The organism is Sphingopyxis flava (genome assembly GCF_900168005.1).
Classification (GTDB): Bacteria; Pseudomonadota; Alphaproteobacteria; order Sphingomonadales; family Sphingomonadaceae; genus Sphingopyxis; species Sphingopyxis flava.
In genome coordinates this window covers 1-56060 of sequence record NZ_FUYP01000016.1, presented here as the reverse complement: position 1 = coordinate 56060, position 56060 = coordinate 1, and the positions used below count along the sequence as shown (strand labels likewise).

56 protein-coding genes (1 of these 56 running past the window's edge) are annotated in these 56060 nt (G+C 63.8%); 37 read left to right on the top strand and 19 right to left on the bottom strand.

Going from position 1 to position 56060, the window contains the following annotated elements:
* Nucleotides 1-474 carry the 5' portion of an SOS response-associated peptidase family protein gene (locus B5X69_RS13560; protein WP_139375791.1) on the bottom strand. The gene continues 39 nt to the left of window position 1, outside the view, so 474 of the gene's 513 nt are visible here — the first part of the coding sequence; it begins with the start codon at nt 472-474; its stop codon lies off the left edge, out of view.
* Between the two features lie 54 nt (nt 475-528).
* On the opposite strand from B5X69_RS13560, the gene B5X69_RS13555 reads away from it, so the two are divergent.
* A complete protein-coding gene (locus B5X69_RS13555) occupies nt 529-1149 on the top strand; it encodes an SOS response-associated peptidase (protein WP_079639242.1) in 621 nt (206 codons plus the stop codon).
* Complete coding sequence (locus tag B5X69_RS13550) at nt 1112-1570, top strand: DUF1810 domain-containing protein (RefSeq protein ID WP_079639241.1); 459 nt, start codon at nt 1112-1114, stop codon at nt 1568-1570. The genes B5X69_RS13555 and B5X69_RS13550 overlap by 38 nt, the downstream gene beginning before the upstream one ends.
* Nucleotides 1571-1717: 147 nt before the next feature.
* On the opposite strand, the gene B5X69_RS13545 is transcribed toward B5X69_RS13550, so the two are convergent.
* Complete coding sequence (locus B5X69_RS13545) at nt 1718-2341, bottom strand: retropepsin-like aspartic protease family protein (RefSeq protein WP_079639240.1); 624 nt, start codon at nt 2339-2341, stop codon at nt 1718-1720.
* A gap of 125 nt (nt 2342-2466) precedes the next feature.
* Here B5X69_RS13545 and B5X69_RS13540 point away from each other — a divergent pair, with 125 nt between their 5' ends.
* The 4 genes from B5X69_RS13540 (at nt 2467) to B5X69_RS13525 (ending at nt 11390) form a co-directional block, all read left to right on the top strand.
* Nucleotides 2467-3255, top strand: a complete 789-nt coding sequence (locus B5X69_RS13540; protein WP_079639239.1) for an ImuA family protein — start codon at nt 2467-2469, stop codon at nt 3253-3255.
* On the top strand, nt 3161-4885 hold the full coding sequence (locus tag B5X69_RS13535) for a DNA polymerase Y family protein (protein ID WP_245798742.1): 1725 nt from the start codon (nt 3161-3163) through the stop codon (nt 4883-4885). Before B5X69_RS13540 ends, B5X69_RS13535 begins: the two co-directional genes overlap by 95 nt.
* Nucleotides 4882-8181: an error-prone DNA polymerase gene (locus B5X69_RS13530; protein WP_079639238.1), complete on the top strand. Its 3300-nt coding sequence runs from the start codon at nt 4882-4884 to the stop codon at nt 8179-8181. Before B5X69_RS13535 ends, B5X69_RS13530 begins: the two co-directional genes overlap by 4 nt.
* Before the next feature lie 434 nt (nt 8182-8615).
* The gene (locus B5X69_RS13525) at nt 8616-11390 is read left to right on the top strand and encodes a sensor domain-containing protein (protein WP_079639237.1); all 2775 of its coding nucleotides are present in this window, start codon (nt 8616-8618) and stop codon (nt 11388-11390) included.
* 64 nt (nt 11391-11454) lie between these two features.
* Here the strand turns inward: B5X69_RS13525 and B5X69_RS13520 are convergent, their stop codons facing one another.
* The 7 genes from B5X69_RS13520 to B5X69_RS13485 all read right to left on the bottom strand — a co-directional run bounded on the left by B5X69_RS13520 (nt 11455) and on the right by B5X69_RS13485 (nt 16982).
* Nucleotides 11455-12666: a GGDEF domain-containing protein gene (locus tag B5X69_RS13520; RefSeq protein ID WP_245798741.1), complete on the bottom strand. Its 1212-nt coding sequence runs from the start codon at nt 12664-12666 to the stop codon at nt 11455-11457.
* Between the two features lie 142 nt (nt 12667-12808).
* Nucleotides 12809-13093 (bottom strand): PRC-barrel domain-containing protein, encoded by a 285-nt coding sequence (locus B5X69_RS13515; RefSeq protein ID WP_079639236.1) that lies wholly within the window; start codon nt 13091-13093, stop codon nt 12809-12811.
* A gap of 116 nt (nt 13094-13209) precedes the next feature.
* Nucleotides 13210-13944: an RES family NAD+ phosphorylase gene (locus B5X69_RS13510; protein WP_079639235.1), complete on the bottom strand. Its 735-nt coding sequence runs from the start codon at nt 13942-13944 to the stop codon at nt 13210-13212.
* Nucleotides 13937-14620, bottom strand: coding sequence for a hypothetical protein (locus B5X69_RS21990; RefSeq protein ID WP_079639234.1), 684 nt, complete (start codon nt 14618-14620; stop codon nt 13937-13939). Before B5X69_RS21990 ends, B5X69_RS13510 begins: the two co-directional genes overlap by 8 nt.
* 567 nt (nt 14621-15187) lie before the next feature.
* A complete protein-coding gene (locus tag B5X69_RS13495; protein ID WP_079639232.1) occupies nt 15188-15589 on the bottom strand; it encodes a PRC-barrel domain-containing protein in 402 nt (133 codons plus the stop codon).
* Nucleotides 15590-15709: 120 nt separating this feature from the next.
* A complete protein-coding gene (locus B5X69_RS13490; protein ID WP_079639231.1) occupies nt 15710-16375 on the bottom strand; it encodes a nitroreductase in 666 nt (221 codons plus the stop codon).
* A 136-nt stretch (nt 16376-16511) separates the two neighbouring features.
* Entirely contained in the window at nt 16512-16982 is a 471-nt protein-coding gene (locus B5X69_RS13485; protein ID WP_176141607.1) for a MarR family winged helix-turn-helix transcriptional regulator, read from the bottom strand.
* Between the two features lie 284 nt (nt 16983-17266).
* Here B5X69_RS13485 and B5X69_RS13480 point away from each other — a divergent pair, with 284 nt between their 5' ends.
* The 4 genes from B5X69_RS13480 to B5X69_RS13465 all read left to right on the top strand — a co-directional run bounded on the left by B5X69_RS13480 (nt 17267) and on the right by B5X69_RS13465 (nt 21861).
* Complete coding sequence (locus B5X69_RS13480) at nt 17267-17746, top strand: nuclear transport factor 2 family protein (RefSeq protein WP_079639229.1); 480 nt, start codon at nt 17267-17269, stop codon at nt 17744-17746.
* 134 nt (nt 17747-17880) lie between these two features.
* The gene (locus B5X69_RS13475; RefSeq protein WP_176141606.1) at nt 17881-20109 is read left to right on the top strand and encodes a TonB-dependent receptor; all 2229 of its coding nucleotides are present in this window, start codon (nt 17881-17883) and stop codon (nt 20107-20109) included.
* 10 nt (nt 20110-20119) lie between these two features.
* A complete protein-coding gene (locus tag B5X69_RS13470; protein ID WP_079639227.1) occupies nt 20120-21484 on the top strand; it encodes a spinster family MFS transporter in 1365 nt (454 codons plus the stop codon).
* Nucleotides 21481-21861: an EthD domain-containing protein gene (locus tag B5X69_RS13465; RefSeq protein WP_079639226.1), complete on the top strand. Its 381-nt coding sequence runs from the start codon at nt 21481-21483 to the stop codon at nt 21859-21861. Before B5X69_RS13470 ends, B5X69_RS13465 begins: the two co-directional genes overlap by 4 nt.
* A gap of 429 nt (nt 21862-22290) precedes the next feature.
* Here B5X69_RS13465 and B5X69_RS13455 read toward each other — a convergent pair whose 3' ends face one another.
* The 4 genes from B5X69_RS13455 to B5X69_RS13440 all read right to left on the bottom strand — a co-directional run bounded on the left by B5X69_RS13455 (nt 22291) and on the right by B5X69_RS13440 (nt 24764).
* A complete protein-coding gene (locus B5X69_RS13455) occupies nt 22291-23211 on the bottom strand; it encodes a HEPN domain-containing protein (protein WP_079639224.1) in 921 nt (306 codons plus the stop codon).
* Nucleotides 23212-23326: 115 nt separating this feature from the next.
* On the bottom strand, nt 23327-24016 hold the full coding sequence (locus tag B5X69_RS13450) for an RES family NAD+ phosphorylase (protein WP_079639223.1): 690 nt from the start codon (nt 24014-24016) through the stop codon (nt 23327-23329).
* A 3-nt stretch (nt 24017-24019) separates the two neighbouring features.
* Nucleotides 24020-24403: an MbcA/ParS/Xre antitoxin family protein gene (locus tag B5X69_RS13445; RefSeq protein ID WP_079639275.1), complete on the bottom strand. Its 384-nt coding sequence runs from the start codon at nt 24401-24403 to the stop codon at nt 24020-24022.
* Nucleotides 24404-24545: 142 nt separating this feature from the next.
* Nucleotides 24546-24764 carry a DUF5818 domain-containing protein gene (locus tag B5X69_RS13440; RefSeq protein WP_079639222.1) on the bottom strand — a complete coding sequence of 73 codons (219 nt, stop codon included), beginning with the start codon at nt 24762-24764 and terminating at the stop codon, nt 24546-24548.
* Nucleotides 24765-25007: 243 nt separating this feature from the next.
* Here B5X69_RS13440 and B5X69_RS13435 point away from each other — a divergent pair, with 243 nt between their 5' ends.
* The 7 genes from B5X69_RS13435 to B5X69_RS13405 all read left to right on the top strand — a co-directional run bounded on the left by B5X69_RS13435 (nt 25008) and on the right by B5X69_RS13405 (nt 29752).
* Nucleotides 25008-25208: a transcriptional regulator domain-containing protein gene (locus B5X69_RS13435; protein ID WP_079639221.1), complete on the top strand. Its 201-nt coding sequence runs from the start codon at nt 25008-25010 to the stop codon at nt 25206-25208.
* 52 nt (nt 25209-25260) lie between these two features.
* Entirely contained in the window at nt 25261-25773 is a 513-nt protein-coding gene (locus B5X69_RS13430) for a DUF2285 domain-containing protein (protein WP_245798740.1), read from the top strand.
* Between the two features lie 119 nt (nt 25774-25892).
* Nucleotides 25893-26147: a helix-turn-helix transcriptional regulator gene (locus tag B5X69_RS13425; RefSeq protein WP_079639219.1), complete on the top strand. Its 255-nt coding sequence runs from the start codon at nt 25893-25895 to the stop codon at nt 26145-26147.
* Complete coding sequence (locus B5X69_RS13420) at nt 26147-26809, top strand: S26 family signal peptidase (RefSeq protein WP_079639218.1); 663 nt, start codon at nt 26147-26149, stop codon at nt 26807-26809. Before B5X69_RS13425 ends, B5X69_RS13420 begins: the two co-directional genes overlap by 1 nt.
* A complete protein-coding gene (locus B5X69_RS13415; protein ID WP_079639217.1) occupies nt 26803-27135 on the top strand; it encodes a DUF736 domain-containing protein in 333 nt (110 codons plus the stop codon). The genes B5X69_RS13420 and B5X69_RS13415 overlap by 7 nt, the downstream gene beginning before the upstream one ends.
* 12 nt (nt 27136-27147) lie before the next feature.
* Complete coding sequence (locus tag B5X69_RS13410; protein ID WP_245798739.1) at nt 27148-27852, top strand: lytic transglycosylase domain-containing protein; 705 nt, start codon at nt 27148-27150, stop codon at nt 27850-27852.
* A 100-nt stretch (nt 27853-27952) separates the two neighbouring features.
* The gene (locus tag B5X69_RS13405) at nt 27953-29752 is read left to right on the top strand and encodes a type IV secretion system DNA-binding domain-containing protein (RefSeq protein WP_245798738.1); all 1800 of its coding nucleotides are present in this window, start codon (nt 27953-27955) and stop codon (nt 29750-29752) included.
* Between the two features lie 8 nt (nt 29753-29760).
* Here B5X69_RS13405 and B5X69_RS21535 read toward each other — a convergent pair whose 3' ends face one another.
* The 4 genes from B5X69_RS21535 to B5X69_RS13390 all read right to left on the bottom strand — a co-directional run bounded on the left by B5X69_RS21535 (nt 29761) and on the right by B5X69_RS13390 (nt 32101).
* Nucleotides 29761-30594, bottom strand: a complete 834-nt coding sequence (locus B5X69_RS21535) for a JAB domain-containing protein (RefSeq protein WP_176141605.1) — start codon at nt 30592-30594, stop codon at nt 29761-29763.
* 77 nt (nt 30595-30671) lie between these two features.
* Nucleotides 30672-31160: a hypothetical protein gene (locus B5X69_RS21530; protein ID WP_176141604.1), complete on the bottom strand. Its 489-nt coding sequence runs from the start codon at nt 31158-31160 to the stop codon at nt 30672-30674.
* 32 nt (nt 31161-31192) lie between these two features.
* Nucleotides 31193-31522, bottom strand: coding sequence for a hypothetical protein (locus tag B5X69_RS13395; protein WP_245798737.1), 330 nt, complete (start codon nt 31520-31522; stop codon nt 31193-31195).
* 60 nt (nt 31523-31582) lie between these two features.
* Complete coding sequence (locus tag B5X69_RS13390) at nt 31583-32101, bottom strand: helix-turn-helix domain-containing protein (protein ID WP_079639214.1); 519 nt, start codon at nt 32099-32101, stop codon at nt 31583-31585.
* A gap of 408 nt (nt 32102-32509) precedes the next feature.
* On the opposite strand from B5X69_RS13390, the gene trbB reads away from it, so the two are divergent.
* The 13 genes from trbB (at nt 32510) to B5X69_RS13320 (ending at nt 48147) form a co-directional block, all read left to right on the top strand.
* Nucleotides 32510-33496: a P-type conjugative transfer ATPase TrbB gene (gene trbB, locus B5X69_RS13385; protein ID WP_079639213.1), complete on the top strand. Its 987-nt coding sequence runs from the start codon at nt 32510-32512 to the stop codon at nt 33494-33496.
* On the top strand, nt 33493-33840 hold the full coding sequence (locus B5X69_RS13380) for a TrbC/VirB2 family type IV secretion system protein (protein ID WP_245798736.1): 348 nt from the start codon (nt 33493-33495) through the stop codon (nt 33838-33840). The genes trbB and B5X69_RS13380 overlap by 4 nt, the downstream gene beginning before the upstream one ends.
* Entirely contained in the window at nt 33840-34109 is a 270-nt protein-coding gene (locus B5X69_RS13375; protein ID WP_079639212.1) for a VirB3 family type IV secretion system protein, read from the top strand. Before B5X69_RS13380 ends, B5X69_RS13375 begins: the two co-directional genes overlap by 1 nt.
* The gene (gene trbE, locus B5X69_RS13370) at nt 34106-36553 is read left to right on the top strand and encodes a conjugal transfer protein TrbE (protein WP_079639270.1); all 2448 of its coding nucleotides are present in this window, start codon (nt 34106-34108) and stop codon (nt 36551-36553) included. The genes B5X69_RS13375 and trbE overlap by 4 nt, the downstream gene beginning before the upstream one ends.
* Before the next feature lie 8 nt (nt 36554-36561).
* Nucleotides 36562-37260, top strand: a complete 699-nt coding sequence (gene trbJ / locus B5X69_RS13365; RefSeq protein ID WP_079639271.1) for a P-type conjugative transfer protein TrbJ — start codon at nt 36562-36564, stop codon at nt 37258-37260.
* A gap of 192 nt (nt 37261-37452) precedes the next feature.
* On the top strand, nt 37453-38736 hold the full coding sequence (gene trbL / locus B5X69_RS13355) for a P-type conjugative transfer protein TrbL (protein WP_079639210.1): 1284 nt from the start codon (nt 37453-37455) through the stop codon (nt 38734-38736).
* A gap of 3 nt (nt 38737-38739) precedes the next feature.
* Nucleotides 38740-39423 carry a conjugal transfer protein TrbF gene (trbF, locus tag B5X69_RS13350; protein ID WP_079639209.1) on the top strand — a complete coding sequence of 228 codons (684 nt, stop codon included), beginning with the start codon at nt 38740-38742 and terminating at the stop codon, nt 39421-39423.
* Complete coding sequence (gene trbG, locus B5X69_RS13345; RefSeq protein WP_425441515.1) at nt 39420-40259, top strand: P-type conjugative transfer protein TrbG; 840 nt, start codon at nt 39420-39422, stop codon at nt 40257-40259. Before trbF ends, trbG begins: the two co-directional genes overlap by 4 nt.
* Nucleotides 40260-40366: 107 nt before the next feature.
* Nucleotides 40367-41461, top strand: coding sequence for a TraB/TrbI/VirB10 family type IV secretion system protein (locus B5X69_RS13340; RefSeq protein ID WP_079639207.1), 1095 nt, complete (start codon nt 40367-40369; stop codon nt 41459-41461).
* A gap of 335 nt (nt 41462-41796) precedes the next feature.
* On the top strand, nt 41797-42930 hold the full coding sequence (locus tag B5X69_RS13335) for a PAS domain S-box protein (RefSeq protein WP_079639206.1): 1134 nt from the start codon (nt 41797-41799) through the stop codon (nt 42928-42930).
* 413 nt (nt 42931-43343) lie between these two features.
* Nucleotides 43344-45614: a TonB-dependent receptor gene (locus B5X69_RS13330; protein ID WP_176141602.1), complete on the top strand. Its 2271-nt coding sequence runs from the start codon at nt 43344-43346 to the stop codon at nt 45612-45614.
* 79 nt (nt 45615-45693) lie between these two features.
* Entirely contained in the window at nt 45694-47394 is a 1701-nt protein-coding gene (locus tag B5X69_RS13325; protein ID WP_079639204.1) for a sulfatase family protein, read from the top strand.
* Nucleotides 47395-47550: 156 nt separating this feature from the next.
* A complete protein-coding gene (locus B5X69_RS13320; RefSeq protein WP_079639203.1) occupies nt 47551-48147 on the top strand; it encodes an alpha-ketoglutarate-dependent dioxygenase AlkB in 597 nt (198 codons plus the stop codon).
* A 338-nt stretch (nt 48148-48485) separates the two neighbouring features.
* Here B5X69_RS13320 and B5X69_RS13315 read toward each other — a convergent pair whose 3' ends face one another.
* A complete protein-coding gene (locus tag B5X69_RS13315) occupies nt 48486-48941 on the bottom strand; it encodes a PA2169 family four-helix-bundle protein (RefSeq protein WP_079639202.1) in 456 nt (151 codons plus the stop codon).
* 43 nt (nt 48942-48984) lie between these two features.
* Nucleotides 48985-49377: a hypothetical protein gene (locus tag B5X69_RS21010; RefSeq protein ID WP_139375790.1), complete on the bottom strand. Its 393-nt coding sequence runs from the start codon at nt 49375-49377 to the stop codon at nt 48985-48987.
* 215 nt (nt 49378-49592) lie between these two features.
* Between B5X69_RS21010 and B5X69_RS13305 the strand changes: the two genes are divergently transcribed.
* From B5X69_RS13305 to B5X69_RS21525, 7 genes are all read left to right on the top strand, one after another.
* Nucleotides 49593-51830, top strand: a complete 2238-nt coding sequence (locus B5X69_RS13305) for a hypothetical protein (RefSeq protein WP_079639200.1) — start codon at nt 49593-49595, stop codon at nt 51828-51830.
* A gap of 127 nt (nt 51831-51957) precedes the next feature.
* Nucleotides 51958-52209, top strand: coding sequence for a hypothetical protein (locus tag B5X69_RS13300; protein ID WP_079639269.1), 252 nt, complete (start codon nt 51958-51960; stop codon nt 52207-52209).
* Nucleotides 52206-52646, top strand: a complete 441-nt coding sequence (locus B5X69_RS13295; protein WP_079639199.1) for a DUF72 domain-containing protein — start codon at nt 52206-52208, stop codon at nt 52644-52646. Before B5X69_RS13300 ends, B5X69_RS13295 begins: the two co-directional genes overlap by 4 nt.
* 134 nt (nt 52647-52780) lie before the next feature.
* Entirely contained in the window at nt 52781-53044 is a 264-nt protein-coding gene (locus tag B5X69_RS13290) for a ribbon-helix-helix domain-containing protein (protein WP_079639198.1), read from the top strand.
* Nucleotides 53045-53464 carry a putative toxin-antitoxin system toxin component, PIN family gene (locus B5X69_RS13285; protein WP_079639197.1) on the top strand — a complete coding sequence of 140 codons (420 nt, stop codon included), beginning with the start codon at nt 53045-53047 and terminating at the stop codon, nt 53462-53464.
* A gap of 227 nt (nt 53465-53691) precedes the next feature.
* The gene (locus tag B5X69_RS13280; protein WP_079639196.1) at nt 53692-55182 is read left to right on the top strand and encodes a recombinase family protein; all 1491 of its coding nucleotides are present in this window, start codon (nt 53692-53694) and stop codon (nt 55180-55182) included.
* A 26-nt stretch (nt 55183-55208) separates the two neighbouring features.
* A complete protein-coding gene (locus tag B5X69_RS21525; protein WP_176141601.1) occupies nt 55209-55370 on the top strand; it encodes a hypothetical protein in 162 nt (53 codons plus the stop codon).
* Nucleotides 55371-56060: the final 690 nt, after the last annotated feature.

Here is a 56060-nt window from a genome sequence, read left to right as displayed (position 1 = left end):
AAAAAAGCTGTGGCGCGGTGGCTCGGCGAAGAGGATATCGCCTGGTAGCGTGCCGTCGAGCCAGTGCATCACATCGCGTCGCTGGATGACGACGCCGTGGCGCGACTGATAGGGAAGGACGTCGGCCCCGGCGGGCATGGTGAGAATGCGGTAAGAGAGGGGCCAGCCGGCAAGCGGCGGATCCCAGATCGCGGCAAGATAGAAGAAATTGCCGCTGTCGAGGCTCGCCCGGTAGCGACGATCGCCCGATCCCATTCGGAATTCGCTCGCGGGGATGAGGCAGCGCCGTGGGGGCAAGGCGCGTGCTTCGCTGCGCAAGAAGCGATAAGCGACGCCGTCCGCAAAGCGGGGATCGGAACCCCAGACCGCTTTGACCATTTCAATTTCGGATCTATTTTCTGGATTGCGGCGCACGAGCGCCCGCTCGAAGGTGCTCGCATTATCGGGATCGAAAGGCGTTGGCACAGTTGTCATTACTGGAACATAGCAAGAACATGGGCGCACCGCAACAATTGGGGACGCCCAGTCATGTGCAATGACTATCGTCTCGAGGTCGACATCGCGTCGATCGCTGAAGATTTCGAGGATCTGCAAATCAGGCTCGAGACGCCCGAAGGGCTACCCAATGTCCCGGCGCGCGAGGATATCAGGATCACCGATATCGCGCCGATCGTGCGCAGCTCGGACAAGGGACGCGCGCACGGCGAGCTTGTCAACCGGCGCTGGAGCTGGCCCGGCCCCAGGGGCGCGCCGGTCTATAATTTCCGGTCGGAAAAGCGGAGCTTCGCCTCGCACCGCTGCCTCGTTCTGTGCGATGGCTTTTATGAATTCACCGATCCTGCCGACCCCGGGCAGAAGCGCCTCGACAAATGGCTTTTCACCATGAAGGGCCGGCGCTGGTTCGCGATGGCAGGCATCTGGCGCGGCTATGAGGAGGGCGAGGCCTTCACCCTGCTGACGATGGATGCCGGGCCCGATATTGCGCCCTATCATCACCGGCAGATTATCCCGCTCGCGCCCGAGAGCTGGGCCGACTGGCTCGATCCTGCAGTACCCGCAGAAAAAATGCTGGCATGGCTCCCCGCGGGGAGTCTTGAGGTCCGGCAGGTTTATGGCAAGCCGCCCGCGCAAGGACGCCTTGCCCTTTGAGCGGGGGAGAAGGCTCGGGCGCTTTGTCGCGGCGCAGGAGGGCGTCTATGAGCAGGCGCTCGCCGAGATCCGGTGCGGTGCCAAGCGCTCGCACTGGATGTGGTTCATTTTTCCGCAGCTTGCCGGGCTCGGCAACAGCGCAATGGCGAAGCGCTACGGGATTGCCGATCGCGCCGAAGCAGAGGCGTATCTGGCGCACCCTCTTCTTGGCAAACGCTATGCCGCCTGCGTCGCGGCGCTCGCGGGTCTCGGCGACAGCGATCCCATTGGGCTATTCGGCGCCGTCGATGCCATGAAGCTTCGTTCGTCGCTCACCCTGTTCGAGGCGGCGAGCGGGGATCCGCTGGTCGGGGCCGCGCTTGATCGCTGGTTCGATGGCGAGCGCGATAAGGAGACGCTCGCGCTTTTGGACCGGCGCTGAGCGGGCGGAACAAATGCAAGGCTGCCGGGTTATACGGTTGCTCAGGCGAGGCGAAAGATCGACGGATCGATTGCCGCCATGAGTGCCCACCGTGCCCGCGGCCCTCGATCGTTCGATCGACATCGCCGCGGCGCACGGACTAGGCGATCAGCTCGGCATTTGACGGCCGGCTTTGGCCACGAGAATCAGCGTCCGGCCTTCGACCCGCCACGATTCGAGCGCCGAGAGAAAATTCATGCCCAAAATATCGGTGTCGCCGAGCCCGGGCGAGATCACCGTCTTGAGCTGCTGTGCTGCAATCCCGCCCACCTCGAGCTGTGCGATCTCGCCCGCATCGGCGCGTACCGTTCCATTCGCAGTCTGGAGGAGAATCGGGACGAGTGACGCGGCGGGTTCGACGCCGGCCGCCTTCGCAGTTCCTTGCGAGAGCGCGGTGATTGTTGCGCCGCTGTCGATCAGCATGCGCCGCTTGATGCCGTTGATGCGCGTTTCGGCCCAGAAATGCCCGTCGCGGCTCATCGGGATGCGCACTTCGCCTCCCACCACCTCCTGCCGATCGCGGCCAAGCGCTGCCGCGGCGCGCGAGAGAAGAGGATCGAAGGGCGCCTGTTGGAAGAGGAGCAAGAGGGCGAGAGCGAGGAAGGCGAAGGAAAGGAGCGTTCGGAGGAGGCGTCCGACATAGGGGATTTGAAAGAGAAGGAGGAGAATGAGTGCGGCGCCTGCAGCATAAAGCACGAGCGCGTTCCAGGAAAGATCGGTGGTAATGGGCATCGAACCTCATTTTTTACACGCGCCGAGGTGACGCGGCGCTGAACGATCCGCAGCCGATGTGTCAGGCGGCTTGACGATCGAGGGGAGTCGGTGGAACATATAGGGAACATTTGAGTCGATGCCCTATGAATATTTCAGCCCCTTTCGAGTCCCGGCGCGGCACCGGGGATCTTGCCGCCCTGCGCGAAGCGGTCGCGCGCGTCGCTGCCGCGCGCGGGCCGGTGCTGCCTTTCGGCATCGCGCCGCTCGATGAACGACTGAGCGGTGGCGGGCTCGATGGCGCGGGACTCCACGAAATCGCCGCGGCCACGGCAAGCTGGGGCGATGACGCGGCTGCGACGCTTTTTGCCGCCGGGATCGCCGCCCGCTTCGCGGGCGCGCGGGGGCTTTCGGTGCTCTGGGCGCTCACGCGCTTCGACCTTTATGCACCCGGTCTGGAACAGGCAGGGCTTGGACCTGAGCGGATCCTCTATGCCGAGGGGCGCGATGACCGCGAGCTGCTTGCGATATGCGAGGATGGGCTGCGCGGCGGTGTGCTCGCCTGCGTCGTTGCCGAGGTGAAGGCGGCCGATCAGACGGCAACGCGGCGGTTGCAGCTTGCCGCCGCCGAAGGGGCGACGCCGATGCTCCTTTACCGGCGCCATCGCCGCGTCGGCGCCTGCCCGCTCGATACGCCCTCGCTCGCGATGACGCGCTGGCGCATCGCAGCGCGGCCCTCAGAGCGCCTCGCGGTCCCTGCGATCGGACGCGGACGCTGGCACGTCGAGCTCGTCCGCCAGCGCGGCGGACCGCCTTTCGCTCTCGAACTGGAGGCGTGCGATGATCAGGGTCGCCTCGCTCTTCCTGCCGCAACTCGCGATCGAGCGGCTGCGACGGGCGGAGCGGCATCCCCCGCGCTCGGGCGCGTCGCCTGAGGCGGCGCGGCCTGCGCCGAGACCGGTTTTGAGGCCCCCGGCCGCACGCTTCGATCTCCCTCCGTGCGACGATCAGCCAGGCGTCTGCCCGGTGCCGCGCGGCGGTGGCTGGCGCCCCGGCGCGCGCTGGGCTCGCGCGGCATCTGAAGCAGCGGCACCGGACTGGCGCGGCGCAGACGCGGGCGCGGCGCGCGCGCGGCCGATGATCCTCGTCGCGCGGACCGGACAGCGCGATACGGTGACCGCGGCTTGCCCTGCGGCGCTCGATCTCGGCATCGCCCCCGGCATGGCAGCTGCGCACGCGCGGGCGCTCGTTGCCGATCTTGATGTGCGCGATGCCAATCGGGACGCCGATCGCGCCTGGCTCGATCGCCTTGCGCTTCACGCTGCACGCCACTGGACGCCGAGTGCGGCGGTGGCGGGGGAGGATGGCCTCTGGCTTGACATTGGCGGAACCGCGCATCTCTTCGGCGGCGAGGCGCGCTTTTCGGCGCGGCTTTGCCGCTTCCTCGCCCGCCTCGGTTTCACCGCCAGGATCGCGGTCGCTGGAACGCCGGGGGCCGCGCACGCGCTCGCGCGCTTCGGCGGCGCGCCGATCCGGCTGCTCAGTGCGGGTGAGGAAGCCGAAGCCCTTGCGCCGCTGCCGCTTGCCGCGCTGCGCCTTGCACCGGGGGCGCTCGCTGCCGCGCGGCGCTTCGGTCTCGAGCGCGTCGGCGATCTTTATCCGATGCCGCGCGGTCCACTCGCGCGGCGCCTCGGGCGCGGCGCGGTCGAACGGCTCGACCAGGCGCGGGGTTTCGCACCAGAGCCCTTCGCACCTGTCGTTCCTTTCGAGACGCCCGAGGCGCGCCGTCAACTCCTCGAGCCGATCGGGACCGCCGAGGCGATCGGCGCGGTGATCGACGATCTCTTGCGCGATCTGCTTGCCGAGCTTGAACGACAGGGCCTCGGACTGCGCTTGGCGCTGCTACGCTGCGCGACGCTCGATCGCGGTGAACAGCGCGTCACCATCGGTGCAGCGCGTGCGACGCGCGATGCGGCGCATCTGCGGCGCCTCTTCGGACTCCGAATCGACCGGATCGAGCCGGGTCTCGGGATCGAGGCCATGATGCTCGCCGCGCTCGAAGTCGAGCCGCTCGCGCCCGCGATGATCGACGCCGCGCTCGATGGGCGCGCGCAGGGGCGCGATCTTGCCCCGCTTGTCGACCAGCTCGCCGGGCGGGCGGGCGAAGCGGCGCTGTTCCGGCTTGCTTCGGTCGAAAGCGACGTTCCCGAGCGCGCGGTCGCGCGCGCGGCGCCGCTCGCCAGTCCTCCCGGGTGGCCGGCGTGGCCGCGCCCTGTGCGCATCCTTTCGCGTCCCGAGCCGCTCCAAGGCGTGATGGCCTTGCTCCCTGATCATCCGCCGCGCCGCTTTGCCTGGCGCGGCCGTACCTATCGGATCGTCGCGGGTGATGGCCCTGAGCGCATCCATGGCGAATGGTGGCGGCGGCCCCGCGAAATGTGGGCAGTACGCGATTATTTCCGGGTCGAAGCTGACACCGGCGAACGCTTCTGGCTGTTCCGGCGCGGCGATGGGCTCGACGAGCAGAGCGGTGATTTAAGCTGGTTCATGCACGGGGTGTTCGGATGAGCGGGATCGGCCATCCGGCGGCGCGAAGCGCGCCGAAGACGACCTATGTCGAGCTGCAGGTGACGAGCCACTTCTCTTTTCTGCGCGGCGCTTCCTCGCCAGAAGAATTGTTCGCTGCCGCTGCGCAGCAAGGCCACAAGGCGCTCGGGCTCGCGGACCGCGGCAGCGTCGCAGGCGTGGTGCGCGGCCTTATAGGCGAGGAGGCGACGGGCGTACGCCTCATCGCGGGATCGCGGATCGATCTGGACGATGGCCGCGCGCTTCTCCTTTATCCGAAGGACCGGCCCGCCTGGTCGCGGCTGACGCGGCTCCTGAGCCTTGGCAAGGCGCGCGGCGGCAAGGGCCATTGCATCCTCACGTTGGACGATGTTGCAGCCTCTGCCGAGGGTCTCGTCGCGATCCTTCTTCCCGACGCCCCGGACCCGCGCCTCCGGGCTGATCTCGGCGCGCTTCGCGACATCTTCGGGCGCGATACCTATCTCTCGCTCGCCTTCCGGCGGCGTCCCGGCGACATCGCGCGGCTCGATGCGCTCGATGCGCTTGCGCGCGGCGCCGGCGTGCGCAGCGTGGCGACCGGCGACATCCTCTATCATGCGCCCGAACGCCGCCCGCTCCAGGACGTGATGAGCGCGATCCGCGAAAAGAAAGTGATCGACACGCTCGGTTTTCGGCGCGAGCGGTTCATGGACCGGGCGCTTAAATCGCCGCAGGACATGGAGCGCCGCTTCGCGCTTTTCCCGGACGCGATTGCTGCGAGTGCCGATATCGCTGCGGCGTGCCGCTTTGATCTTCGCGAAATCCGCTACCAATATCCCTATGAAGAAGTGATGGAAGGGCGCAGCGCTCAGGAGGCGCTTGCCGCGCTCACCGAGGATGCCGCCGCGCGTATGTTCCTGGACGGCGTGCCCGCGGCCTACCGCGCGCAGATCGACCATGAGCTCGCCCTCATTGGCGAGCTTGGCTATGCGCCCTATTTCCTCACCGTCCATGCGATCGTTGCCGAGAGCCGGCGGCGCGGAATCCTCTGCCAGGGGCGCGGCTCGGCGGCGAACAGCTGCGTGTGCTTTCTTCTTGGCATCACCTCGATCGATCCGATCAAGCACGAGCTTCTCTTCGAGCGGTTCGTCTCGGGCGAGCGCAAGGAGCCGCCCGATATCGACGTTGATTTCGAGCATGAGCGGCGCGAGGAAATCATCCAGTGGATCTACGAGACCTATGGGCGGCACCGCGCCGCCCTGACCGCCGTCGTCACCCGTTATCGCACGAAGGGCGCGGTCGCCGAGGTCGGCAAAGCGCTCGGTCTGCCGCGCGACCTCACCAAGATGCTCACCGGCCTCGTCTGGGGCTGGTCGGAAGACGGCATGACCGACGAACAGATCGCAAGCCTCAACCTCAACCCGAAGGATTATCGCCTCCGCCTGACGCTCGAGCTTGCGCGCCAGCTCATTGGCACGCCCCGCCACCTCTCGCAGCACCCCGGCGGCTTCGTGCTCACCGAGGAACGGCTCGACGATCTCGTGCCGATCGAGCCTGCGCGCATGGACGCGCGGCAGATCATCGAATGGGACAAGGACGATATCGACGTCCTCAAGTTCATGAAGGTCGACATCCTGGGGCTCGGCATGCTCGGCTGCATGAACCGCGCCTTCAACCTGCTCGCCGAGCATAAGGGCATCGCGGTCGGTATGGCCGATCTTCAGGACGATGACCCTGATGTCTATGCGATGATCCAGCGGGCCGACACATTGGGGGTCTTCCAGATCGAAAGCCGCGCGCAAATGTCGATGCTGCCCCGGATCAAGCCCAGATGTTTTTACGATCTCGTGATCGAGGTCGCGATCGTGCGTCCGGGGCCGATCCAGGGCGACATGGTCCATCCCTATCTTCGCCGCCGCGAGGGCAAGGAAAAGCCCGAATATCCCAGGGCCGAGCTTCGCGCCGTGCTCGAGAAGACGCTCGGCGTTCCGCTTTTCCAGGAGCAGGCGATGAAGGTCGCGATCGTCGGCGCGGGTTTCACCCCCGCCGAGGCCGACGAGCTTCGCCGCGCGATGGCGACCTTCAAGCTCACGGGCGGCGTCTCGCATTTCTTCGACAAGCTCGTTGGCGGCATGATCGCGCGTGGGTATCCGCGCGACTTTGCCGAGCGCACCTTCAAGCAGATCGAGGGGTTCGGCTCCTACGGCTTTCCCGAAAGCCATGCGGCGAGCTTCGCGAAGATCGCCTATGCCTCCTGCTGGATGAAGCATCATCATCCCGACGTCTTTTGCGCAGCGCTGCTTAACGCCCAGCCGATGGGCTTTTATGCGCCCGCGCAAATCGTCGCCGACGCGCGCAAGCACGGGGTCGAGGTTCGTCCGGTCTCGATCAATCACAGCCACAGGGATTGCACGCTCGAGGCGAGCGGGGGGCGCACCCTTGCGGTGCGCCTGGGCTTTCGCCAGGTGCGCGGGCTTGCCAATATCCATGGCGCCGCCATCGCGGCGGCGCGCGGCGCCGCGATGTATGAGAGTGTCGAGGATCTATGGCGCCGCGCGCAGGTGCCGCGCGCCGCGATCGAGCGGCTCGCCGAGGCCGACGCCTTTTCCTGTCTCAGCGAGGACCGGCGCCAGGGGCTCTGGAAGGTGAGGGGGCTTGGGGAGGCGCCGCTTCCGTTATTCGCGGCAGCCGATGCGCGCGAGGCGGCCTTCTCGCCCGAGGGGCCTGAACCCGATGTGGCGCTGCGGCCGATGACGACGGGCCGCGAGACCGTTGAAGATTATCGCACTACCCAGCTCTCGCTGCGCGCGCATCCGCTAAGCTTCCTGCGCGCCGAGCTTGATGCCATGAAGATCGTGCGCTGTGCCGATCTCGCCGCGATCCGCGATGGGCGCAATGTCGAGGTCGCCGGTGTCATTCTCGTGCGTCAGCGCCCGGGCTCGGCGAAGGGCGTGTTGTTCGTCACGATCGAGGACGAGACCGGCATTGCGAACGGCATTCTCTGGCCTGACAAATTCGAGACCTACCGCCGACCAATCATGGCGGCCTCGATGATCGCGATGCGCGGGCGGCTTCAGAAGGAAGGCGAGATCATCCATATCATCTGCGAGCGCATCATCGATCACGACGCAATGCTGCGCTCGATTGCGCAGATGGATTTTGCCGTGGCGCCGGGCCCCGGCGATGGGGCGCGGGGCGGCGGCGGGCCCGATCCGCGCACCCCGGCGGGTTGGACGCCGCGCGGGCGGACCTTGGCCTCGCGGCCATTCAGCGGAGAGGATGAAGAGCTTCTGCGGGTGCGCAGCCATGACTTTCGGTGAAGCCGGAGACGCCACGAAGAATAGTCCGCGCAAGACATTGAGGATCAATTGTCACGAAGAAACATGACCCAACCGCTTCCTCCGCCCCGGGCGCTCCCGCTTGGGTTCGGCCAAAATTTTGGAGATCCGCGGCTTTTGGCCATGAGCATGCATCCTTGCGACCCGCATGCCGGCTTCAGGGCGGTCTATCCCGCCCGCGGCGGAGACGGGGCGCCATGACGGAGCGGGATTCCGGCGGCAATTGAGCAGGTTAAATCGGCTTTGCGAACGGGTGGTCCATGCTGGCGGCAAGGCAATGCTTGCTGCACAATGGGAGGGTGGCACGAGAAGCGATTCGGACGATGCGTTTAACGGGGCAGCTTAATCAACTGAGGGTTAAACCGGTCGTTAAGGAGGGACGAATATCGCCAGGGTGAGGAAGTAGCAGAACAGCAATGCCAATATCCCCCGTTGCCGACGGCTCAGCGCCCGCCCAATCGGATGCCGTCGTGCGCGAGCAATATGCGAGCCTCGTGCGTCAGATTCCTCTGATGTACGCGCTCATGTTCCTCAACGTGCTGTTTCTTGCGCTCGTCACCCCGGTCAAAGGCCCCTTGGCCATCAGCCTCGTTGCGCCCCTCCTGCTAGTCGCGATCGTCGCATCGCGCGGCGCCGCCTGGTACATGCGGCGCGGGCGCACGGTCGATGACGATGAGATGCGAGGCTATCTGCGTTGGACGATCATCCGCGCGGGCGCCTTCAGTTTCCTGTTCGGCGGCTGGGGCCTTTATCTCTTCCTTGCCGCCGATCCGTTCCACACCCCAGCGATAGCGCTTTTCATCTTCGTCGGGTCGATCAGCTGCTGTTATTGCCTCCAGGCGCTGCCTGCCGCCGCTCGTCTCGTCCTCCTGTTCGGCGCAATGCCAGTGACCATCGGGCTCTTTTTCACCCGCGACTTGTACTTCACGGGCATGGGGCTGACCTTCCTGCTTGGCGCGATCGTGATCCTGCGGACGATCGCGACCACGCGCTCGGCCGTCTTTGAATCGCTGCGCTCACGCTCCGAGATGGCCGCGCTCATCGAGGCGCTCCAGCGCAGCGAGGAACATTATCGCTATTCGGTCGAGCTCAACCCTCAGATACCCTGGATCAGTGATCCTGAGGGCCGGATCGTCGAAGTAGGGCCGCGCTGGAGTGAACTCACGGGCGTTTCACCGAAGGCCGCGCTCGGCTGGGGCTGGACTGAAGCTGTGCATCCCGACGATCGGCCGGGCGTTCTCAGTCATTGGACGGAGGCGCTCACGTCCGAGGAGAATGCCGTTGCCGACGTGCGCTACCGCGTGCGCCATTCGGACGGCAGCTTCCGCTGGTGCCGTGCCCGCGCACATCCGCGCCGCGACGAAGATGGGCGGATCATCAGCTGGTACGGGACGCTTGAGGATATCCACGATCAGGTGACGGCCGAGCTCGCCCTGCGCGAGAGCGAGGAGCTCTACCGCCTTGCCTCGCGCGCAACGAATGATGTGATCTGGGACATGTCGCACGTCACGGGCCGGATCGAGTGGGGCAATGGCGCTGAACAGATCCTCGGTTATCCCGAAGCGGCGAGAGGCACGTCTCTAAAATGGTGGAAGGAACGCATCCATCCTGAGGATCTTGCTCACGTCAATGCAACCTATGACCGCATTCGCACCAATCGCCAGGACAGCTGGAGCCATGAATATCGGTTCCGCGCGGCATCGGGCGAATATATCAATCTCTTTTCGCGCGGCTATGTCGTGCGCGGTGAGGGCGGCGAGGCGGTGCGCTCGATTGGCGCGCTGCTCGATGTCACCGATGCGCGAAGGGCTGAACGGGAATTGCGCTGGGCCGCGAACCATGATCCTTTGACGGGCCTTCCCAACCGCAAGCTCTTCGGCGAGGTGCTCGAAGCCGCGCTGGCTTCGGCAACCACCGCCGCGAATTGCGTCGGGGTGATCGTCATCGATGTCGACGGATTCAAGCTCCTCAACGACAGCCTGGGGCATGCAGCGGGTGATCAGCTGCTTCGGACCGTGGCCGAGCGGCTCCAGGCGAACCTTCCCCCCGACGCCACGGTCGCACGGCTCGGAGGGGACGAGTTCGCCGTGATCATGACCGGCCTTGGCCGCGATGAGCCGCTCGTACCGGCAACCGAGGCGATCTTAAGCGGCGTGGGCGACGACCTGACGATCGACGAAGGCGCCGTCGAGGTGAGCATCAGCGCCGGCGCCGCCATCTGGCCCGCCGATGGGCAGGACGCTGAGGCTCTTTTGAAGAGCGCCGACCTTGCTCTTTATGCCGCCAAATCTGACGGGGCAGGGGGCATTCGCGCGTTTCGTCCGGACATGCGCGAGGCAGCTGAAAGCCGCAAGTCGATGTTGCGCGAAGCACGAAGTGCGCTGAGCGACGACCGGATCATTCCCTTTTACCAAGCCAAGGCAGACCTGGTGACGGGCGAAATCGTCGGGTTCGAGGCGCTGCTTCGCTGGCATCACCACCGGCGGGGACTCCAGCCCCCCGGTGCCATTCGCGCAGCTTTTGAGGACACGCTGCTCGCGACCGCACTCACCGACCGGATGATCGACCATGTCCTTGCCGATATGGAGAGATTGACCGAGAAAGGCATCATGTTCGGGCGTATCGCGATCAACGGTTCGCTGGCCGACTTTCGCCGCGATGGTTTCGCAGACCGGATATTGACCAAGTTCCACAAGCAAGGATTGCCGCCCACGCTTCTCGAACTCGAGGTGACCGAGAGCGTCTTCGTCGACCATCTTGCGTCCAATGTCGAGCGGGCGCTGCAGACGCTTGCTGCCGAAGGCGTTTCGATCGCGCTCGACGACTTCGGCACCGGATACGCTTCGCTGACCCATTTGCAGCAGTTTCCCGTGCACGTCCTCAAGATCGACCGGTCGTTCATCTCGCGGCTCGACACCGAAGAGAGCGCCGATTTCGCGATCGTCCACGGCGTGATCGACATCGCGCGTCGCATGAAGATCGCAACGGTTGCCGAAGGCGTCGAGAATGAGAGGCAGCTTAGCCGTTTGCGCGAGCTTGGCTGCGACATCGGACAAGGCTATCTCGTCAGCCGCGCGATCGGGATCGAGCGCGTGCCCGGCTGGCTGAAGCGCTGGTCGCAGCGTCCCCCGGCCTGGTCGCGCGCGGCGGAAGGCGAGCCGGTCGGCCGCCAGGGTGGCAGCGGGCAGTGAAGGGGCCCTCGCTTATCAGGGGGGCGACGGGCTCGGTGCCCGCGCTCGCGATAGCGAAGCGTCTTCAGGCGGCGAGTTCGGCCTCGGCGGCGTCGGCTTCGAGGCAGAAGAGCGCCCGGGCCTTGCCGCCCGCTTTCGCGCGGTAGAGCGCTGCATCCGCGCAGGCGAGAAGCCGCTCGAGTTCCAGCCCGAGCTTCGGCGCTGACGCGATCCCGATGCTCACCGAAACCGACAAGGGCAGCTCGTCTATGATATAGGGCCGGCTGAGCTCGCGGATGATCCGGCGCGCGAGCATTTCGGCCTCGCTCTCCTCGCTGATCCCAGTCTGCAGCACGATGAACTCGTCACCGCCAAGGCGCGCAACGACATCGCCTGCGCGCACCATCGCTTCGAGGCGCCGCGCGACTTGCTTTAGAAGTTTGTCGCCGGCCGGGTGACCATGTAGATCATTGACCGCCTTGAAGCCGTCGAGATCGAGATAATGAAGCGCGATGAGGCTTTTGGCGCGCACTGCGGCAACGGCGCGCTCCTGAAACTGCTCGCGCAGGCGGAGCCGGTTCGAAAGACCCGTGAGTGCGTCGGTTCGTGCAAGCTTCGCCATGTCGTGGCGCGCCGTGTGGTGCGCGACGGCGGAGCGATAGAGGTGGAAAACCGTCTGGAGGCTGAGGACGGCGATCGCGGCGATGATGAAGGCTTCGGCGAGGAACATCTCGCCGTGCAGTGGATCGCTCGTCGGCTCGGCTGCATGGAATGCAAGACTGGTTGCGGTGGGAAGGGCGGCGACGAGCAGGCCCGCGGCGCAGGTGACGGGCCTCACCGAGGTGCGTGCGACGATGCCCGCGCCAAAGCCGAAGACGAGGCTTACGGTGAGGAGATGAACCATCGGATCATGGCCCCTCATGGCTGCAATGTTGATGAGAGCGAGCAACGCTGCCGACGTCAAATTGCCCGCAGCATAGCGGCGCTCCCAGCGCCTGAGCTCCTCAAAGCCGGGGATGGGCCCTGCGCGGTGGAAGGCGGCGATGGTGGCAAGCCTTGCGATCGTCGTGAGCGCGCCTGCTGCAGCGAGCAGATAAAGAAAGGGGCTGTCCAGGTGGAGGCCGACAAGGATCGAGATGCCAACAAAAACGGCGCCCAGTCCGAAAATCGGCAAGCGCATGCTGTAGAGCATCTCGATGAAATCGCGGTAGACCGGCAATGGCAGCAGGGCTGCGTCCGCGAAAACGCGCTGGCGAAACGTGGTCGCGATCGGTGGCGTGGGGGCCGATCTGTCCATGGCGCCGATCATCCTCCGATCCGGTTAATAGTGGGTAAGCTGGGGAGCCCCCGAGTCTTGACGTCGCGCGGCGCGGGACCGTCGATCGGACGCCCTTGAAAACATCTGGGCGGCTCCGGCTGTCCAGCCATTCGCCGACTCATTAGGGGGCCGGTAGCTTGACCTCGGGCAGCGCGTCCAGCCTTGCCTTGGTCATGGTCGTCTGAAGATCGGTGTCCGTCCCCCGCACGACCGGAGTAAGGCCGAGGATGGGGACATGGACATATCGGTCTCCTGGTCCTTCAAGCTCGACCAAAAGTCGCTCGACCATGCCCGATGCGTCGCGCAGGACCTGTGCCACCTCGCCGACTTCCCTGCCGTCCGATCCGACGATGTCGGCGTCGAGAAGCTGCGCCTCGCTGAGGCCAAGGGCAGCGGTTGTCGTCAACGATCGCTATCTGATTTCGGGTGGCTAACCTCGGTGAAAAGTTCGAAACTCAGCTGCGTGCGATTGCCTCGGAGGCGGATGGGCCGGCCAACCAAGCAGTTGGCGCCTGACGCACGCTACTTGCCGGTTACCTTCACACCAATTCGCGTCGCCAGCGTCATGACGTCCGCGTAGGTTGGATCGTCGGCGACGATGTCGACCGAAGGTGCATGCCCAGATAGCGGCGTCTTCCCGACCCGGTCCCCGAACAGCACGATCGCCAAGGATCGGTCGTCCTGACGCGATACCCAGCACAGGCCCTGCACTTCGGGACATTGCGCGTGGATTGCCTCGGCCCACTTGCGGGTCTGGGGGTAGATGTCCTTTTCGGTCTCGATCAGCTCGCCGCGCTTGATCCCGAGATTCCGCAACGCAGTCGTGCTGAGGTCGACAAGCACGAGATCGGTTCTCGAGAGCAGTTGCGAATAATGGTGTCCTTTGAGCTTGCGCTTCGCGAGGCTCTTGAGCCCGGGCGCAAAGGGTACGTCATGAAAGACGGATTCCATCGCCGCGCAATCGAAGGTCTCACCGCCATAGATGGTCGGGATCGAATTTCCTTTGGCATCGCAAATAGGGCTGAAGCGTGCATTGCCGTTCGGACCCCGATTGAACTCGTCGCCCCGGAACCGATCCTGATGGATGCGGTGAATTACCTGGGTCTTCGGCCAGGTGATCGTCCGGATCAGTTTCGTCAAATTAACCGGAGGCGTGGGGATGACGATTGCCGCAGCCCCCGCGGCCGGGGTGACCGGAGCGGGGGTGGTTGGAGCGAGACTAGGCGTAGCAGTGGTGGTGTCCGCCTTCCTAGCCATGCAGAATGCCGTCGATCTCGTCTTGCGCGGCTGCCAGCACGCGCTCGGGATCAGCCTTGAGCAGGTCCATCGGTCGGACGCTACCCAGGAAGCTGTTCACCGAGGCGAACCAGATCGCGATATCCCAATCCTCTAGATCGCTTCCAAAGCACTTGAGGATGGGCGCGAGCGCCTTCAGCGGCCGGTATCCCGCGTCGGCATCGAGTGCAAACCCGGGATAATAGTCGTTGCCCTTTTGGCGGACGGCGAAGATTTTCCCTTCGCGCTTCCACTTATTGGGCTGGGCGCTTGCATTTCGACCGCTGAAACCGGCGAGCTCGGAGAGCTGAGCGGCCGTCAGCCACTCGGCCGACCTGAGTACCTCCGTCCGCGCCTCGGCATTCATCCGCGCTTCCGCGACAAGATGCTGGGGAGGTGGCACTTGCGGCACCAGCGCGTCGACGAGTTTGTCGAGCGTCTCCTGGTCGCGGCGGGCGAGCCGTGCGAGAATGAGCGGGGTGATAAGAGTGACTGCCTGCGCGAGCGCGTGCCGGAGTTCCGGGGTTCCATGCTCCAGCGCGAGAGCGACGACTTGATCGTCGCCTGCTGACCCGAGCTTCTTGCGCACCTCGGCTGCCGTGCCAGAGAGGGTTTCGAACGCTACAGCGCCTGCCTCGTCGGGATAAATCGTTGCCATGAGTCGATCCAATCGGATATATTGGGTATTGATGTAGAATGATATCCTAAATAATCAATACGAGCGGTGCGATGCGGCTGTTGGAGGGGCGGATTTTGACGATCGAGATTATAGCGGCGACCGAGGCGGCGATGGCAGAGGTCGAAGCGTGGCTCGATGCCGAGGAAGCGGCACCCTCGCCTGATCATGTGTCCGATAAGTGTGATTCTCGGACACATGATGACCGGGTCCAGACACATTTGAGACGCGAGGGTTGAGAAAGACTCGGGGGTCTCGGGCCTGTCAGTCATTTTGTGCGCGAGCCCGGATTGAGAAAATCTTCGGCGCATGGGAAGCGCTGCTACGGCCTTCGCCGAATGCGATGGCGAGGTCGTGCCAAAGCCGCCGTCCAAGTCCACCTCACCGCCATCGCCTACAAGCGCACAATGAACATTCTCACAGTCCCGGCGTGAATAGTGCCCCCGTTCCGGCCAGGGCAAGGACCAGGCAGGCCAGTCACCAGAGAAGCTATGCGTTTCAGACCGCTACATCCACCCGCGCACAGGTCTTCTAGCATTCGCCGACCCATTAGGGGGCCGGTAGCTTGACCTCGGGCAGCGCGTCCAGCCTTGCCTTGGTCATGGTCGTCTGAAGATCGGTGTCCGTGCCCCGCACGACCGGAGTAAGGCCGAGGATGGGGACATGGACATATCGGTCTCCTGGTCCTTCGAGTTCGACCAAAAGTCGCTCGACCTTGCCCGATGCGTCGCGCAGGACCTGTGCCACCTCGCCGACTTCCCTGCCGTCCGATCCGACGATGTCGGCGTCGAGAAGCTGCGCCTCGCTGAGGCCGAGGGCCGCGGGTGTCGGTCCCGCCACAGTCGCGCTGGTTTCGGCCGCCCGCTCAAGCTTTTCTTCCGCGGCATCATTCTTGTCCGAGCACGCTGCAACGAGCCCAAGCGGCAGGGTCATCAGGAGCAGTTTTTGCATGTCTTTTCCTTTCGCTGATGACCGCTAACGCCTCTGCTCGCGCGTCGGTTGCCCGGACGTGAGTGGATGGTGAGAAGCGAGATGGGGCCAGGCTTGCGTTGGCAGACCTCGCATTGAGGCTCAGTCGCCGAAGCCGAGAAACCGCACCTGCTCGCCGAGCGGAACGCGTTCGCGCTCGAACATGTTGACCGGCGCCTCTGCATCGCGCCATCCGATCGACAAGCCGCAAAACAGGAGCGTGTCATCGTCAAGACCGAGCTCGGCTTTGATCGTGCGCCCGTAGACCCCCATATATTCCTGCGGGCAGCTGTCGAGGCCCTCGCCGCGAAGCAAAAGCATGATGGTCTGAAGCCACATTCCCACATCCGACCATTGCGGCTCCTTCATGAATTTTGGAAAATGGCAAAGGAGGAGAACCGGCGCACCGAAGCAGGTGAGATTGTCGCGCACGAAATCGGCGCGGCGATCCTTCTCGTCGCGTGCGACGCCGACGGACGCGTACATGGCGGCGCCGAGCGAGCGCAGCCGCGCCTGATATTTTTCATGCGCTGCGGGCGCGGAGAAATCATATTCCAGGGGCTCATCGGGCTGGCTCGCGAGAAGCCGCGTCTGCAGCGAGCGCAGCGGCTTGCCCGTGAGGACGATAGCCTCCCAAGGCTGGAAGTTGCAGCCGGAAGGCGTGAAGCGGGCCCGGTCGAGCACTCGGTAGATCGTCTCGTATGGCACTGGCCGATCTTCAAAAGCCCGGATCGAGCGGCGGCTGCTTACGGCTTCTGCGACATTCACGATCGATATCTCCTCCTGGTTGTGCGTAAAGACGTATCGGGCCCGGCGGCTCGCGCAACGCAGAAGGGCGGGGCTGCGAACAAGAAAAACTTCGCTCTCCTCGAAGCGACCGAGGATCCGCGCTGATTTTGTGGATTCAGATCGACGATTTCCAGCCGGCCCTGTTCACATGCCGCAGGCTCTCAACGGGGGGTCCCCAATTTGCCGTGAGGGCGTTCCAGAGATTGGCGACATTGTCGCGGCCGATCCGGCGCTCGAGTTCCGCGGTAAGCTGGAACACGGCATCGCGCGCGTCATTGGCTCTCTTTTGACCCAGCGGCGTGATGGTGACGATCTTGGCGCGCTTGTCGCCGGGATCCGGTTCCATGGCGAAAATGCCCGCTTCGATCATATCAGCAATGATCGTGCTCGCCGACTGGCGCGAGATGCCGAGCGCGCGCGCGATGGCTGCGGGACGGTTGCACCCTTGTCGCACGAGGATCATCGCCATCGTCTGCGACCGTGAGACCTCGGCCCATCCCGCTTCGGTCATCAAGGTCTGGAGCCCTGCGTCGAACCAGCTGAAAGCTTCGAAGAGAGGAATGAATAGCGTTGCAGCACGTACCATGAGTCTGGCCTTCTGTCGGAAATCGGCGATCCCGGAGGGGACGGCCCCGGGGCTGCATCGGCGGGGGGGAGGCTTGGCGTCCCGCGCGCTCGGTCGGACCCCAAGGCAAATTCGCGGCTCATTTCCCCCGTGCGCGCGGCTGCATGTGCGCCCCCTTATAAGCCCATGAACCAAGGAATCCAGACATTTTATGTCATATCTTCTGCCTATATTTGTCAGTTTTATTGACATTATAGAATCGGCTGGTTAGAGGGCTGGCAATCAAGCAGAGATAGGGATGAGAGATGCCATCATCGGCGAACGAGGATGATCTTGCGGTCATCGACGCCATTCACAGCTGGTGCGCTGCGATCGACGGGCGCGATTGGGCGGCACTGGAGGCGCTGATCACCGACCCGATCTTCATCGACTATAGCTCGAACGGATCCACAGAGGGGCTTCTGGCGGCCTGTGAGTGGACCGATCGCCTCCGCGTCTTGCACGGTTTCGACAAGACGCTGCACATGGTGAGCAATCTCCGTCCCCATGTCGACGGCGATACGGCGATCTGCACCTCCTACGTCAACGCGATGCATTTTCTCATGGAAGGCGAGGAGGAGTTCCACGCGCACGCGTGCGGCCAATATCGCCACGATCTCATCCGGATCGAAGGTCGCTGGCGCATCAAGGGCGCGACATTTCTTCTCGCGGGGCGCCATGGGGGACACAAGGAATTCGAGAGGGCCTTTGCCAAGGCCCGGGAGCTTGCCCCGCAGCGCATGTAGGGGGGAGCCGGGCAACTATTTCCTTCACGCAAGGCCAGGGGCCGCCTCACCGCAAGTGGGCAGGCGCGCAATGGCTTTTTCGAAATCTAAGTACTTATTTAGCTAACTAATGGAAAATGGGGAGAATCGGAAATATGCGACGGCTTGAGTATCTGTGCCTTGGCGCAAGCCCCCTTATCTTCGCCGTGCAGCCCGCGATGGCGCAGGAGATGGAGACCCAGCCGGCGGCTGTGGAACGAGCGGCCGACGATATCGTCGTCACGGCGCAAAAGCGTGAGCAAAGCCTCCAGGATGTGCCGATTTCCATTGCTGTCGTAACGGGCGAGGCGCTCTCCGATTTCCACGCCAAGGATATGGCCGACATCGCCGCGTCGGTGCCGAACCTTTTCGTCGAACGCCTCAACGCCGCCGACGTCATCTACATTCGCGGCTTCGGCTCGGCGCCTTCCAATTTCGCCTTCGACCAGTCGGTAAGCCTCTATCAGGACGGCATCTATGCCGGGCGCGGCAAGCAGTTCGAGGCGCCCTTCTTCGATATCGAGCGGATCGAGGTGCTGCGCGGACCGCAGGGCGCGCTTTTCGGGAAAAACACGCCCGCGGGCGCGATCAGCATCGTCACCGCCAATCCCACCTCGCAATTCGAAGCGGGAATCACGGGCACCTATAATTTCGATCTCAAGGGCCCCGAATTTACGGGCTATGTCTCGGGTCCCGTGACGGACAATCTCGGCGTTCGCCTCGCGGTCAAGGCTCTCGATCTTGGCGGGTATATCCCCAATCGCACGACCGGAAAGCGGGACCCGCGTCGCAATCAGACGCTGGCGCGCCTGACCCTCCAATATGAAAATGAGGGTTTCGATGCGACCGCCAAGCTCGAATATAGCCGCTCGCGCACCAAAGGCGCCGCAATCGTTCTTTCGACCGTGACCGCGCCTTTGGAGATTACCAAGGATCGCTACGCCGACGATTATCCCTTCGGCTTTGCCGAATCGAACAATGTGACGTCGAAAAATGCCTCGCTCACGGCGAATTACGAGATCGGCGACCATGTTCTGACCAGTATCACGGGTTACTCGACCTATGATGCGAACCGGTCGAACTCCTATGCGAAGGACGTCCCCGCCATTTACCTCAACCGGATTTTCGAGGAGTTTGAACAATTTTCGCAGGAAATCCGTCTCGCATCTTCGGCGGGTAAGCCGCTCGAATATATCGTCGGGACCTATTTCGACTGGAGCGACTATGCGCTTGATTATCCGCGCTATTACAGCGGGCTGCCGAGCGGCCTGACGGGCTCGAACGTCTCGATCTTCGACCAGTCGGCGCAGACCCTCTCCTTCTTCGCGCAGGCAACGGCCAATCTGTCGCCCGCGTTCCGGGTCATCGGCAGCGCGCGCTACACCCGCACCAAGAAGCGCGGAAATTTCGAGACGATAACGCTTTCGGGCATGGCTTTTGGCGCCGCGACGACCGCCAAGGGGCGTATCTCGGAGGATAATGTCGATCCCTCCTTGACCGCGCAATTCGATGTGACGCCCGATATCATGCTCTATGCCTCCTATGGCCGCGGTTCGAAATCGGGCGGCTTTGTCAGCAACACGGTGGGAACGGTCGACAGCACCTTCATTTATCGCCCCGAGCGGTCGACCAACTATGAAGTGGGCGTCAAGGCCGCGCTGCTCGACCGGTTGCTCACCCTCGATCTTGCGCTTTACGATCTCACCTTCAAGAATCTCCAGACGTCGGTTTACGATCCGACGTTGAGCCCCCCGGGCTTCGTGACCAAGAATGCCGCAAGTGCGACGTCACGCGGTATTGAATGGTCCGTCGGGCTTCGCCCTGCGCAGGGGCTGAAGCTGAGCTGGAGCGGCGCTTATCAGAATGCGAAGTATGATGATTTCCCGGGCGCAAGCTGCCTTGCGAGCCAGCCCGCGTCCATCTGCAACCCCGCAGCGCCCGTGGGCGCGCCGAACAATCCTGCGAACAACAATCTGGCGGGCTACAAACTGGCCTTCTCGTCGAAATGGAGCGGGTCGCTCCAGGCCCAGATCAAGGCGCCGATTGCCGATCGCTACCTGCTCGCGACCACCGCGCAGATGAACTACCGGTCCAAATTCTTCATCTCGGATAATCAGGATCCGGTCTATGGTATCCAGCCGGCCTACCAGAAGTTCGATCTCAGGGTGCAGTTCGGCGACCTGGACGAGCGATGGAATGTGGCGCTGGTGGGCCGCAACCTCACCAACGAGCGGACCTATTCCTTCGCATTCCTGTGGCCTGGGTCGCTGTCCTACACGCCAAGCGGCCATCGCTATCTGGAAGAGACCCGGACGATAGCCATCGAAGGCAATCTGCGTTTCTAAGCGGCCCTCGATGTTGTCCGCTTCGGAGCAAGGCCAGACGCCGTCAGCCGGGCTGACCGCGTCTGGCGAGCGCCGCTGGGCCCTGGTGCTCATGCTGGCGATCACCACCTGCGCCTTCATCGACCGGGCGATCCTCAACACGGTTGGCCAAGCCATCCGCGACGATCTGAAGCTCAGCGATCTTCAGCTCGGGTTGCTGGGGGGCGCCGCCTTTTCCATTCTTTATGGAACCCTCGGCATTCCGGTTGCGCGCTGGGCCGAGCGATCCGACCGGATCGGCATCGTCTCGCTCGCGGTCACTATCTGGTCGAGCATGACGGTGCTGTGCGCGATGGCGACGGGTTTCTGGCAACTTCTGCTGATGCGCATCGGGGTGGGGGTCGGTGAAGCGGGTGCCAACGCACCGGTCCAGTCCTACCTATCGGATCTCTATCCTCCCGAACGGCGCGGCACGATAGTCGGAATTCTCGGGCTATCGGTTCCGCTCGGCATCATTATCGGCGGAATCGGCGGCGCATGGGTCGCGCAGCATTATGGCTGGCGCATGGCCTTTCTCCTCGTCGGGCTTCCCGGCCTCGTTCTTGCCGCGGCGGCGCGACTGACGCTCCGGGATCGGCGACAGCCGGTGGCAAAAGCGGCGATACCGCCCTTGCGCACCGTGCTCGCGACGCTTTGGGAGAGCCGGAGCTTTCGTCAGATGATTGCAGGCGGCGTCGTGACGAGCTTCATCGGGCAGGCCGTTCTCGCCTTCGGACATCCGTTTTTCGTGAGAAACTTCGGCCTCAGCTACACCGAAGCGGCGGTCTATTTTGCGCTCGTTAACGGCGCGTCGGTCGCGGGCGGCTATATGGTCGGCGGCTTCGTCGTCGATCGGTTCGTCACCCGCGATGTCCGCTACTATGGGTGGATACCCGCGCTGATGATGCTGCTCGCGGGACCCTTTTATATCGCAGGGTTCCTGCAGCGCGAACTTCTCCCGGGGCTCATCCTCCTCGCGATCCCCGGGGTTTTCTCAGCAAGCTATTATGCGCCTGTGCTCGCGGTGACCCAGAATCTCGTGGCGAGCCGGATGCGCGCGACGGCGATCTCGATCGTGCTGCTTACGATGAATATCATCGGCCTGCTGCTCGGTCCGCTCGCCGCGGGTGCTCTTAGCGATTTCTATTTTCAGCGGGCGCTGCCCGCCGGCCTCGATGCCGCGACTTGCCGGGCGGAGATGACCCCATTTTGCGAAGCCGCGTCCGCGCGCGGTGTGAGCTACGCCCTTGCGACCATTTGCCTGCTCTTCTTGTGGTCGGCCGTCCACTATTTCGCAGCGAGCCGGCATCTGCAGCGCGACATTGATTTTCAGCAACAACAGGATGCGACCCCATGATCAAGATGTCCTTTGCCGTCTACCGCCGTCCCGATCTCACCCGGGAGCAGTTTCTCGACCACTGGTTCAACATTCACGCCCCGATCGCCAAGAAATACGCCAAGGCCTTGCGGATCAGGCGTTATGTTCAGCTCCACGGAGGCGACTATGAGGCGGCCCGGCAGATGACCGAATCGCGAGGCTGCCAGCCCCCGCACGATGGCGTCGTGGAAATCTGGTGGGACTCAGAAGCGGATCGTCTCGCGGGCGCGGCGTCGGCTGAGGGCCAGGAGGGCGGCCGTCTGCTTCAGGCTGATGAGCTGAACTTCTGCGATATGTCGCGCTCGAGCGTCATGTTTGGCGTGGAGCGGGTCATTATTGACGAGCTGAACGGGTAGCGCGGAAGCATAGTCGGCGGCGTCAGATTTCCCGCCGGCGCCCCCCAGGCCGCTCGCGGCTAGGTGGACCTGCAGGGAAATGTGGTTTGGGTCAGGTTCAAGGAATGATGGACAGACCGGGCGTTTGGGTGAAGGCGAAAAATGCCGGCCGACCTGGTTCGACTTGGCCCCTCCTCGCTGCGGGTGGGCGGCAAAACCCATAAGCAGGCTCCTCGCAGCGCCTGAGCATTTCGGTCCGCTCTTCGTCGGCGAGTTCGTCTGCTGTCTGGAAGGACAGGGTTGCGCGAAAGGCAAAGGCGAGCTGGCGCGCAAGAATCTGAAGCGCCTCGTCTTTCTTTCCAATCGAAGCGCTCGGGCCAGCGCCTTTTACGGGGGCTGCATATTCGGCGGCGGCGCGGCGGCCTTGTGATGCCGCGTCGCGGCAAAAACCTATCCCTCCGCCTCACTCCGCAATCTGTCGATCCGTTCGGTGCAGAGCGTCTCCACGATATCGCGCAGCCTGTTCGCCGCCTCGGCCAATGCGGCAAGGTCCTCGGCGCTGATCTCATAACTCATCGAGTAGCGAGCCTCGACATACGCCCGTTTCAATAGCTCGAAACGCCGGCGGTCGATTTTGCTGTCGCGCGGCCAAGCGGCGATCAGTCGCGCCTCCTTATCCTCGGCGAGCGAGCGGAGGAATTTGATGTTGTGGGACCGAGGAAAGTAGAAGGTGTATGTCAGAAGAAAGCAGCCGTATGCGCGTTCGACGGCCTGGTGAAGCGCAAACGCAGCCGCGTTCGTCCACTGCCTATTCAGCGGATCCCGTTCAACCTGAAAACCAGCCGTTTCGATCTGAACATTGATTGCGGGGAACGAACTTGCATAATATTCTGATGCCATCCTGTACGCATCGCTGGCTGTCATGGGTTGCGGCGCAGCGAGCGGGTGATTGGGTAGCTCGTAAAGGGCGATGCCGTCGCGGATGATGTCGACCCAGAAATATTCGCCGCGGCGCAGCGCCTGGTTCACGTCCTGCATCGTGTGGACGATGATGTTGACGGTTCGACCTATCGCGGGATCGCGCAGGATCCTGTCCTCGGCGACATACCAATGATCGGCAATGTCGGTGAGGTCCGGGTGGCTCACGATGATCAAGAGATCAAAATCGGACTGATAGCCGTTCTCGGGCTCATCGACCCAGTCGCCCCGCGCATAGCTGCCGAAGAGGGCAATGCGGAGGATCTTGCCGTTGCGCTTCCATTCCATCGTTGCGCGTTCGATCGAGCGTGCAAACTCCTCCATCAGCACGTGCGTAATGCGCTCAAGCTCGCCTTGCTGCTTTGGCGGCAGATGGTCGATGTCGCTTCTCATTTCCGTTTCGATTCTGACGGGTGAGCCAGGGGCTGGCAAGTTCTTCTGCCCTCAATCTGGCGCTATCGAACGCGGCGACGTCCGGAAAAAGGGAGGGGGAAGCGCAGGGCGAGCATCACGCGCCAAGGCTTCGCTTTTCATAGACCGTCTTGATCGAGGTCCCGTCCCAAACATAGCAAAGATGCCGCTCCTGCCGGCAGTTTGAAAGAATGCGGGGGCGAAAGGCGGCAGCGCATTCGCCCCCCTGGTGACGGACGCTCCAGAAGCGGATGCCGTCGCCGCCCGCATCGCGCAGCTCGGACGCGAGGCCCTGGGCGGTCGCATAATTGTCGGGATCGTAAAGATGCGGATGGCTCGCTGCGAGGACGCGGATGTCGTGGAGATCGGCGGCGAGGTCGACCGCGTAGACGCGCATGTCGATTTCCTGCGCAGGCTCGTTAGTCGCAGCGAGGAATTTGGCGCGGTGGTGCTTCGTCTCTGCGATGGCCGCCTCGAGCGTGAGGGCGGCATAAAAGACGCCGAAGCTGCCGTCGGAGAACCGGCTGCCCGCCGGGTTGAGGTGGGTGAAGGCCGCCATGATGGGCGTCGCTCCCGGGCCCGAAACTCGATCCTCGGGCGGCACGAGCGCAAGGTCGCCCACCTCGTCCCTTAGGCGATCGTTGGTCATCGCCTCGATCTGGAAGACTGCATCGAGATCCTCTGCGCGCGCGACCTTGTCGAACAGCCCGACCGGTGGGAAGCGGCTGGGAATGATGCGATAGCAGGGCGACCAGCGGGTCGCGGTGACGGGAATATCTTGTGGCACGCCTTAGCCGCGCTGACCGTCGATATACTGCCGCACGACATAAAGATCAGCGACATTGCCCGAGGTCATCCGGTCGAGCGCCGACTTGCCCCCGAAAAGCTTCGCCTTGTTCGGCTTGCGCACCCAGCTATCCGCGGTCGTGGGGACAAGAATCTGGAGCCCCTTGTAGATGCCCATCACGTAGGAAATCCGCTCGAGCGCATCCTTCGATAGCGCCGCTACCTCGCCGCGCTTCCAGTTCTGAAGGGTCGACCGGCTGTCGAGCCCGAGCAGTGCCATCTGCTCCGCCTCATTGAGATCCCAGGCCTCGGCGATACTGAAGAAGGTTCGCAGCGCCGGGCCAGTCAGGCTCTTGCGGTCGATCGCGTTGCGGGCTGCGGTTGCCATCATCGGCTCCTTTCAGAGCCTATATGGTCCGTATCTGGCCAAATATCAACATTCGATCCGAATCGGAACACACTGTATCGGGATGAGCATATCGGCGCCCGCGAATAGGGCTCGCCTGCAAGCCGTTCCCCGCCTTTCCCAATCAGGGGCGGCCCGGCATCTCCGGCGACACTCCGACGACATCCACCAGATCCTCGCCGACCACGACCCCGGTGATCCGGACGCGCTTTTCGATATGGTCGACAGGGACACGGTGAAGATCGAGCTTCCAGCGGCCGCCGAGATCCCGGCGCAGGATGAAACCGCCCGCCTCGCGGACCAACGTTCCTGTTTCGTCAATCCTGGTCCCGATCGCGGTCATGAGCCGCCTTTATGGAATGCACGGATCCAGTGCCAGTCCAAACATATGCGAAGGCGGGGCTTTGCCTCCGGCATCACTCGTCCCCAGCGAATTTAGAACCAGATTGAGGCCGTCTCTGCGACACAATCTGACAAAGCTCGCTTATGCTCATCGCCTGTGCGCTGGAGCCCATCCGTCGATTGTTCCGGCAAAAGCGCCCGGATTTCCAGGCCTTGGCCCTGATTCTGCCATGGGGAGAATATAATGCACCATAAGATCGACTGGCGGTCCGAATATTATACGAAGATGTTCGAGCGATATGATCGGGCGGATTTCGCGCAGGAGTTTCTGCGCCGCAATCCCTCCTATCGGCGTCAGTATGACGCCGCGCTCGGCAAGCCCGCGGCGCTCGGCGCGGTCGCGCGCCACTGGGGGTTGGTCTTTCGCCTTCGACCCCGATCATAGCGCCGCCGAAGCACCCGCTATCTGGCATCCGCATGCCTGCGCGCTCGTCGCGGTGGCCCAGCCGGCGCCTGAGGGACTCGCGGCGGCGCGGCTCGCCGAACTTGTGCGCGGCGACCGGGTCGCGAGCGAAGTGATCGGCTATCGCGAATGGCATCTCGTGCTCCGGCTCGCGGGCCGCCATTACCGCGTCGCTGTCCGCTACTGCGAGGGCAATGAGGAAATTGCCTATGTCTGCCCCGCCGACGCGCAGGGTGGCATCCGGCTCGCGCTCGCCGCAGCGCTGCATCGCGGTCTGAGCGGGGAGGGGCTGGTGACGCCTCCCGCCGGCATCGATCCCGGCCCAACCGAGCGCTGGCGCCTTGTCCAGTGGCTTCGTCTTCTCGATGGCATTGCGGTGGGTGCGTCGGCCCGTGAGCTTGCCGCCGCGCTCCTTACGCCTGATGCGCGTCACTATTCGGCCGCCGAGTGGGACGCCTCGAGCGAAAGGCGCCGCATCGCGCGATGGCAGCGCGGCGCGCTCGCGATGCGCGACGGCGGTTACCGCGCGCTCCTCGCGGCTGGCTGATCGGGACATTCCGACCTTTCCGCGCTTTGTCCGTTCTCGGTCATGATCAGGATCGGCGAGACGTGCCTTGGGCCCGCCAGCCTGGCGGGCACGTCACTTGCTAACGCCGGAGACCGCCCATGACCGAGCCGCTTGAGCCCGATGGCCCCCGCTATCTCAGAACCCCCGATGCGGCCTTGCATCTCGGGCTCTCGGCGCGAACACTCGAAAAGCACCGCTGCTTCGGCACCGGCCCCAAATATCTGAAGCTTGGCGGGCGCATCGTTTACGAGATTTCCGATCTCGATGCCTGGGCTGGAACTGGACTTCGCTATTCGACCACAAATCCGCCCAAGCGGTTGATCCATCCCGCGCGCCGTGTGGTGCGTCGCTGATGCTCCTGCGCCGCGAAGCGGGCGAGCGGACCCGCCAGATACTGAGGCGAGCTTCGCCTCCGGGCGGTGCCGCCCTGCACCGCGGCTATTTCGCTGCGACGCTCGCAGCGGCGGCGCTATTCGCGTCCCTCTTCGCCGTGGTTATCTGGCAGTCGCCGCGTCCGCGCCTGATCTGGAACGCGAGCGCGAGCGTCCCCGTCGGCCTTTACCGGATTGATGCGCGCACCCCTGCGCTTGGCGACCTCATTGCCATCATACCCCCGCCTACGGTCGCTGACTGGCTCGATCGCCGGGATTACCTGCCTCTCGGTACGCCCCTTCTCAAACATGTCGCGGCAACGCCCGGGGCCCGCGTCTGCCGCTGGGGTGCCAAAATATCGATCGACGGACGCCACGCAGCATTCGCGCGCGCGGCCGACCGGAGGGGACGCGCGCTCCCGCGCTGGAGGGGCTGCCGCACGCTTCGCCATGGCGAACTCTTTCTTCTTAACGCCGCATCCGACAGTCTCGACAGCCGCTACTTTGGGCCCCTGCCGGTTTCCGGGCTTCTCGGTCCTGCGCGGCCGATCCTCACGCGATCGGCGCCCGGCTCGTCGCTTCGCTGGCGCTCGCACGGACTCTCCCGCTCGTTCCACCCTAAGAAGGATTATATCTCATGCTGATCGGAACCTTTCACGAAGCCGACCCCGGATACTCGGGCCGGATTACGACGCTGACGCTCGATGCGGCGCTTGCCATTGTTCCAGCAGCGCCCAGCGATACCGAGAATGCCCCCGATTGGCGCGTGCTGCTCGGCGAGGCCGACAGCAGGATCGAGGTGGGCGCAGGCTGGGACCGCACCGGCGAGCGCGCCGGACCCTATATCGCGCTGCAGATCGACGACCCCGCATTGCCGGTGTCGCTCCGCGCCAATCTCATTCGCTCGGCGCGCGACGACAGCGAACATCATCTCCTCTGGTCGCGGTCGCAACCGCAAGACCGGAGCTGAGCGGTGCCGGGCATGGGGCATCGCAGCCGCAGCGCCGCGGCGCACAAGCGGCGGATCGCGGCCGCCTGCGCGCTGGCGATCGCGGTGCATCCCATGCTCGCTGCGGCACGGGCAGAAGGCCAGGAACGCCGCGCCCCCGCCGCACCGCGGCACGCTGCACAAGCAGCGCACGTGGCGGAAGCTGCGCGCCGTTTCGCTGTCCCCGAAGACTGGATCTGGCGCGTCATGCATGCCGAAAGCGGCGGCAATCCCCGCGCGGTCTCGCGCGCTGGCGCAATAGGGCTGATGCAGATCATGCCCGCGACCTGGGCTATGCTGAGCGCGCGCCACAGGCTCGGGTCTGATCCCTTTGATACCCGCGCCAACATTCTTGCAGGCACTGCCTATCTCCGTGCGATGTGGGACCGATATCGCAATATCTCCTTGATGCTCATTGCCTATAATGCAGGCCCGGGCCGCGCTGACGCCTATGCAAGGGGTCGCCGCGGGCTGCCGGCAGAAACGCGCGCCTATGTCGCCCACCTCGCTCCCCTTATGCGAGGCGCGACAGACAAATCCGCGCCCGCCCCGCGCAAAGAGCCGCCGTCCTGGCGCGATGGGCCGCTGTTTGCAGTCCGGCCCGGTCTGCCGCCCCAGGCGGCGGACGAGGAGGAAAGGCCTGTCACGCTCGTTTCGCTGCCGTCGCTCTTTATTCAGCTTTCAAGCCGCGAGCCATGAGCCATCAGCGTCAACCTCGTGGCGGGAAAGGCGAAAATCGTGAGGCGATCCTCGCCGCCAGATCATGACAGAGCCGCATGATCGCCGCCTACATGCGGAGATGCTGCGACGGCAGCGTCGCTACAGCCAGACCCGACGCCTGAAGCGCCACCTTGCGATCATGCTCTCCTCGATCGCGCTCGCGGGCCTCGGTACCCCTTGGCTGATGCTCAGCTCGCCTGCTCTCCAATCAAGCGGTGTCTGGTGCCGGGCGAAGATTTTGACATGGTTTGCAAAGAGCCACGATCCCGGCATGACGATCCGTCATGACGACGTGGATTACCGCGTGTCGGCGCGCGCGGTCGCGGCTCATCCCTATTATCGCCGCGCTGCGCAAGTCTCCGGCGCCTTGGTCCTGCGTGGCGGCGCGGCTGGCTTCGGAGCCTGGCTTTCCTGCCTGATCCTTTTGCGCGGAGCGGCGGCGCGGCGGCGCGAGCGCGCGCTGCGCGACCGGTTCATCAGCGGTACGCGTGTGGCGAGCGAGGCGGCGCTCGCAAAGCTGACGCGCGAGGAGGCGGACCCCCGCTCGCTTGCAATCGGGTCCGTTGCGCTCCCGCCGCGGCTCGAAACCCGGCACATGGCAATGATCGGCACGACCGGTAGCGGCAAGACCACGGTGCTGCGCCAAATGCTCGACGGGATCGAGGCGCGCGGCGAGGCGGCGCTTGTCTATGACACGAGCGGCGAATTCATTGCCCACTATTTCAATCCCGCGCGCGGCGATGTCATCCTCAATCCTTTCGATGCCCGCTGCGCCTACTGGTCGCCCTTTGCCGAGATCGCGCACCCCGCGGATGCCGATCGCATCGCGCAGCAGTTGATCACCGAAACCGGCCACAACGGGCGCGATGTCTGGGTCGAGACGAGCCGCATCCTCGTCGCCAATATGCTGCGCGCACTCTGGCGCGAAGGGAAGGGGAGCTTGCCCGACCTCCTTCACGCGCTCCAGGATCGGACCCGGGATGATCTCAAGGCGTGGCTCGGCGACAGCTCGTCGGCGCGGATCTTTGCCGACGACGCAGACCGCGCGACCGGCAGCGTCCTCTTCATGCTCGCGAAAGCCGCCAATCTCATCCAGTTTCTGCGGTTGCCAAACGGAGAAGAGACGCCCTTTTCCTTTCGCGATTTCATCGCCGGTCTCGACGCTTGCGAAGGAAAGAGGCCCTGGATCTTCGTGCCGCGCAAGGAAGATTATTTCGAGGCTTCGAAGCCGCTGCTCGCCTGCTGGCTTGAATGCGCAGCAAGCGCGCTGCTTGCCCTGCCGCCCTCGCCGGAGCGGCGCGTCTGGCTCCTCCTCGACGAACTTGCGGATCTCCCGCGCGTCGACAATCTTGCCCGGCTGCTTCCCGAGGGGCGAAAGTTCGGCGCCGCGGTCGTGCTGACCTTCCAGGCGATCGGGCAGATGCGGCACCGCTACGGCAAGGATCTCGCCGAATCGATGCTCGGCTGCTGCAACACCAAGCTCTTCCTCCAGATGATCGACGGCGAGAGCCGGAAATGGGCGAGCGACGCGGTCGGCCATTGCGAGGTCGAGGTTCATACCATGACCGGCGGACTCGGCGATCGCGATCATGCACCCCATTTCACGCTGGGCCGGCAGCGCCGAACGCGCCCCGCGGTGCCCGAAAGCGAGCTTCGCCTTGCGCGCTATGAAGGCTATTTGCTCTTTCCCGATGGTCTGCCGGTCGCGCGGATTTCGCTCAGCAGCGATCACATCGCGCGCCGCGGTCCGCCGGGGCAGCGCGCTTTTATTGCAGCCGACCCGGCGGCGAGCCTTTGGCAGCGCGCGGTCGGCGGGAGAGGACCGAGCGACGCCAGGCGCACCGCGATCTCCTCCGTGCTCGATGAAGGTCCGCTCTGACGGGCCGGTCAGCCGCGCCCCTCCTCGAAATAGGCCCGCATCCGGTGCGCGGTTTCGGGTGTGAGCCTGACGAAGCTTCGGCGACCATCGCCCGGGTCGGGTATGCGATCGACGATCCCGGCAGCGCATAATTTCCGGCAGAGCCTGAGCGCGCTGCTCATCGGGATGCTTGGCGTGACGCAGAGCGAACTGAGAGGCAGGGGCTCACCCTCGCACTCATGGATGAATATATCGATGAGCATCTCCCACGCGGGATCGCCGAACAATTCGGGCGCGCCGAAAAGCTGATCACGCAGAAGGCGCCGTCGCAGCGTGGCCTTGGCATTTTCCAAAGCGATTTTGCCCCTCTCGGCGGGCCCCGGACTGCGAAGCTGCTGCAAGGTGCCGCGCTCCAACTTTGTCGCGGCTCCGCTGGTGCGAATGTGACGCGTGCCGCATTCGGTAACGATGATGTGGTCGACCAGCTTGATGTCGAGTTCGCGGCCGATCCGGTCAAGTAGCCGCGTGACCGCGATGTCGTGGTCGCTCGGTGTCGGGTCGCGGCTTGGATGATTGTGAACGAGGATGATGCCGCCGGCATTGAGCTCAAGCGCGCGGCGAAAGATCGTGCGCGGATAAAGCGCGAGACGGGTGAGGGTTCCATGCTGCAATTGCTCATCGGCGATGAGATGTCCCCCCGCATCCAGAAAGAGAACGCGCAGCTGCTCGTCGGGGAGCGATCCCATCTGGAGGACCAGATAGTCGCGCAGGGCCGTGCAACAGGGGTCGATCCTTATCCCATGCAAGCCCGACGAGAGGGCCTCGAGCGCGAACACTCGCGAACGAAGAAGGAGCCTCGTCACCTCAGATCCCGCACCTGTCACCCGGTCAATGTCCTGGGGTGTGCGTGACCAGATCCGGCCGATGGTCTGGAATTCGGCTAATAGGCTTGCTGCGATCCGTTCGGCGTCGGCTGGGGCGACGAGCGCGACCATCTCCGCCAGGATGGATAGCTGCCGGTCCGGCGCAGTCTTTGCTGGTGGCGCCATGTTGCGGCGATGAGCAGAGGCGGGATCAACCATGAAGCAGCGACCTGCATTGTAAGATAGACGACGGGGTTCACCGCGATATCGACTGCGCGTGCGAAATGGGCGAGGAGCGGCAGCGTGTGGAGAACCGCCGCGAGAAGCGGCCAGAAGCGCTTTGCAAAGAGCGCCAGGACGAGAGTCGCCGCGGCGCCGAACAGGTCTTGAGCAAGATAGCCGACATCGACGCGCTGGTAGGTCACCGCGCCCAAGAGGACGAGCAGCCGGTCCCAGAGAAGGATGATGAGCGCGATACCGACCATGACCCGCTCGGGGCCGCCGCCTTTCCTCGCAGCATAGATGAGAGCGGCTAGCAACAGGGTGGCGAAAACGGCTATTCGCATGTCCGCCACTATCCGGGCCGGCCGCGCCCCGGTCAACTGACCTTGGCGATGGAGGATATCTCGGCAAGCGCGGACGGCGGGCACTCGCGTAGATCATAACCGGCTGTTTCCTTGCCAATCTCGGCAAGCTCGCCATGCGCGCGCAGGAGTTCACCGCCAACCTCGACCAGCGAGAGCTGGGCCTTGGCAAGGCGCAGGATGGTGCGCTGGCCGGTTTTTGCCGGAACGCCTGTCGCCCGGCGCGCGGTCACGACGCTGGTCATAAGCGATGATAGCGCGATCAGGCTGTCGTCGACGCGGTTTTCCGCCTTCGGGATGTCGCGCTGAAGCCGCGCGGCCATGGCAGCAAATGTATCGGACATGACTTCTCCTTCACCGGAAGCACAGCGCTCCGGCCAATTGGGGCAAGTTGACGACGGGATCTACGGGGAGAGCAATTGCTCGAGGCCTTGGGCGATCCCGAGACCGCCGAGCAGGATCAGGATCGTCACGGCAAGAAGTCCGAAATAAATCCCGATCCGCGCCGCGATGCCATGATCGTGCCTCCCTAGATCCTTGAACAAGGAACCCGGCCTTGACCCGATGTCCGGAAGCGCGCTGCTATCCTGGAGATCGGCAAGGTTGGGCGGGTCCCCGTCCGAAAAGCGGGATCGCACCCATTGCGGCTGGAGGGGAAGCGCTGCTGCGTCGTATACGATTTGATCGTATATTCCTTTAAGCTGGCCATAGAGAACCGCGGTTTCGGCGCGGTTGCGTGTTCCCAGCGCGCTGCGTGCAGATTTCAGTCTTTGATCGACGGTATCCTTCGAAATATCGAGTATCCGCGCAATTTCCTTTGAGGTCTTATGCTCGAGGAGGAGGTCGAGGCAGTCGCGCTGCTTCTCGGTGAGCCTGGTCCAGAGCTCGGCGCTGTCGTCAATCGGGTCGGTCGGGGATGTCATTTTGTCCCTGGGCGTTGCGGAGTTAGGCCGGTCGCTGCCTGGTTCTGATGGGCAATCTTAGACTTGGGTGCTGGATTGGCGTCTTTTTACCTTTCTCCCATCTCTCGGTCGAGAAGCCGCGCGCGGCATTGATCCTTCGACATCCCCGCGCAGCATCGACGCGGCGACAACTGCCAGGCACATGCCAACCAGGAGCGCTTCTGTCCATTCACGGCATTTTTCCGAATCGGGATGCTGCCCCTGCGCGATTCGCGATGGCCTTTGCCGGTTGCTGCCTACGCTAAACTTTCTTTTTTTAGCCGATTCTACGACGCGCGCTTTTTCCTGTTGAAGCGCGAGCATTTCTGCGTCTCTTGATTCGCCCCGTTGAGCCGGCGCTTCCGCCGGCGCAAGCGAACGGGGTGATCCATGGCCATCGAGCTCGGCAGATCGGAAGCGCAACGTCGCAGCGCGCGCATGCTCAGGACCGCGCTCGGAGCGGCGATCACCGAGTGGCTTGCCGACCCTGCGGTGATCGAGATCATGCTCAACCCCGACGGGCGGCTTTGGGTCGACCGGGTCGGTGAAGGGATCCGCGATAGCGGCTCTTTGATGAGCGCCGCGGACGGCGAGCGCATCGTCCGCCTCGTTGCCCATCATGTCGGCGAGGAAGTTCATGGCGATCGGCCCCGTGTGTCCGCGGAGCTGCCCGAAGGCGGGGAGCGGTTCGAAGGGCTGCTCCCTCCGGTTGTGACGGCGCCGGCCTTCGCGATCCGCAAGCCCGCGGTCGCGGTCTTTTCCCTTGATGACTATGTCGGCGCGGGGATTCTTTCCGAGGGCGACGCCGAGCTCCTCCGGTGCGCGGTCGCCGCGCGCGCAAATATCCTCGTCGCCGGCGGCACCGGGACCGGCAAGACAACGCTCGCAAACGCGTTGCTCGCCGAAATGGCGAGAAGTGCCGACCGCATCGTGCTGATCGAGGATATGCGCGAGCTGCAATGCGCGGCGCCCAATCTGGTCGCCATGCGCACGAAGGACGGCGTAGCCTCGCTCAGAGATCTTGTGCGCGCGTCGCTGCGCCTGCGCCCGGATCGCATCCCGATCGGCGAGGTGCGCGGCGCCGAGGCGCTCGATCTTTTGAAGGCCTGGGGCACCGGACATCCGGGCGGCGTCGGCACAATCCACGCCGGAAGCGCGCTGGGCGCGCTGCGCCGGATGGAGCAACTCATCCAGGAGGCGGTGGTGGCCGTTCCGCGCGCACTGCTTGCCGACACCATCGATCTTGTCGCCGTGCTCGTCCGCGTCGGCAGCTCACGCCGCCTGTCCGAGCTTGCGCGCATCGACGGGCTCGACCTTTTGACGGGCGAATATCGCCTTACCCCTCTCTCCACCCCTTGCGAAGGAATTCTCCAATGACAAAGACAGTGACGCGCCGCCGGGCCGGGCGCTGGGCGTGCGGCCCGCTTTATCGCACCTCGATCCTCGCTGCGTGGCTCTTCTACGCGGCACCTGCCTATGCCGGCGGTTCGTCTATGCCCTGGGAGGCGCCGCTCCAGTCGATCCTCGAAAGCATCGAGGGGCCTGTCGCAAAAATCATCGCGGTCATCATCATCATCGTCACCGGGCTCAGTCTCGCTTTCGGCGACACCTCGGGCGGCTTCAGGCGCCTGATCCAGATCGTGTTCGGCCTGTCGATCGCCTTCGCTGCCTCGAGCTTCTTCCTCTCCTTCTTCTCCTTTGGCGGCGGGGCGCTCGTTTGATGGACCGCAACGAGAATGTCCCGGGCTTTTTCGCCCCGGTGCACCGCTCGCTCGCCGAGCCCATCCTGCTCGGCGGCGCGCCGCGCAGCCTCGCGATCGTCAACGCTACGCTCGGCGGCGCGATCGGACTGGGTCTTCGCCTCTGGATCGCCGGGATCGCGCTCTGGGCCATCGGCCACGCGCTCGCCGTCTGCGCAGCCCGGCGCGATCCCGCGTTCGTCGAGGTCACACAGCGTCACCTCAAATATCCTGGATGGATGCGGCCATGATGAATTTGTCCGAATATCGATCGAAATCCGCCTGCCTTGCAGACTTTCTGCCTTGGGCCTGCCTGGTGGCGGAGGGCGTGGTGCTGAACAAGGACGGGTCGTTCCAGCGATCCGCGCGCTTTCGCGGCCCGGACCTTGACAGCGCCACGCCTGCTGAAATGGTCGCGGTCACCGCGCGCCTCAACAGTGCGCTGCGGCGCCTCGGATCGGGCTGGGCGGTATTTGTGGAAGCCCAGCGGCTCGCCGCGCAAAGCTATCCGATCTCGGATTTTCCCGATCCCGTCTCGCGGCTCGTCGATATCGAGCGCCGCGAGCAGTTTCGCGAGGAAGGCGCGCACTTCGAGAGCAGCTACTATCTGACCCTCGTCTGGCTGCCGCCCGCCGAGGAGCGTGCGCGCGCCGAAGCCTGGCTTTTTGAAGGCGGCGCGAAGAAGGGCGTCGACCCCTGGCAATGGCTCGCGGGCTTCATCGATCGCACCGAGCGGCTCTTGCATCTCGTCGAAGGCTTCATGCCCGAGGTGCGCTGGCTCGATGACGGCGAAACGCTGAGCTATCTCCACAGTACGGTCTCGACGAAGGTGCAGCGGGTTCGCGTCCCCGAGACGCCCGCCTATCTTGATGCGCTGCTCACCGACGAGCCGCTCGTCGGCGGGCTCGAACCGCGCCTTGGCGAGCATCATCTGCGCACGCTGACGATCACGGGCTTTCCAAGCGAAACCTTTCCGGGCCTGCTCGACGAGCTCAACCGGCTCGCCTTTGGCTATCGCTGGTCAAGCCGCGCGATCATGCTCGACAAGACCGACGCGGCGCGGGTGCTCACGAAAATCCGGCGGCAGTGGTTTGCAAAGCGAAAGTCCATTGCCGCGATCCTCAAGGAGGTCATGACCAACGAGGCATCGGTTCTCGTCGACAGCGATGCGGCGAACAAGGCGGCCGATGCCGACCTTGCGCTGCAGGAACTCGGCGCCGACAGCGCCGGCATCGCCTATGTCTCGGTGAGCGTGACCGTATGGGATCGGGATCCTGCACGGGCGGCGGAGAAGCTTCGCCTTGCGGAGAAGACCATCCAGGCCCGCGATTTCACCTGCACGGCTGAAAGCGTGAATGCGCTCGAGGCATGGCTCGGGAGCCTGCCGGGACATGTTTATGCCAATGTCCGCCAGCCTCCCCTCTCGACCTTGAACCTTGCTCATCTGATCCCGCTCTCAGCGGTTTGGGCAGGCGCGGAGCGCGATGAGCATCTTGGGGATGCCCCCTTGCTATACGGCAGGACCGAGGGCTCGACGCCGTTCCGCTTCTCGCTGCATGTCGGCGACGTTGGTCATTGCCTCGTCATTGGTCCAACCGGATCGGGAAAATCGGTGCTGCTTGGCATCATGGCGCTGCAGTTCCGCCGATACCGCGCGAGCCAGATATTCGTCTTCGATTTCGGAGGCTCGATCCGTGCGGCCGCCCTGGCGATGGGCGGTGACTGGCAGGATCTCGGCGGCTCGCTCTATAACGCCGAAGGCGGCGTTGCGCTGCAGCCGCTTGCGCGCATCGACGAGGCGGCCGAGCGCGCCTGGGCAGCCGAATGGCTCGCCGCGCTGCTGGCGGGCGAGGGGGTTTCCATCGACCTTGCGGCGAAGGAGCATCTCTGGTCGGCGCTTTGCTCGCTCGCCACCGCGCCGAGGTCGGAGCGGACGCTGACGGGACTCGCGGTGCTTCTCCAGTCGCAAATGCTCAAGCAGGCGCTTGCGCCCTATCTTGTCGGCGGCCCCTGGGGGCGACTGCTCGATGCCGAGGAAGAACGGCTCGGCGACGCGCGGGTCGAGGCGCTCGAGACCGAGGGGCTTGTCGGCACATCCGCTGCAGCCGCCGTGCTTTCCTATCTTTTTCACCGGATCGAGAGGCGTCTCGACGGCTCGCCGACTCTCATCATCATCGACGAGGGCTGGCTCGTCCTCGATAGCCCGGCCTTCACATCGCAGCTTCGCGCATGGCTGAAGACCTTGCGCAAGAAAAATGCGAGCGTGGTCTTTGCCACCCAGAGTCTCGCCGATATCGAGGGCTCGCATATTGCGCCGGCGATCGTCGAAAGCTGCCCGACGCGGATTTTCCTGCCAAATGATCGAGCGGCCGAACCGCAGGTCGCAAGCATATATGAGCGCTTTGGTCTCAACGACCGCCAGATCGAGATATTGAGCCGGGCGACGCCGAAGCGCGACTATTATTGCCAGTCGCGCCGCGGCAACCGCCTTTTCGAATTGGGTCTCGGCGATATCGCGCTCGCCTTCGCTGCCGCATCATCCAAGGCCGATCAGCTTCAAATCACCGAGCTGGTCGAGGCGCACGGACGCGCGCACTTCGCCGCGGCCTGGCTCCGCTACCGCCGTCTCGAGTGGGCGGCCGAGCTCATTTCTCCCCCCGAAGCCAACCCGCAAATCGAAGGAGAAAGTCCGTGAAAAGAAAGATTTCAGGTGCCTTGTTCGTATCGATTGTCGCGGGATCGACGATCGCTCTCTCCCCTTATCCGGCGTCGGCGCAGATCGGCGGCATCGTTCACGATCCCCGCAACTATGCGCAGAATATCCTGACCGCGGCGCGCACGCTCGAGCAGATCAACAACCAGATCCGCATGCTGCAGAACCAGACGGTGTCGCTCCTCAACGAGGCAAAGAATCTCGCCGCGCTCCCGACCTCGACCTTGGCGGAGCTTGAGAGCCAGGTCGACCGGACGCGCGGTCTCCTCGGCGAGGCCGAGCGGATCGCTTTTGACGTAAAGGATATCGAGGCGGCCTTCGAGGGCCGGTACAAGAGTTCAGCATTGGCGGCGCCGAACGCTGCGCTGGTCGCCAAGGCCGAGGCGCGCTGGATGGATAGCGTCGCCGCGTTCGAGGACGCGATGAAAGTCCAGGCGGCGATCGTCGGCAATCTCGGAGGAACCCGCGCGTCCATTTCGGCCCTGGTCACCGCCAGCCAGTCGGCGAGCGGCGCGCTGCAGGCCGCGCAGGCTGGAAACCAGCTCCTTGCGCTTCAGTCCCAGCAGCTTGGCGATCTTGCCGCGGCGCTTGCCGCTCAGGGCCGGGCGCAGGCGCTCGAGGCCGCGCGCAGCGCCGCTATCGAGGCCGAAGCGCGCGAACGCTTTCGGCGCTTCCGCGGCAAGAATTGACGTGCAGCGGCGCGAAAAGGTCGGCGTGACCGCGCCCTGCAATCGCGCCGGGTGCGCCGCCCCGGTCGTCCGGTCTGGCGCGGCAATTCGGAAAGCAACGAAGGTTTCGCCTGAGCTCACAAGCCGTCCTTCAGGAAGCCGCGGCGGGGAGCCGGGGCGCCTGCGCTTCTTTTGCCGCGAGGATGAGGCACAATGAACGACAGCGGCGTCATCGATCAGTTTTTGAGCGTCTTTTCGACCTATATCGACAGCGGCTTCGGTCTCGTCGGCGGCGAGGTCGGCTTCCTCTCCTCGACGCTCATCGTAATCGACGTCACGATCGCGGCGCTCTTCTGGGCGTGGGGCGCCGATGAGGATATTCTGCAGCGCCTCGTCAAGAAGACGCTCTACATCGGTGTTTTTGCTTATATCATCGGAAATTTCTCCACGCTTTCATCGATCCTGCTCGACAGCTTTGCAGGACTTGGACTGAAGGCGAGCGGCGGGGCACTTGCCCTTGGCGACTTCATGCGGCCCGGCATGATTGCGGCGACCGGTCTCGATGCCGGAGCGCCGCTCCTCGATGCGACCGAACAACTGATGGGGCCGATCGGCTTCTTTTCCAATTTCGTCCAGATCGCGATCCTGTTCGTCGCATGGGTGATCGTCGTGCTCGCCTTCTTCATTCTCGCGGTGCAAATCTTCGTCACGATCCTCGAGTTCAAGCTGGTGACGCTCGCCGGGTTCGTGCTGCTGCCCTTCGCCTTTTTCGCTCGCACGGCCTTCATGGCCGAGCGCGTGCTGGGACACGTCGTTTCCTCGGGTATCAAGCTCCTCGTGCTTGCGGTCATCACCGGCATCGGAACCACGCTTTTTCACCGCTTTCTCGAGGCAGGGATCGGCGCTGAACCCGATATCGAGCAGGCGATGGCGATCGCGCTCTCGGCGCTCACCTTGCTCGGTCTTGGTATTTTCGGTCCCGGGATCGCGAACGGCATCGTCGCAGGCGGTCCGCAGCTTGGTGCCGGCGCGGCCGCGGGAACGGCGGTGGCTGCGGGCGCTACGCTTGCCGCCGGCGCAGCCGGAGCGACACTGGCCGGGGGTGCGGCGGCGACCGCCCTCGGCCGCACGGCGCTTGGCGGCGCGCGCATGACGGGCAGCGCAAGCGCGGCCTATGCGCGCGGCGCCGCCGGGCGCGAAGGCGCAGCGGCGGTGGGCGGCGGCGTTGCCGGTGTGACAGCTGCCGCTGCGCGCGGGGCCGCAGCGCCGGTCCGCAAGAGCGCCGACCGGGTCCGGGCAAGCTATCAGGACGGACGCACCGGACGCGAAGGGGGCGACTTCGCCTCGCCGGCGTCGCCGGAGGAGCAGCCCGCCTGGGCGAAGGCGCTCCGCCGCCGTCAGGCGATGATGCAAGGCGCGGCCGCCCTCGCTCACAGCATCCGGTCGGGCGACAGCCAAGGTGCCGGCGCTGCACCCGATACCAGCGAAAAGGAGTGACGCATGTTTCGACGACCTTCGGTCCGCTATGGACGCTCGCCCTTTCCCGTCACCCCCTACCAGCGCGCGGCGCAGGTCTGGGATGACAGGATCGGATCCGCCCGCGTCCAGGCGAAGAACTGGCGCCTCGCCTTTTTCGGCTGTCTTGCCCTTGCAGGCGGCCTGGGAGCCGCGCTCGTTTGGCACTCGGCGCGCGGTACGATCACACCCTGGGTCGTTGAAGTCGACAAGTTCGGCGAGGCGAGGGCGGTCGCCCCGGCCGACGCTGCCTGGAACCCCAGCGATCCCCAGATCGCCTTTCACCTGGCCCGCTTCATCGAGCATGTGCGCTCGATTCCGGCGGATCCGGTGGTCCTGCGTAACGACTGGCTCGCTGCCTATGACTTTGCGCGAGATGCGGGCGCGCGGGCGCTCAATGACTATGCGCGCGATAGCGATCCCTTCGCCGAGATTGGGAAGGTCCAGGTCGCCGTCGATGTCTCGAGCGTCATTCGCGCATCGCGCGACAGCTTCCGCATCGCCTGGACCGAGCGGCGATATCAGGACGGCAGCCTCACCGAACGCTCGCGCTGGTCGGCCATCGTCACCGTCCGCATCGAGCCGCCGCGCACGCCCGACGCGCTTCGCAAGAACCCGCTCGGGCTCTTTGTCACTGCCCTTTCATGGTCAAAGGAACTCAGCCAATGACGACGCCCATTTTCCTGATTGCCGCTGCAACGATGCTGCTCGCGCCCGTCGCTGCTTCCGAAGCTCGCGACCCGCGCGCGCGCGTCGGCAAGGCCAATGCCGAGGCGCGTGTTGAGCCTGACCTCCAAGCCTATCGCAACGCGATCCAGCAATATGCCTGGTCCGATGGCGCGCTCTATCAGGTTTATACAGCCCCGGGACAGGTGACCGATATTGTCCTTGAAGCTGGCGAAGCGCTCGTGGGCCCAGGACCGGTTGCCGCCGGCGACACGGTGCGGTGGATCATCGGCGACACGGTGAGCGGTGCGGGCGCATCGCGCCGCGTCCATCTGCTGGTCAAGCCCACGCGATCTGACATTTCCACCAATCTCGTTATCAACACCGACCGCCGGACCTATCATCTCGAATTGCGATCGACGCCGGCAACTTACATGGCGCAGGTGTCGTGGACCTACCCGGCAGATGCGCTGATCGCGCTTAACGCCGCGGCGTCCGAGCAAGAAAGGCGAGAACCGGTCGCGGCGGGCATTGACCCCGCTCGTCTCGATTTTCGCTACCGGATTTCGGGCGACAAAGTGCCCTGGAGGCCGCTGCGCGTCTTCGATGATGGCCGGCAGACATTTGTGGAATTTGCAAGCGGGATAGCGTCCCACGACATGCCGCCGATCTTCCTCCTCAATGAAGGCGGCGAGGCCGAGCTTGTGAACTACCGCGTCCGCGGCCGCTATCTGCTCGTCGACCGGCTGTTCGATCGCGCGGTGCTCCGGCTCGGCGTGGGGAAGGCCGCGCGCGAGGTTCGCATTCGCCGCGACGAGCCGCGCCGAGGCGGCCGGTGATCCCGCCTGAGGCTCGGGCTTCTGCCGGGGAAGAGATTGGAGCCCCTCCGCCTGGCTCGCCCCCGAGCCGGGAAAGCCTCCGGCTCAGCGCAGACCTTCCGAAAACGATGCGGCTCTCGCGAAAGGCGCTCGCGGTGCTCGGCGGGGCGGCGGGACTCCTGATCGGCGGCGCGCTGATCTATGCGCTCGAGCCTGCGACCCCCACGCGCCGCGAAAATGTCTATCACGCCGAGACTCCGGGGCGGCCGGGGCCGCTTGCGGGAAGCCCCGCCGACTATGGCGCTTTGGCTGACCCTGGTCCGCCGCGCCCCGCCGATCTTGCAAGCGCAGCCGTGCCCCTCGCCGCCGATGGCGGGGCGGGATCCGACGAGCATGCTGCCCATCCCGCCCCGGCGCGCGAACCAGGGCCAAAGAAGGAAGCGCGCCTGCGCGCGAGGCAGGAGCGCGAAGCGGCGCGCGCGAGCCGGTTGTTTCTTGAGGGGCGATCAGCGACCGCCGAGCCTGGCGCAGGGGCGCCGCGCCCAATGGGCGAGGCGGAAGCCTCTCGCCGCGACAGGAATGAGAGCGGATCGCGCAGCGCATTTTTGGCAGAGCGCGCGGTCACGCCCGAGAGCCGTCATCGGCTTCATGATCCGAGCTCGCCCAGAGTTCTCCAGGCAGGAAGTATCATTCCTGCAGCCCTGATTACCGCGGTCCACTCGGATCTTCCCGGCCAGGTGACCGCGCAGGTGACGCAGAATGTCTACGACAGCCCGACCGGCGCGCTGCTTCTGATCCCGCAAGGCGCGCGGCTCATCGGCGAATATGCAAGCGACGTGGCGGCGGGACAAAGCCGCGTCTTGCTGGCGTGGGACCGATTGATCCTTCCCGGCGGACGCTCGCTCGAACTCGGGCGGCTTCCTGGAAGCGATGCAAGCGGCAAGGCGGGGATTGGCGACCGGACTGATTATCACTGGGGAGCGATGACACGCGCCGCGCTCGTGTCGTCGCTGCTCGGGATCGGGGCCGAGCTTGGAAGCGGTAGCGATGAGCCGCTGCTGCGGGCGCTGCGCGAGAGCGGCCAGGATACGGTCCATCAAACGGGGCGCCGGCTTGTGGAAAGGCAAGTAGCCCGCCCGCCGACGGTGACCGTCCGTGCAGGCGCGGCGCTGCATGTGCTCGTCACGCGCGATCTCATCTTTGAAACCGGCGCGGGGTCGTGACCGCGCGCGGCCCCTTGCGCCCCGCCGGCCGTGATGGGCGCAGCCAGGGGAGAGGGAAGATGCAGAGGCGCGGCGAAGGGCGACCCGAACCGTCTGTCCAACTCCATGCACGTCTCGTCACGCGCGCGCTTTTGCAGGATCCGTCGCAGCCCTCGTTCAAGAAGTGATGATTTTTCATGCTATTAGGGGCGCGCGCTTCTGTCCCCCGCAGTCAGCAATCGCTCTTCCTCTCGCAAAAATTCTAAGCACAGCCCTGCCGGGCAGAGCACCGCTATAGCTTGTCTTACTCACGGCGAGCGCCCATGCTCAGGCCCCTGAGGGCAATAGGAGCACAAATGGCGGATCTTAACGGCAGTATTCCCGCGGAGCCGGGCAGCGGACTCCCCGCCGGGCCCATCAGCGGGCGCGCGCCCTTCGACGCGCGTGTCGCCGGATCCTTGCCGCCGCCGGGGAGACAGGCCGCCGTCAATGCCGCCTTGAGCGGTGTTCCGGACCCGCGGGACTGGCTGGCAGCGATTATCGAGGGGTCGAACGACGCGATCATCAGCAAGGACCTCCATGGCATTATCCAAAGCTGGAACGAGGGAGCGACGCGCCTTTTCGGTTACGCTCCCGAAGAGGTCATCGGCAAATCGGTGACGATCCTGATCCCGCCGGCCCGACTGGATGAAGAACCCCGTATTCTTGCGGCGATACAGCAGGGGCGCCGCATCTTGCCGTTCGAGACGCAGCGACTTCGCAAGAACGGCGAGCTCGTCGACATCTCGCTCACCATTTCGCCGATCCACGACGCGCATGGGACCATCGTCGGCGCCTCGAAAATCGCCCGCGACATCACCGAGCGGCGGAACGCCCAGGAGCAGCAGAAGCTTCTCATGGGCGAAATGCATCACCGCGTGAAGAATCTCTTTGCGCTCGCCAATGCGATTGTCGCGATCAGCTCGCGCGCGGGCGGAACGCTCGAAGATACCGTCGGCATGATCCAGGATCGCCTGCAGGCGCTGGCGCGCGCGCATGAGCTGACGATGGGGCAGGCCGATGGAGGTCACCCTTCCCATCAGCAGACGGAACTTCTCGCGTTGATTCACGCGATCCTGGCGCCCTATCTGGCCGGCGAGCGGATCTTCGTCGAGGGAGACGAATGTCTTGTAGGCGGGCGAGCCGTCACGCACATCGCGCTGCTGCTCAACGAACTTGCGACCAATGCCGCAAAATATGGCGCGCTGTCGGTGCCCGAAGGCCAGCTTATCGTTCGCGTCGAGCGCGGCGGGCACGATGTCCGCCTTCGCTGGGAGGAAAGGGGCGGCGCACTGCCTGCCGAAGGCGATATCGCCCGCGCGCGCGAAGGCTTCGGTACGCGTCTTGAAAAGGGCGTTGCTGCGACGCTCAAGGCATCGATCGACCGCGATTGGAGGGCGGATGGCCTCTTCGTTTCGATCGCGGTGCCGCGCACTGCGCTCGAAAGCTGAAGCGGATAAATTACATCCCGAGGGGCCAAGAGGCTCCTGAATCGCAAGCTTAGGAGCGAGGCAGCACCCTCGCGCGAAATCTCCTCTCCTCTCGAAGCCCTTGCAAAAAGACCGCCCGGTCGGGGGGCTGCTTGCCGGCAAGGGAGCATCTTGCGCGAGGCGGCAGCAGCGCAAACTGAAAAATATACTTAGTACTTGAAGTATTTTTTGAGACTGATAATCAGGCGGCGGGACGGATGGAAAACCGTCGGCACGCAGTGAGAATCAAAAGATTTCCCGCGCCGACGACAAAGAGGCTTCGACAAAGGCACCCCGTTCCAAAAACAAGGGTCGGATGCGCAATGCCCGCATCTCCGCCGCGCTCGCGCGTGCGGGAAGAACTGGCGCGCGCGATTCAGTTTTGGAGGACAGAAATGAAAAAAACGGGACTTTTCTTGATTTCAACCACGATTGCCGCGCTCGCGGCCGCGCCGGTCCAGGCGCAGTCGGACACCACCCTGCCGGTCGACGACAGCGCCGCGGCCGCCGAGGAAAATTATGGCGGCGATATCGTCGTGACGGCGCAGCGACGATCCGAAAGCGTCCAGGATGTGCCGATCGCGATTTCCGCCTTCAACACCGAGATGGTCGAGGCGAGCGGCAGCACCAACATCACCAGCCTCAACGGTCTCGCGCCCAACGTCGTCCTGCAAACGCAAGGTCTCGTTGCGAATGTCCCGATGATCTCGATCCGCGGCATGAGCACCGCCGACCCCGATCCCAACGCCGACCCCAAAGTCAGCACGATCATCGACGGCGTCTATATCCCCTTCGTGTCGAGCACGATGCTCGACCTGTTCGACGTCGAGCGCATCGAAGTGCTGAAGGGGCCGCAGGGCGTCTTGTTCGGCAAGAACAATCTTGCCGGTACGATCAACGTCATTACCGCGCGCCCGACCGATGATTTCGGCGGCGAAGTCCGGCTTACGGCGGGTTCATACGGGCTCAAGCAGTTCCGCGGCAAGATCAACACGGGGCGCTTCGCGGGCGATGCGCTCGCCGCCAAGATCGCGGTCAATTTCCGCGATTATGATGGCTACAGCCGCAACGTCGTGACGGGCAACCGCCTCAATGGCGCGAACGTCAAGTCGGTGCGCGGTGCGCTCAATTTCGATCAGGGCGGCGCTTTCAATTCGACGCTGGTGGTTGACTGGCTGAAGCAGAAAACCACCGGCCCCGCGCCGCACGTTCTCGACAATGGGGACCCCAATTGGGATCTTTTGCCCGACATTGTGAAGACCGACGTGCGCAAGGCGGCGGTGCCCTTCGATCCATATGCCAACACCGAAAGCTACGGCGGGTCGTGGACGTCGAATCTTGACGTCGGATATGGATCGATCACGGCAGTGCTCGGCTATCGACATCTTGACTATGTGACCCGCGGCGACTTCGATGGTCTGATCACGCCCGCGCCGCAGCTCGATGTCTTGCGCGATTTTTCGGGCCATTCGAAGAGCGCAGAGCTGCGTTATGTCTCGCCCGCCGACGAGCCGGTCGATTTTGTCATCGGCGCCTATTACCAGGCCGACAAGTGGCGCCAGTTCAACATGGTGCTCGCCAACCCCACCACGACCACGCTCGCGCAGCTTAACCAGGACACCGAAAGCTACGCCCTGTTCGCGCTTGTCAACGCGCATCCGACCGAGCGGCTGACGCTCTCGATCGGCGGCCGCTACAGCCACGACCGCAAGAAATACGACATTGGCTCGCAGGTGCTGGTGAATGGCAACCAGATATCCTCCTTCGAAAGCAGCCTCAAGGCGAGCTGGGCCGAATTCACGCCGCGCCTGACGGTCGAGTATAAGCTTGCCCCCGCAGCGATGGTCTACGCCAATTATTCGCAAGGCTATAAGGCCGGCGGCTATAATTCGCGCGGAACGATCCCTGAAAATGTGGGCCCCTATAACCCCGAGCGCGTCAACGCCTTCGAGGTTGGCGCCAAGACCGACCTTTTCGATCGTTTGCTGCGGTTCAACGTCGCAGGCTTCCTCAACAAATATCGCGATCTTCAAAGCGCGGTAACGAAGATGGGCTCGGTCCGGGCGGAGAATATCACGACGAACGTCGCGGCTGCGGAAATCTATGGTTTCGAGGTCGAGACGCTGCTGCGGCCGTCGCACAACTTCACCCTGGGCGCGAACATCGCCTATCTGCACGCGCGTTACACCGACTTCTGCGCGGACACCAACGGCGCGTTCACCGACGGCGCGCCCGAGCCCGGGCAGTGCGGCCCTGCGGTGCCGGTGCTCCTCAACGGCGTTCCCAACGGCACCTTCGCCGTCCCGACCGACTCGACCGGTCTCGAACTTGCCAATGCGCCCAAATGGAGCGGCAGCCTGTCGGCCGACTATGTGATCCCGATGGGATTCGGCGAGATCAAGCTGCACAGCGATGCGCGCTACTCGGCCCGCTTCAACACCTGGGGGCGCGACAACAATCCGGGCTATTACCGCAAGGAAGTCGTGCTGGTGAACGCGAGCATCGCAATCGCCGGCGAGAACGATAGGTGGAAGGTCACGCTCTATGGCTCGAACCTCACCAACCAGAAGGTGATTTCGGGTGCGATCTCGGCGGGCGCGACGCCGATCCAGCAATTCTACCAGCCGCCGCGCGAATTCGGCGTCGACGTGGCGTTCAAATTCTAACCAAAGCTAAGCTGCTACGCCCGCGGCGCAGCCTCGCGGCGCCGCGGGCGAAGAACATGGGGACACAAGGAGATTGACGATGAGTTGGGACGTGAATCGGCGGACATTTGTCGGTGGCATGGGAGCGCTGGCGGCGGCCGGCCTTGCGATGCCGGCCCTTGCGAAGAACGGCAAGAAGCTCAACGTCCTGATGATCGTCACCGACCAGGAGCAGAGCATCGCGAGCTATCCCAAGGGATTGCTTGAAAAGCTCCCGGCGCACCGCGAACTGCTCGAACGCGGGCTTCTGGTTGAAAATTATAACGTCCACACCACGCCCTGCACGCCGTCGCGCTCGACAATCTTCCAGGGACATCACACCCAGCAAACGGGGCTGTTCCTCAACAGCGACAATGCCCCCCATCCCGTGGCTGCCGAGGACATGCCGACGCTCGGCCACATGATGCAGGCGGCAGGCTATTACACCTCCTACAAGGGCAAGTGGCACCTCAGCCGGATCAACCATGAGCGCAACTGGACGCGCATTCCGGGCGGGGTCTACCCGACGACCGAGCGCGCGATGGAGAAATACGGCTTTCACGACTATGGCTTCGACGGCGAAGAGGTGGGGCTGACATGGGACGGTTATAAATCCGACATGTTCGTTGCGGGTGACGCGGCGCGCGCGATCTTCGACTATGCGCGAGGTGACAAGGCCGGCGGCAAGCCCTGGTTTCAGGTCGTCGGGCTCGTCAACCCGCACGACATCATGTTCTACGACGCGACGGGCAAGCAGGCGGAAAGCCGGCCCGACCCGAACATTTTGGGCCCGCTTCGCCGCGAGCCTGGCGACCCGCTCTACGAGGTCGACAATAAATTCGACCTGCCGGAAAGCTTCTACAAGGACGATCTTAGCACAAAGCCCGAGGCGCACCGCGCAATCGTCCGCCTCAACGACCTCTTCTACGGCGTCATGCGCCACGACGACGAGGAGAGCTGGCACCGCTTCATCAACTATTATTATAATTGCCTGCGCGACGTCGACCGGCGCCTCGGCCAATTGCTCTGGGCGCTCAAGGAGAGCGGCCAGATCGACAACACGATCATCATCTACACAAGCGACCATGGCGAGCGCGCCGGCGCGCACGGGATGCGCCAGAAGGGCGCGACCATGTACCGCGAAGAGGTGAATATCCCGATGATCATCGCGCATCCCGATGTCGCGGGCGGACGCACGACCAAGGGCCTCATGGGTGCGATCGACGTTGCTCCGACCTTGATGGGCCTTGCCGGGCTTTCGGCGGGCGACCAGGCAGAGCGCTACCCCGGCCTTCCCGGCGTCGACGTGTCGAGCCTGCTCACTTCGCCTGCATCGCCGACCGAGCGCGATCGGCGGGGGCATCTTTTCAACTATGCGGTCGCCCATTATTGGGAGCCGACCGAGAACCGGACCGCAACGCTTCCCACGGGCGAGCCCGATTACAGCAAGCGCTTCGACCTTTCGAAGCGGCGCCTGCACCGCGGTGTCCATGACGGGCGTTACAAGTTCGCGCGCTATTTTGCGCCAGCGGAGCATCATACACCGAGCGACTGGAAGACGCTCACCGCGCTTAATGACCTTGAGCTTTACGATACGCACGCTGACCCCGGCGAAATTTCCAACCTTGCAAATGACCCAAAGCACAAGGCGACGGTGCTGCGGCTCAACAAGATGGTGAATGCGCTCGTTGCGCGCGAAGTCGGGCCGGACGACGGCCGCGAATATCCAGGGCCGACCGAAATGTACAACCAGCGCAGGTGAGAGGAAGCCGGGGCGCTGCCCTTGCAACCCAGGATGTTCTGATTATGTTCTTATGGTGGCGAACTTTCCGGCAGCCCCTTATCGCGGCGATTTCATAAGCAGGCACGGCCCCGGCCACCTTGCGGCGAGCGTAGATCGCCGCGGGAGCCCGCGGCCATGACCATCAAGAAAGACGCCTCATCCGGGGCAGGCGGGGCGCTCCAGGCTGACCTTTTCGGGTCCGTCGGCCCTCCCGGCCTCGCCTATGCTGAAAATATCATCAGCGAGGCCGAGGAGCGCACCCTCATTGCCCGGATTTGCGATGCCCGCCTCACGCCATTTCGTTTTCAGCGGTGGGAGGGGAAAAGACTGACCCGCTCTTTCGGCTGGACTTATGATTTTGAGACCAACCGTTTTGCGCCGGGCGATCCGATCCCTGGCTGGATCGAGCCGCTGCGGGCCCGCGCCGCGCGCTTTGCAGGTCTTGAGACCGACGCGCTCGCACAGCTTCTGCTCATCGAATATGGCGTCGGTGCAGGCATCGGCTGGCACCGGGATCGCCCTGTCTTTGATCATGTCATTGGAATCTCGCTCGGCGCGCGCGCCGTGATGCGCTTCCGTCGGCGCAAGGGCACAAGGTTTGAGCGCGCGGAGGCCGCGCTCGCTCCGCGCTCGGCCTATCATCTTTCCGGGGAAGCCCGAAACGCGTGGGAGCATAGCATCGCCGCGATGAACGAGCCGCGCTGGTCGGTCACCTTCCGCAGCCTAAGCTGACCTCGTCCGGGCGCCGCTCCAGGCACGCATGAGCGCGCCTAGATGATCATATCCCGAGACGTTCCCAGAACTCCGAAGCGGTCAGCGCTTTCTTTTCGGCCTTTTTGTGCAAGGGGGCGTCGGTCTGCCAGCTCGGATGCGGAAGCGGGGGCACCGCATGACGGATCGCGCGCGAAGTGGAAGGAGTGTCGTTCTTCATCGTGAATAGGCGTTCCTGCGCGGGCAGCACGGACAGATGGGGACGAGCCCCGCGCACCCCGCACGGGGCTCGTGGGCTAAAGGGCGGCGGCAGCCGGGCAGAAGCCCGGCCGCCGCCGAGGGAGGACGTGCGCGGGGGGTTAGCGGGCGCCCATTGAGTGCTTCAGAGCCGAAATCTGGTCATGACCCTGGCGTACCGAAGCATAGCCAGTCTCGATGATCTGACGAACCGTGGGATCAAGATCCGTGTCTTCAAGCGCGCTTTCGAACTTCGACTTGATATGATCCTCGCCGCGCTCGACCTCTGCGATGACCGCATCGTCGTCGCGCGGCCCGGTGAGCTTCTCACGAAGCCCGAGAAAGGCCCTGTGCGCGGACGCGAGCACAGTACCGTCATCTTCGGGATTGCCGCCGAATTCGCGGACCTTGGCCTGAAAGGCGGTAACGACTTCGGCGCGCTCGTTTGCGCGGCGGAGGAAGATCTCTCGAAACTGGCCTGCATTCGCCTCTTCGGCCGCCTTGCGATAGCCATCGATGCTGTCGAGGGTCGTGGCGATGAGCGAGTTCAAGGTCGAGACATTCTTGTTATCGAGCATTTGCTAAACCTTTCAAAATATTGTGGGGCAGCTGGAGCTGAGTTCAGCGGTCGCGGCCAAAATCCGCTTGCGCGCCGCGGTCTTCATCCTCGGTGCGGCGGCTTTCATCCTGCTGCTTCTGCTGGCGGTTACGGTCTTCACCGCCCTGCTGCGCGCCGCCCTGGCCGCCGCCTTGCTGGCTCTGCTGACCCTGGCCGGACATGCCGCCCTGCTGCCCGCCGCCTTGCTGACCCTGGTTCTGCTGGCCCTGGTTCTGCTGTCCCTGGTTCTGCTGTCCCTGGTTCTGCTGTCCCGGATTGATATCCTGTTTCTGCTGGCCGCGGTCCTGCTGAATTTCGCCGGCGTTGGTGTTGCCCTGCTGACCCTGCTGGGCCTGGCCGCGTTCCTGATCGGTGCTGCCGGGCTGCGCCTGACGGTTTTGGTTGTCGTTTGTCATGGTCATTCTCCTGTGCTGGATGGCAAGAGAGACGCGCCCCGCTTTGGCGTTGTTCCCCCGCAGCGGGACCGGGAGGCGACAAATTTTCATTGTCTTAACGTATATTATGATCCCGCCTGGCAGCGGGGCGCCGGCTGGGCAACCCGCCGCGCGGCGGCACGTTCGGCCACTATCCCACGTCTCGTGCTTCTCCTTCAGTCGGAGATTTCCAAGCCATGGCTGCTGCCGCGCCGATCTTGAGGAACGATCTTGAAACCGCGATCCTGACGCCGAGCCTCTTGGCCGCCCGTGCCGCCTTGCTGGAGGCGAAAGGGAGCGCCATCGCGACCTTTGCGATCGACGGTTACGAAGCCGAAGTCCGCCGGGCGGGCGAGGCTTTGTGGCTGATCGTGCGCCGCGCGGGGCAGGGCGGTCTTGCGCTGCGCGCCGCGCCGCTGGCGGCCGGCGATAAAGCCGAGACGGTCAAGCCGGCCCGAAACGAGCGCGTTCATATCCGCACCTCGGGCGCCCTCGGCCGGTTCGAGGTCAGGATTATCGTAAGCGATGCGGCCCCGAGCGCGATCCGGACCGTCATGCGCTTCACCTCGGCCGCGCCGGCGCTGATTCCGCATCTGCCGCGCGATCTCGTTCCGCTCGGCAAGGATGGCGATCCCTTGAATGCAGCGGGACGCGTCGAGGCCGTACAGCGCGGATTGAACGGCGGCCTTCTTTATTTTCAGCTCGAGCGCCCGGATTTCGGCAATGTTCTTTATTTCCAGAATCTCACCGCGCTCGGCGATTATTTCGAGGCGAGCGGGACAACCCCCGACGCTGTTGTCGGGGGCGCCTGGCCCGAGCTCGGCCTTGCGCTCCCCGCACCGCCGCCGGGCGCCATACGCGACGCGGAGCCCCTGGCGGCCGGCAAGCCGCTCACGCTTTCGGACGCGATCCTCGTCCTTCGCCCCGATCGCCCGGAGCACGAGCGCGACAGCGCGCGCCAGTTTTTGCAGATGCTGGGGACGGTCTACCGCGAGCTCGATCCGCCCACCACCGAATTTCGCGATTGGATAGGGCGCGCAGAGGCCACGCTGCGCGACCTCGACGGGGCGCCTGAGGCGACGATACGCCATTATGGCCACCGTTATATCCACCCTTATACTGCCGCTGAATATCCCGACGCGATGGTGCAAATGTCGATCACCCAGGCTTTGCACGAGTGGGGAAAATGGCAGGGCGATCCCCACCCGCTGGAAGCCGAGTTTCTTGCCGGCATGGGAAAATTCCGCGACGCCGAGCGCGGCCTGATCCGCCGCTATTTGCCCAATGTGGGCGACGACAAGGACAGCGAGGCGGTCGACAGCTGGTATCTTTATCACCCGCTCCTCAATCTCGGGCGGCTCGCGCTCGGCGGCGATCGAAGCGCGAAGCGGCTCTTTCTTGCCTCGCTCGATTTCGGCATCAAGGCCGCGCACCATTTCGACTACAAATGGCCGATCGAGTACAAGATGACCGATTTTTCGGTCATCACCGAAACAGCTGGCGCCGACGGGCGCGGGCAGACCGACGTCGGCGGCATTTATGCCTGGGTCATGCTTCAGGCGTTCGAGCTCACCGACGAGAAGCGCTTCCTCGACGAGGCGCGCGCCGCGATCGATGCTGCGATCGGGCTGCGCTTCAACATCAACTACCAGGCCAATCTCACCGCCTGGGGGGCCGCAGCCTGTATGCGGCTGTGGCGGATCACCGACCGCGCGGTCTATCTTGAGCAAAGCTACGTCTATCTCGCGAGCTTCTTCCACAATTGTGAGCTCTGGGAGAGCGAGATCGGGCTCGCCAAACATTATCGCAATTTTCTGGGTGCAACCTGCCTGCAGGATGCGCCCTATATGGCGATCTACGAATGTTTCGACAGTTTTGCAGCCTTCGATCAGTATCTTGCCGATAGTGGCCCCGACCTCGACCCCGCTGCGCGCATGCTGGTGTCCGAATATTGCCGCTACGCGCTCGATCGGGCCTGGTACTACTACCCCGACGCACTGCCTCCTGAGGCGATTGCCGAAAAGCAGCGCGAGAATAATGGCCACGTCGACCGCAGCCTCTCCTTTCCGCTCGAGGATCTTTACGCCGATGGCCAGCCCGCAGGGCAGGTGGGACAGGAAATCTATGGCGCCGGCGCTGCGTTCGTATTCGCGACGCGCGCCTTCCACCGCGTCGAGGACGCGCCCTTCCTTCTTTACTGCGACCAGTTCGTACGCGCGAGCGAGCGGATCGGGACGCGCACGCTTTCGCTATTGCTCGACGGCGGCGAGACGTGCCGTGCCCGCCTCGCCTTCGTGCGCCTGAAGCGCCGCAAGCTTCCCGAACTCCGGGTGACGGGGGTTGAGGGCGACGAATTGGCCGCTGACGCCAGGAGCAGCGATCGCATCGAGTACCAGGTGCCCGCATCGGGCCGCCTCATCATTTCCTGGGAGTAGGCGGCGCGCGTATTTTTGATCTGCGATAAGAAAGAGGGATTTTTCCCGGGCGCGCATGGGCGGCGAGCGCAACGGGCGGCAATGCTGCTTCGTTATGATCGGGAACCCAGCAAAAAGGACCTTTGAGATGACCCTAGCTCGTCTTGCAAAATTAGCCGTCGTAGCAGGGGCTGGCGCTGCAGTGTGGCGCGCCGCCCGGCGGCCGAATGGCGACGCGCATGCGGCAGCCTTTTCCGATGGCGAGACCGAACCTGAAAATTTCGACCAGACGCGCTCGGCAGGCCCCGATGGAATGCGCGATGAGCCGGCGCGCGAGTGGGACAGGGTCGACCAAGCCGCGGACGAATCCTTCCCCGCGAGCGATCCGCCGCCCTATTGAGACGAAGAGCCCCTGCGCGCGCGGCCGTCCGCATCGGATGTTCGGGCTGGAATTACCGCCATTGGCGGGGGGCCTTCTACCCCGAGGACCTGCCGCTTAAGCACTGGTTCTCCTATTATGCCGATCACTTTGGCGCGGTGGAGATCAACAATAGTTTCTACCGCTTGCCCGCCCCTGAGCTGTTTAGTCTATGGCGCGAACGGGCGCCGCACGACTTTTTCTACGCGGTGAAAGTCAATCGCTTCATCACCCAGGCAAAGAAGCTGAAAGACTGCGAGGAGCCGCTGGCGCGTATGCTCGATGCAGCGCGGTGTCTTGGACCGACTCTCGGCCCGCTCCTCTATCAGCTTGAACTGATGGGGTGGATGCCCCCTTCGATCGGCATCGGCAGGAACTGGAAGACGCGGTGCTTCGCCGTCTCGATAGTCGCTATATAGCGGGTAGGCGGGTCTTTCCAATCCAAACAGCTCGAACGTGAAGCCGTGGTTCGCTCGACCTGAAAGAGCTGATTGTCATTCTGCGGCCCGGCCTTTATATATGTGTCTAGACACACAAACGCACAGGTGATGCTATGGGCGAGCTGGCCCGCTGGAATTTGAAGGTGTCGCGTGAGACCGATCTTGCGCTGCGCACCTTGCTAGCTACGCGAGGCGGACGGAAGGGCGATCTCTCGCGCTTCGTCGAGGAAGCCGTCAATCGCGCGGTTCTGCGCGAAATCGTCCGCGATATTCAGGCGCGGAACACCGATATCGATCCCGGCGAGATCGAGAAGCTTATCGACGATGAGCTTGGCGCCATGCGGGGATCCTTCTGGACGGATTGGCGCACGAACTAAGTGCGCGTCATTCTCGATACGAACATCCTGCTGAGCGGGTTGATTTCACCTGGCGGCACGCCCGCGCACCTGATCGAAGCATGGCTCGATCGTCGCTTCGTGCTGGTTAGCCATGAATTGCAGCTGGCTGAGCTTCGCGAAGTGAGCCGGCGCGACAAGATCAGGAGCCTGATTCGTCCTTCCGAGGCCGGTCGGCTCATCAACCAGATCACGGTGGTGGCGGACATGCCTGCGGTATTGCCGGACGTCGAGCGGTCTCCCGACCCACGAGACGATTTTCTTCTCGGGCTTTGCGAAGCAGGGAATGCGGATTGGCTGGTCACGGGCGATAAGAACGATCTCTTGGCATTGGGCAAGCACGGTGGAACGAATATCGTGACCGCTAATCATGTCGCCGAAATATTAGGCATCCGGCGATAGCGACCGCTCGTATCGGACCAATATCCAATGGCTGGAGGCATATCCGCAATCGGCGTAGCGAACTCGCCGAATTGATCCTGCTTGAGCACAGGTCGCTCTAGCATCTAAACCTGCCCGCCACCATCAGGCTCCCGCTGTAAAGCACAAGCAGGAGCAATGAGTTGGTAAAACCAAGAAATCCGGTACGCCGGTTCGGCAGGCGCAGGCGGAACGATACTCGCTACCCGATGCGCGAGGCGGTTCTTTATGCCCGCGTGTCCACGCCCGACCAGGAAAAAGAGGGCTATTCGATTCCCGCGCAGGTCAAGCTGCTGGAAGACTATGCGGCACAGAACGGCATCGATATCGTCAGTCGGCATATCGATGTCGAGACAGCGCGAAAGAGCGGAAGGAAAGCGTTCGAGGAGATGCTGCGCCATCTTCGCAGGCGCTCGCAGGTTCGGATCCTGCTCGTCGAGAAGACCGACCGGCTTTATCGCAACATCAAGGATTGGGCGACGATCGATGAACTCGGGATTGAGGTGCATTTCGTCAAGGAGAATGTCGTCATGTCCGAGGGCTGCCGATCCTCGGAGAAGTTCGTCCACGGCATCAAGGTGCTGATGGCCAAGGCCTATATCGACAATCTCGGCGAGGAGCGCAGCAAAGGAATGGTGGAAAAGGCGCAACAGGGCATCTGGCCTTCCTGCGCTCCGATCGGCTACAATAATGTCGTCGATGTCTCGGGCCGGAAGGTCATCGCCGTCGATCCTGAACGCGGGGCCTTGGTGTCACGCCTCTTCGACTGGTTCAGCACGGGCGAACACTCCCTCAAGAGCCTGGCCGACAAGGCACGCGCTGCGGGACTCACCTATCGCAAGAGTGGCAAGCCGATCGGCACGAGCACCGTCCACAATATTCTGCGCAGCAGAATATACACCGGCGCCTTCGAGTGGATGGGCGTGACCTATGCAGGCCTGCACGTGCCGCTGACCTCATCGGCGCTGTGGGATGCGGTGCAGACGGTGCTCGATCGGCGCAGCCATGACAGCACCCATTCGCGTGTCGAGGATTTTGCATTCCGCGGACTCGCCAAATGCGGCCACTGCGGCTGTGCGCTGGTCGCCGAGATCAAGAAGGGGCGCTACATCTATTATCATTGCTCGGGCTACTATGGGAAATGCCCCGAGCCCTATGTCCGGCAGGAGCGGCTGGAGGAGCATTTCATCGCTCTGCTGCTCCGTCTCCATTGCGGCCCTGTTCAGTTTCGCCAGCTTCGCCGGGCGATTGTCGACATGCACGAGGAAACAGGGGCGGCGACATCTGCGCCAAGGACAATAGGCGCAGCTCGCGGCAATGTTGGGGCGTTGATCGACGACGGCATCGCGATGCTCAATATGGCGCGGACGAGCAATTTCGGACTTGGTGCGCTGTCCGTTGAGGTGAAGCGGCAGGCGCTCCAGCTCTTGCTGGCCGGCTGTTCCTGGGCCAACGGCGAATTGACTGCGACCTTCAACGAGCCGTTCGATATGCTGGCCGGTTATGTCGCTCGGACCAGGAGCGGGACGGCGGACACCACTAAAGGGCAGGGAGAGATCGTGCGGCTTTTGGAGGCGCTGCGACAGCCCACGCCGGAAACACGGCAACTTATTGCCCGATACAACGCGATGCTTCGAATCCAGGCTGACATTGATGCAGAGAAGGAAGGGGCTGCCGAGCTTGATGCTCTGGCGGCATAGCCTCCAACGAAGCAATGGCAAGGATCGTGTCGACCGCGCGCCCTGCGTCGCTCGGCATGGTCCTCGTCACAATGAAAGGTAGATATAGGCTGGTTGCCGGTGCGAAAGGCACCGGCGGACAGATGGACATCGCAACCATCGCTCGGGAATATCGCTCCCTGCCCGAGACAGGGCAGCTCGCTGCTTGACGGTTGCAACCGCTCGGGAAATCTGGCGATACGGATTGATCGCATAGTCTTCGGGCCACCCGATGGCCAAGCGGTTACCTGATACGAATTCAATGGAGGTTATCTTCCCATTCTTCAGCAGAGTGGATTTTGAGGGCGTTCCGAGCAGTCGAGCTATCGGCCTCGCAAGCAGTTCGAAGCCGCCGTCGATCGGGCTGTCGGTGATCAGGTCAGATCGGATGGCGCTTGCGGGGTCGATTTATGGTGCGCGCTGGCCAATGTTGAATGGCACGGACCTGATGGCGAGATTGTTTCCTATACCTTCCGCGGTGCAGGCAGTCTGGTAGCCTGGGTACGTGAGGAAGGCGACTATATCGAATGGTACGATAGCGGCGAGCCAGGCGTCGTCGCCAGCTGGATCAGCGGCGCTCTCGCGAATGAAGGCTGGCGGTGGAAAGCTGACGGCCATTGTGGCGTGACCGACTGAGTTGTGTCCGCTTCGCGCCCCATCATAGGTCATTCTGGCGATGAATGTACGAAACCAATAGCTGCCGTACTCTCAGCCAGTCGCGCTACACGGTCGTACGGGGCAAGGGGTAATCTGATTCGGAGCGTCTAGAGCATCGTGCGTTTAATCGGACGCATAGCCGGCGGCTTTGAGGTAATTCCAACATTCTTCGGATGAATAGAGGTCGCAGATATTGCCGAGGG

Coding starts and splice junctions, on each gene's coding strand:
- B5X69_RS13555 (WP_079639242.1), top strand. CDS start 529: ATGTGCAATGACTATCGTCTCGAGGTCGACATCGCGTCGATCGCTGAA.
- B5X69_RS13550 (WP_079639241.1), top strand. CDS start 1,112: ATGGCAAGCCGCCCGCGCAAGGACGCCTTGCCCTTTGAGCGGGGGAGA.
- B5X69_RS13545 (WP_079639240.1), bottom strand. CDS start 2,341: ATGCCCATTACCACCGATCTTTCCTGGAACGCGCTCGTGCTTTATGCT.
- B5X69_RS13540 (WP_079639239.1), top strand. CDS start 2,467: ATGAATATTTCAGCCCCTTTCGAGTCCCGGCGCGGCACCGGGGATCTT.
- B5X69_RS13535 (WP_245798742.1), top strand. CDS start 3,161: ATGATCAGGGTCGCCTCGCTCTTCCTGCCGCAACTCGCGATCGAGCGG.
- B5X69_RS13530 (WP_079639238.1), top strand. CDS start 4,882: ATGAGCGGGATCGGCCATCCGGCGGCGCGAAGCGCGCCGAAGACGACC.
- B5X69_RS13525 (WP_079639237.1), top strand. CDS start 8,616: ATGCCAATATCCCCCGTTGCCGACGGCTCAGCGCCCGCCCAATCGGAT.
- B5X69_RS13520 (WP_245798741.1), bottom strand. CDS start 12,666: ATGGACAGATCGGCCCCCACGCCACCGATCGCGACCACGTTTCGCCAG.
- B5X69_RS13510 (WP_079639235.1), bottom strand. CDS start 13,944: ATGGCTAGGAAGGCGGACACCACCACTGCTACGCCTAGTCTCGCTCCA.
- B5X69_RS21990 (WP_079639234.1), bottom strand. CDS start 14,620: ATGGCAACGATTTATCCCGACGAGGCAGGCGCTGTAGCGTTCGAAACC.
- B5X69_RS13495 (WP_079639232.1), bottom strand. CDS start 15,589: ATGCAAAAACTGCTCCTGATGACCCTGCCGCTTGGGCTCGTTGCAGCG.
- B5X69_RS13485 (WP_176141607.1), bottom strand. CDS start 16,982: ATGGTACGTGCTGCAACGCTATTCATTCCTCTCTTCGAAGCTTTCAGC.
- B5X69_RS13480 (WP_079639229.1), top strand. CDS start 17,267: ATGCCATCATCGGCGAACGAGGATGATCTTGCGGTCATCGACGCCATT.
- B5X69_RS13475 (WP_176141606.1), top strand. CDS start 17,881: ATGCGACGGCTTGAGTATCTGTGCCTTGGCGCAAGCCCCCTTATCTTC.
- B5X69_RS13470 (WP_079639227.1), top strand. CDS start 20,120: ATGTTGTCCGCTTCGGAGCAAGGCCAGACGCCGTCAGCCGGGCTGACC.
- B5X69_RS13465 (WP_079639226.1), top strand. CDS start 21,481: ATGATCAAGATGTCCTTTGCCGTCTACCGCCGTCCCGATCTCACCCGG.
- B5X69_RS13455 (WP_079639224.1), bottom strand. CDS start 23,211: ATGAGAAGCGACATCGACCATCTGCCGCCAAAGCAGCAAGGCGAGCTT.
- B5X69_RS13445 (WP_079639275.1), bottom strand. CDS start 24,403: ATGGCAACCGCAGCCCGCAACGCGATCGACCGCAAGAGCCTGACTGGC.
- B5X69_RS13440 (WP_079639222.1), bottom strand. CDS start 24,764: ATGACCGCGATCGGGACCAGGATTGACGAAACAGGAACGTTGGTCCGC.
- B5X69_RS13435 (WP_079639221.1), top strand. CDS start 25,008: ATGCACCATAAGATCGACTGGCGGTCCGAATATTATACGAAGATGTTC.
- B5X69_RS13425 (WP_079639219.1), top strand. CDS start 25,893: ATGACCGAGCCGCTTGAGCCCGATGGCCCCCGCTATCTCAGAACCCCC.
- B5X69_RS13420 (WP_079639218.1), top strand. CDS start 26,147: ATGCTCCTGCGCCGCGAAGCGGGCGAGCGGACCCGCCAGATACTGAGG.
- B5X69_RS13415 (WP_079639217.1), top strand. CDS start 26,803: ATGCTGATCGGAACCTTTCACGAAGCCGACCCCGGATACTCGGGCCGG.
- B5X69_RS13410 (WP_245798739.1), top strand. CDS start 27,148: ATGGGGCATCGCAGCCGCAGCGCCGCGGCGCACAAGCGGCGGATCGCG.
- B5X69_RS13405 (WP_245798738.1), top strand. CDS start 27,953: ATGCTGCGACGGCAGCGTCGCTACAGCCAGACCCGACGCCTGAAGCGC.
- B5X69_RS21530 (WP_176141604.1), bottom strand. CDS start 31,160: ATGCGAATAGCCGTTTTCGCCACCCTGTTGCTAGCCGCTCTCATCTAT.
- B5X69_RS13395 (WP_245798737.1), bottom strand. CDS start 31,522: ATGTCCGATACATTTGCTGCCATGGCCGCGCGGCTTCAGCGCGACATC.
- B5X69_RS13390 (WP_079639214.1), bottom strand. CDS start 32,101: ATGACATCCCCGACCGACCCGATTGACGACAGCGCCGAGCTCTGGACC.
- trbB (WP_079639213.1), top strand. CDS start 32,510: ATGGCCATCGAGCTCGGCAGATCGGAAGCGCAACGTCGCAGCGCGCGC.
- B5X69_RS13380 (WP_245798736.1), top strand. CDS start 33,493: ATGACAAAGACAGTGACGCGCCGCCGGGCCGGGCGCTGGGCGTGCGGC.
- B5X69_RS13375 (WP_079639212.1), top strand. CDS start 33,840: ATGGACCGCAACGAGAATGTCCCGGGCTTTTTCGCCCCGGTGCACCGC.
- trbE (WP_079639270.1), top strand. CDS start 34,106: ATGATGAATTTGTCCGAATATCGATCGAAATCCGCCTGCCTTGCAGAC.
- trbL (WP_079639210.1), top strand. CDS start 37,453: ATGAACGACAGCGGCGTCATCGATCAGTTTTTGAGCGTCTTTTCGACC.
- trbF (WP_079639209.1), top strand. CDS start 38,740: ATGTTTCGACGACCTTCGGTCCGCTATGGACGCTCGCCCTTTCCCGTC.
- trbG (WP_425441515.1), top strand. CDS start 39,420: ATGACGACGCCCATTTTCCTGATTGCCGCTGCAACGATGCTGCTCGCG.
- B5X69_RS13340 (WP_079639207.1), top strand. CDS start 40,367: ATGCGGCTCTCGCGAAAGGCGCTCGCGGTGCTCGGCGGGGCGGCGGGA.
- B5X69_RS13335 (WP_079639206.1), top strand. CDS start 41,797: ATGGCGGATCTTAACGGCAGTATTCCCGCGGAGCCGGGCAGCGGACTC.
- B5X69_RS13330 (WP_176141602.1), top strand. CDS start 43,344: ATGAAAAAAACGGGACTTTTCTTGATTTCAACCACGATTGCCGCGCTC.
- B5X69_RS13325 (WP_079639204.1), top strand. CDS start 45,694: ATGAGTTGGGACGTGAATCGGCGGACATTTGTCGGTGGCATGGGAGCG.
- B5X69_RS13320 (WP_079639203.1), top strand. CDS start 47,551: ATGACCATCAAGAAAGACGCCTCATCCGGGGCAGGCGGGGCGCTCCAG.
- B5X69_RS13315 (WP_079639202.1), bottom strand. CDS start 48,941: ATGCTCGATAACAAGAATGTCTCGACCTTGAACTCGCTCATCGCCACG.
- B5X69_RS21010 (WP_139375790.1), bottom strand. CDS start 49,377: ATGACAAACGACAACCAAAACCGTCAGGCGCAGCCCGGCAGCACCGAT.
- B5X69_RS13305 (WP_079639200.1), top strand. CDS start 49,593: ATGGCTGCTGCCGCGCCGATCTTGAGGAACGATCTTGAAACCGCGATC.
- B5X69_RS13300 (WP_079639269.1), top strand. CDS start 51,958: ATGACCCTAGCTCGTCTTGCAAAATTAGCCGTCGTAGCAGGGGCTGGC.
- B5X69_RS13290 (WP_079639198.1), top strand. CDS start 52,781: ATGGGCGAGCTGGCCCGCTGGAATTTGAAGGTGTCGCGTGAGACCGAT.
- B5X69_RS13280 (WP_079639196.1), top strand. CDS start 53,692: ATGCGCGAGGCGGTTCTTTATGCCCGCGTGTCCACGCCCGACCAGGAA.